Raw genomic sequence first — 57,671 nt, forward strand, 5'->3', positions numbered from 1 at the left:
GTCAAAGAAAACGCCGGAGCCGGAAAACTGTAATCCTTGATCCAGCGTGTTTTTAGGTTTACTGGAACCACAAAAAACCGATGCCATTTCGTGTGAAGGCATCGGTTTTTTTGTTTTAGGTCCTGTTTCATGAGTAATGATGGCAACGGAACAAGCTAATCATTCAGGGTGGTTTGTATTATCGATTGTTCACAGTTATAGTTTGTTCATGAATCATGAACACGACCTGTGTAGTGAGCACTAAATTGATATAGAGCGATAATAATCATGACAAAGCAATCTGGATTGGCCATGAATGCGTTGGCGTTACTGCCTGCTCATATTAAATCTGACTTCGCCCAAAATGAGACGTTCAATGATAATCATTTTACTGATGGTGAATTGTATTTAACGGTGAGCGGCGCTGAATATCACTTTTTTGTGGAAGTAAAAACTATCCATCGCAAAGAAAGCCTAAGCGCGTTATTAGTGAATGCTGCGCCTAATACGCTGCTAATCTGCAATCGTCTTACTACTTACTTAGCGGATATGTGCACGGAAAATGGGTTAAATTTCATAGATGCCGCCGGCAATGCGAGAATTAACATGGATGGCTTTCACCTTTGGGTCGAGCCTCAGAAAACGAACAAATTGAAGAAAAACCTTAACGTTGAAAATAAAAGTAACAAACTTGGCGAGGGCGCAGTAAAGCTCCTGTTTGCTTTATTATCTCAACCCGACGTGCTTAATTTGTCATACCGAGAGATTGCTGAATACGCCAATATCTCATTGGGTATGGTAAGTAAAGGGTTGGGGATTCTCGAAGCCGAATCGTTAATTAGTCTTGGTGATACGAGACGAATACTGGATGCTGAACGAATGCTGAACCTTTGGATTGATTCCTATCGTTTGGCGATTAGGCCAAAGTTGGGTGGCATTCGTTTGCAGTTTGAAAGTGAATGGCAAAATGTCCCAATGGAAGAGAGCGATTTTTGGGGCGGAGAAGCCGCAGCAGAAAGGTTAACTCGCTACCTTCACCCCAAAGACTTGCAGCTGTTCACCCGACAGCCACTACAAAAAAAGCTAGCTCAGCTTAAATGTCGCCCGAACCCAGAAGGTAATTTATGGTTAGTGCCAGCCTTTTGGGGGAGTAAATTAGCATGGTCAGATAAAAGCCAAGCCCTATTGGCCGTAGCAGAGTTAGAAGCGAGCAAGGATAGCCGCAATATAGAAGTTGCAAGGATGATACATGAGCAATATTTAGGAACTAAAACACCCGTTGAACCCTGCATTTGAGCCCGTGCTTAGCATCATTGTCGATGTAACCACCCAGCTTGAGATACCGTATTTTATTGCGGGAGCAACAGCGCGAGACTTACTACTCTTTCATGTTTTTGGCCGAGATCCAGGTCGAAAAACGCATGATATAGATACGGCAATATTAGTATCAGATTGGGAGAGTTTTACCGCCGTCAAAAGCGCTTTGTTAGGCTTGGGCTTAAGCGAGACAAAATTGCCTCACCGATTGATGCATGCAGTTAGTGGCTTGCCTATCGACATCATTCCGTTCGGCGCTATTGCTGACAATACGGGGGAGATTCTATGGCCGCCAGAACACGTCGTCACCATGTCTGTTACAGGTTTTCAAGAAGCTTTTGATCATGCGGTTCTAGTCTATATTGGCCAAGGTGTAAGTGTAAAAGTGACTTCTTTAGCAGGATTGGTATTGTTAAAATTAATGGCATGGCAAGAACGGCGATTAGAAACAAATAAAGACGTTGAGGATTTTCTTACCATCCTTACGGAATACCCCAATGTTGAACGTGACCGACTCTATGACGACTTTATACCCGCTGAAAAGCTGGATTACGAGATTGAACGGCTTGGTGCATTTTTATTGGGTTACGACTTGAATATGCTCCTGTCAGACAAGAGTACCAGTTCTAAAACGCTCCTTCAGTTGTTAGAGCTACAAACCTCTCAAAGCGAGATGTTCATTAACGACTTGCTTAAAATACGCAGTGGTATTAATCCTGATCAGATAGAGCAACGACTGGCTGATTTTTGGGATGGGTTGGCTTTGAATTAATCCAGATAGATGTGTATTGAATCCATGGACAAAACAAAATAGCCAAATACAGGGCTTTTTATTCTGGATTCAATCGCTTCAAAAATATCCTTCATTCTCTAATCTCATCCTTTATGTAAATTACGCGAAATATGGAGTGTTATTACAATGTATATCAACACTCAATTCAGAGAAAGAGTCGTTAGGCTATTACCCTCAAACCTCTCCCGCATTAATCAACATGCCTTGTGGGCTGGTGTCGAATAACAAGACGCGATTCAAATCGACGGACAGTGAGATGTGTTCTTGACGTTTTACGTGGGAACGTAGGTCGAGTCGGGCTTTGGCGTCTTCGCCGCCGAGTTTGAACATGATTTCTTTGTCGAAGCCAAGGTTTTCCACGAGGTCGACCTGTATATCGTTGAATTCAAATAGGTTATCGCTGGGCGATGATAAGGCGCTGTCTTCGAAGAAGTCAGGGCGGATGCCGACTAAGACCGTGTCGTGAGAGCCTAAATCGTGCAGGTCGACGTTGGCGATTTTGGACGCGGGAATGCGATATTGGTCGAACACCAAGTCGTCGCCGTCTATGGTGGCTTCGAATAAGTTCATCGCGGGCGAGCCAATAAACGTCGCCACAAAGGTGTTGGTCGGTTGCAGGTAAATGTCCATCGGCGTACCGACTTGTTCGACGATGCCATCGCGCATCACGACCACGCGATCGCCCAGCGTCATGGCTTCGATCTGGTCGTGCGTGACGTAAATCGCGGTCATGTTGTATTGGTGTTGAATACGAGCGATTTCGGAACGCATATGATGTCGAAGTTTGGCGTCTAGATTCGATAAAGGTTCATCGAACAAATACACGTCCGCGTCCCGAGCGAGGGCGCGACCCATGGCAACGCGTTGACGTTGGCCGCCAGACAAGTCGGCGGGTTTACGATCCAAGTAATCGTCGAGCTTGAGCATTTCTGATACGTCGGCGAGTTTCTGTTTGATGGTCTCAGCGTCGGCGCCGGACTTCTTTAAGCCGAAGACGATGTTTTCTCGCACTGACATGTGCGGATACAAGGCGTAGTTTTGAAACACCATGGCAATGTTACGCTTGTGCGGCGGCAAGTCGTTAATGGCGCGTTGGCCAATTTGAATGTCGCCTTGAGTAATGTCTTCCAATCCCGCGACCATTCGCAGCGTGGTGCTTTTTCCGCAACCACTTGGGCCGACCAGCACGACGAATTCACCGTCTTTTACTTCTAAATTGAGGTTCTTCACTATCGGCAAATTGCCATAAGACTTGTTTACGTTTCTTAAGATTACAGAGCTCATTGCCAGTTCCTTTCTAATTTTGGTATGACGTAGCCGATGCTGTTCTGCATACATTTTTGTCTATCAAGTGTTCTCAGCTCCTCCCCCTGCTAAGGGGAGGGAATTGTTAGCCTTTAACTCCGCCGTCGGTTAACCCACCAGACAAATGTTTATTCGCCAGCATGAAGCAAATTACCACAGGTAAAAGTGTCAGCATGGACGCGGCCATGATGCGATCCCAGATGGCATTTTTCGAGGTAAATAAGGTTTGTAATGCCAGAGGCAAGGTTTGGAAATCTTGATACTGTTTTAGAAATACGGAGGCGAACAAGTACTCGTTCCACGCGATGACAAAACAATAAATAAACACAGTAAACAGCATGGGTTTTGACAGTGGCATGATGATGCGCCAGAAGGCTTCGACCCTTGAGCAACCGTCCATCATTGCCGCTTCTTCTAGCGAAAACGGGATGGTGCGAAAGTAGTTGCCCAGCATGTACATGGCGACAGGCAAGGTCTGAATTAGGTAGATCAAGAACAGACTGAAAATCGTGCCGCCCGCGCTGGACGCCAAGCCGACGTTGACGCTCATTTGATAGAGCGGCACCATCAACAAAACGCCACCAACCATATAAACAAACAGCACGCCGTTTGCCATCAGCGACTGCGCAGGAAAGCGCAAGCGTGCAATGGCGTACGCCGCAAGTGATGCCAAGAACGTCGAGCAAATGCCCGTTACAAAGGAGATTACGAAGGTATTGAGCATGTAACGGCCAAAGGGAAAGACATCGCTCCCCGAACTGAATTTCGCCAACAGCATTTGTTTTTTCTCGGCCGATAGCGCGGGGTTGTCGAGCAATCGCTGAATGCTGGCGGGCACGTCGACTTCTTTCACCGGCATTAAACCGAGCAATTCCTTGTACGCATCCAAGTGCAACACGCGAGGAATCAGTGACGGATTGCCCCAATCAATGGGGTGTTTTAACGACGTCGAAAGAATCTGCAAAAAAGGAAACACGCAAAAGATCACCAAGGCGAATACTAAGGCATACAAGATCACAGATTGAATGGGAGTGCGTTTATTCATCATACGCTTTTACCTATTTTTTGAGCCACATACATAAGACCTACCACTTAAGTACTTTACGAACGTACAGCCAAATTAAACCGACCAATACCAGCAACTGAATGACTGAAATCGCTGCGGCACCGCCTTGGTCTACGATGCCCGCGAAGGCTTGGTAATAGGTGAAAATTGGCAAGGTTTCGACGTTCGGTGCGAGTAAGTACACGTCTTCAAAGCGGTTCAAATTCCAGATGATGCGTAATAGCACCACGGTGGCGATGACGAATCTCAGTTCCGGCAAGGTCACATGCCAAAAACGTCCCCATGCATTTTGGCCGTCTATCGCGGCGGCTTCGTACAGGTCTTTCGGCACGCTTTGTAACTTGGCGAGAAACAACAAATAGGCGATTGGGAAATGCTTCCAAATATCGAATAAGATCACCACGAACAACGCCGAATCGGGATTACCGATGAGGTTTTCTCGGGTGTCAGTCAGGTGCAACACATCCACCACTACATGGTTATAAATGCCGTTCACCGGATCAAAAATAAACTGCCAGCCAAACACCACGCTGATCACCGGCGCGAAATAGGGCAAAAGGATCAAACCGCGGGCGAGGTTACGAAAGCGAAATTCTTGATTCATCAGAATCGACGCCGCCAAGCCGAGCACGGTGGTACCGACCACGGTTCCGATGAGATAAATGACCGACACACCAATGGAGTGGTAATAACGCGGATTGCCGAGTAAATCCGTGTAGTTATCCAGTCCGACAAAGGTCTTGCTGCCATTGAGTTGCACGTCAAAAAAACTCAGGTAGACGTTGAACAAAATGGGGTAAATCACCAGTAAGCCGATAATACCGACGGCTGGCGCGACTAATTTGAGACCGAGTCGGGCTTCGTTTTTGACCAGAATTGAAGACATAGTCGCTTCCCTTATTTAAATGTAACCCCACCCTAGCCCTCCCCTTAACAAGGGAGGGAACAGATCACTTGCCTCCCCCATAAATAAGGTGATGGAACAAATTTCTGCTCCTCCCCCTTAACAAGGAGAGAATAAATCTATCTGCTCCTCCCCCTTTTCAAGGGGGAGGCTGGGAGGGGGTCTATTGTCTATTCACCCATGATGGTTTTCATTTCCGCTTCTGCACTGTCCAGTGCGGCTTGAGGGTCTTTGTTTTCAATCGTCACGTCGTAGATCATGCGAGGAATCACCGACTTGGCGAAGAAGGCGCCAGATGCGGGGAAGGTTTTGCCTTTCACGACCGAGAAGGAGCGAATGTCATCGAAGCCAGAGACGATCTGCTTCATTTTATCTGCGCCGTAAAGCGTGAAGACGCCGTTTGGATCCTCCAAGTACGCTGGGTCTTCCGCGATGCCTTTCAGCATTGGGTTCATACCGCCTGGCGCCATGTGCAAAAAGGTGATGTAGCTGGCAGGGTCGTACATAAACTCGATGAAGTCTTTGGTCGCTTGCGTGTCGTCGGCGTTGTTGGTTTTTAACGCGACAAGGCCAGACAAGGTGCCGTAAGATGCGGCGCTTTTGTGGGTGATAATTGGCGCAAATGCGGTGTTTTTGACTAAGTTCGGATCGAAGGTGCCGCCGCTGAGCTCTTTAAAGTTCTCAGAGGAAAGTGAGCCTTTGGCGACTTCCGCTAAGGAAAGGTCATCCATGATGTAGGTGGAGTAGAAGAACATCGCCATCTTACCTTGCAGGTAATAATCGCGGGCGCGCCAGTTCTGTGGTCCTGGCGGATTGTATTTAGCCAGAGTGTTGTAATATTGAATGGTTTCTAATGTCGCGGGGCTGTTGAAAATCAAATTGCCCTTGGCGTCGAACTCGGCAGCGTTGTTAGACAGCGCCAATTGGGTGAAGACTTGTTCTGTGTAGCTGTCTTGTTTAGTGCCGACCAGAATACCGTATTGGTTGTTGGCTTTGTCGGTCAAGGTTTTGGCTGCGGTTTCGATGTTCTCCCATGTGTTTGGCGCCGCGAGGCCTTTTTCATCGAACCAGTCTTTACGATACCAAATGCCTTGAATCCAACCGTGATAAGGCAAACCGTAATAATCGCCAGATGGCGAAGTCAGCGTGGTCAGTGCGCCTTTGTGGAAGCGGCTTTTGCCAATGTCATTAATAACTCCTTGATGCGTTTTTGAATCGACGATGCCTTCTTCACCGAGCGCCATGATGATCTCGGAATTCACTTCGATAAGCTGTGGCGTGGTCCCAGCGGCAACCGCGGCGGCCATTTGAGTCGCCATTTCATTTTCATCTACGGCGACGACATTGACGGTGACGCCATCGTTTAAAGCTTCGAACGTGCTGGCGAGCAGTTCGATGTTTTTCAGTCGATCCGTTTGCGTTTGTGCAGTCCAGAATTCCACTGTGGCGGCGCTGGCGAGCGAGCTGATAAGCAGTCCATTGACCAGTGCGGCGCGGGTGACGAGCAGAGAATGTTTCATTGTCGTTTCCTCATTTTATTTTTATACGAGTGTTCCGAGTCTATGACTAAAAACCAGCTGGCTAAAAGCCTGTTTTTACGACGCCCGGCGCTAAAACGACTTGTAAGTCCTTCACCGGAACCCCTTTAATGCGCGACACCATCATGCTGGCAAGTTGCTCACCAATTTGTGCGGGTGGCGCTTGCTGAATGCTGGTGATCCCCATACTGGCGGTCAGCTCATCAACGGGTGTATCGCAACCAATCACACACACGGGTTCTTTCTGGTTGAATCGAGTGTTGTGCAATCGCATGACCGCCAAAGCGGCACTGCGCGCGCCGGTGCTGGTTAAGCAAATCAGCGCGGTGATATCTGGGTGCTGGAGAAGGAACTCGGCACAAGCGAGGTAATTTTCTTCCTCGTCAAAGCCGACTTCTAGGCCGTGTTCGGATGCAATCGAAAGCCCAACGTGCTCGGCGGCATTGCGAATGCCGCGTTGTCTTTCTTGAGCGAAAAAATATCGCTCACTCACCGAAATCACCCCAATGTCGCGATGGCCTTGTTCGTACAGGCGAGTCAGGCTTAAATGGCCAACTTGGTAATTATCCAAATCCAACCACGCAAATTGCGTTGCCCGTTCGGTGCGTCCGTAACACACAAAAGGCACGTTGAGCTTTAATAAACGATGGACTTTTGGGTCGTTGACCCGAGTGCGAAGGAGCAAAAATCCGTCTTGATCGCCGGCCTTAACAAGGCGTTCAAATTCACTTAATTCCTGCTTGCCGTTATCGATCGCCACCACTTGCAGTAAATAACCTTCTGCTTGCAGCGCCTGTCGAGTTCCGGCAAGAACCTTCGAAAGAATGGTGTCGAGATATTGCATGTCTTGGCTTGGAACAATCGCCGTTATTACACGCTTTGCTTGTACCCAATGCGCCGCATCGGCGCCTTTTAATTGGTAACCCTGCCGTGCTGCTTCTTTCAACACGCGCTTCTTGGTACTTGGGCTAATGTCTGGGTAATCGTTCAGTGCTCGTGACACTGTGGAGACCGACAGATCCAATTGGGTCGCTATTTCTTTAATCGACATAATGTTTCAGATGCACCTAACCATTCTTATTTTTATCACTGTCCATCATTCAAGGCGGTTTATAAAGCCTTAATCGTGCATTTTGTGACCAGCATCAAACGACGTTAAGACCGAAAATGTTTCGATGCAACGGTTATTTTTCGCACGACTTTGGGGCGTCACACGTAAGGAAAAAGCCGAAAAATGTCTGCCTTTCCTTGTGTTGAGCCTTAGAAAATTCTTTTTAAAACAAAGATAAGTGAATTAAAGACGAGTTATTTTTTCATTGTGTTGAAATGATGGAAGTCACAACTTATTATCGAGTTACCCCAAATGTTCAGATGCCGTCTCAGACTCATTTAAAAAATTTAATAAAGGCAGCCACTATGGCAAGGAAGCAAAAAACGCTCGATGTTTTGTTTAATGACCCGTTGATCTCTGCCGCCTTGGCAAGAGTAAACGTGTTTGTGATTAATCATTACCCTGGTGGACGAGATGTTATTTCTTCACTCATACCCAATGAAGACTTTGAGGCACAACCTTTTTACGACCCCTTAATGTGGTTGGAATACGTTCACCCCGATGACCGAGATCTCACTCGAATCGCATGGGATGCCGTTGTGCAGGGTAAAAGTGATGTTTTTGAAGGCGAGTATCGTTTCTTGATTGATGGCGAATACCGTTGGATTGCTAACAAAGGTACTGTTATTTCTCGAACAGAAGATGGACAGCCAGAACTCTACATTGGCGCGGATCGAGATATTACCGAAGAGCGTCGATTACGTGACTTGTTGGAAGAGGAAACAGAACGTCTCGCGCACTTGGTGATCAAAGATGACTTTCTTAATATTCCCAACCGACGCTACCTTGAAACCAAACAGGCGCAGTTTTTTATCGCCGATGGTGGTACTCCGATCGCGGTGCTGGTTCTAGACATCGATAACTTTAAGCAACTAAACACTCATTTGACGCACCACGGTGGGGATGAAGTGCTGCAAGCGCTTGTCAGCAAAGTCCAAGCGTGTATCCGGCCCACAGATACCTTGATCCGCTATGGCGGCGATGAGTTTGTCTTAATCTTGCCCAATGCCGTTGCAGATTGTGCTCAGGCCACAGCGCAACGCATTCTGGATGGGGTCAGAGAGATTCATTTACCCGCAATGAGCGATGACATGTCTATTTCTGTGAGTATTGGCCTTGTACACGGTTCGCCAACCGTCACACAGGACTTTTGGGCCTACTTTGAAGAAGCCGACACACAGCTTTTGTTGGCCAAAAAACTGGGTAAAGCACAGATACAACGTAAGCTGCTTGGCTAATCAATAGTTTAACCCAAAGGGGTTCTTGGCTGTCCATTTTAACGTGGTCGCTTAAACCCTTTTCTTGCTTCGGCAATGTCTTTACGCATAAAACACGCTTCAGAGTGGTCGTTGATCAGCCCCATGGATTGCATAAACGCGTATAAGGTCGTTGGGCCGACAAATTGCCAACCGCGCTTTTTGAGCGCTTTAGACAGCGCAATGGATTCTGGGCTGGTGGTTTGTGTTTCAGGCGGCGGAAGTGTGTTTTCGTCGGGTTCGTAACGCCATAAAAACGCAGCCAAAGAGCCTTCTGTTTCGATCATTTCTAACGCGCGTTTGGCGTTGTTTATGACCGCGAGAACCTTGCGCTTGTTCCGCACAATTCCTTTGTTTTCTAAAAGCTGTTTGACGTTATCGTCGTCAAATAATGCCACTTTTTTTACATCAAAATTCTCAAACGCTTGGCGGAAGTTTTCACGCTTGCTCAAGATGGTCCGCCAACTTAGACCTGACTGAAACGTTTCGAGGCAGAGTTTCTCGAACAAACGCTGATCATTGGCCACAGGAAAACCCCATTCCGTATCGTGATAATGAGGAAAGTCCGGTGCGGAATCAGCCCATGCGCAGCGTGGTTTATTGTCGATCTTCATGGTCTGAACCTGAGTCTAATTGCGTTTGAGTTTCTAATTTATCGATCAGTGCATCATAAAAGTCTTTGGCAATACCAGAAAGCGGGCTCAAGTTTGACGTGAGCACTTCGAGTGGTTCCACAATGTTAGGCGAAAAAGGTTTTAAGACCACATTGGGCAATTGAAAGACTTTGTCAAAATAGCGGAAGTTCAAAATGTCGACCAGTGTCGCGCCCATTCCTAGGTTTACAAAGGAAAGGCCATGTATCGTGGTATGGACTTCGAGTGTGCGATTAAAAGGAAGACCGAGTTCGGAGTAAAGACGTTTGAGCGTTTTCGTCGTAGCGTTTTCTGAATCGAGGGTGATCCAGTTCAAATCTCGTAAATCATGGGGATGAATGATGTCGAGCTGCGCGGCGGGATGGTCTTTTGGCACCGCGCAATAACAAGGCAAATCAAAGGCGACGGCATCGTGTTTTGAAGAGCTTTGCGCTTTATCGACTAAACCAATCTGATACTGTCCCGATGCAATGCCTTGGCGAATCGCTGAACAGCCCGACAAGTGTAAACTGACATTAACCCCTGGGTTTGCGCTCATGTATTCGGCAATCAGTTCAGGAAGAAACTGGTAAGAAGGGCCAAAAATGGTGCAAATTCGCAGCCTGCCCGTTTTGCTATTGGTGGCAGATTTTATACTGTCTTGTAGGTGGTTAACGCCTTGCAGTAAACCATACACTTCTTCGTGCAAATACAGCGCTTCGTCTGTTGGAATCAACTTTCCGTTATTACGAACAAACAGTTTGTAGCCAATTTCATCTTCAAAATTGGCGAGCATTTTACTGGCGGCAGGTTGGCTGACGTAGCTCCTTTCCGCGGCTCTGGTAATGCTGCCTGTAACAAAGACTTCGTGAAATATACGCAGTTTATTGATGTTCATCGGCATAACCTAAAGTTATCAGACCATTAAAATTATTCAGTATGATTATAAAAAATCTTCCCATAAGATCCTAACTGTTAGTTGTTTGACCTGCATCAGAAAAATGAAAAAAAATAGTCGAAGCGATGCGGTTACAGTGCGACTCATAATAAAAAACGCGTACTGAATAAAAATGAAATTATAAAATTCAACAGCATATAAAAGGAACAGACAATGAATAAATTGACCATGGCGCTAGCAGCAACCACCACGCTTTTAGCGGCAAACAGTTATGCAGTATCAACATTGGACGCGGTGAAAGACCGAGGTTATGTAAATTGCGTCATTGGTAACTCTTTTCCTGGTTTTTATAGTTTAAACAAAGCCGGTGATTGGCAAGGCATGGACATTGATATATGTCGTGGCGTGGCGTCTGCTGTCTTTGGTGATGCCACTAAAGTGAAATTCTTGCCCGTTCAATGGGCGCAAAGCTTTACGTCAATTAAGAGTGGTAAAGGTGACATTCTATCAAAAGGTATGACGTGGACTCTGTCTCGTGATGCAGCACAAGGATTGGATTTCCTTGATACATATTTTTACGACGGCCAAGGTTTTATGGTGCGTAAAGATCTGGGTGTGAAATCCGTCAATGAATTAAAAGGCGCGACGGTGTGTGTTTTAACCGGCACATCCAGCGAGCTGAATATTGCGGATTACAGTCGCGCGCACAACCTAGACATCAAAACCGTGGTTTTCGACGATTCCTCTGTGCGTAACACCGCTTTTTTTAATAACAACTGTGATGCACTAACCAACGACAAATCCGGTTTGGCCGCTCAGCGTTCAGCGGCGCCGAACCCGACAGACTACGTTATTTTGCCAGAGACGATTTCCAAAGAAGCTTTGTCGTTTGCTGTTAAGCAGAACGACAGCGAATGGGCGAACGTTGTTAAATGGACTTTTGCGGCCATGGTCGCGGCAGAAGAGTTTGGCGTGAATTCTAACAACGTCGAAAAAATGCGCACCGAAAGCCAAAGTCCTGTCATCAGACGTTTATTGGGCACCGAAGGGGATTTGAACAAAGGCTTAGGTCTTCCGCAAGATTGGGCATATCAAGTGATTAAAAACGTTGGTAACTATGGCGAAGTTTATGAACGTAACGTCGGCCCAGACAGCGTGTTGGGCATTGATCGAGAAGGCACACTGAATGCGTTATGGAAAGATGGTGGCATGATGTACGCCAAATCCTTCCGTTAATCTGACAAGACATTAGGTAGGTATGTTGGCCTATCTAGTGTCGTTTTTGTTTTCTTCGTTCGGTGTATAGATATGATTCAGTCCTCTGTATCCAAACCGCCAAAAAAGGGGCGTAAATCGGTCGACCCTTCTTTGTCGATGTTCCAGCGGTGCTCGGCATTGATGAATAATGACGAGAGTCGCGCGGTGGTTCTACAGGCGATCGTGCTAGCGGCGGTGCTGTTTGGCTTGTGGTTCTTGTTTGCCAATGCCAGTGACAACCTAGATCGATTAGGCATGACATTTGGTTTTGATTTTTTACCTGTGACAGCGGGCTTCGACATCAGCTGGAGTCTCATTCCTTACGATTCCAGTATGAGCTACTGGCGCGTATTTTTTGTCGGCATTGTGAATACGCTCGTCCTTTCTGCTTGTGTGATTGTGGTTGGCACTCTGATTGGCACTGTGGTGGGTATTTTAAGGTTGTCTGACAACCCGTTGGTGTCTCAGATGGCGCGTTGGTACGTGGAAATTGTGCGCAATGTGCCCTTGTTAATCCAAATTATTTTTTGGTTCACCGTGGTGTTTTCCACTTTGCCAGCGCCTCGTCAAAGTTACCACTTAGGTGAATGGCTCTTTTTGAATAACCGGGGTTTGTACGTGACGTCAATGGAAAGCACCTTGTCATGGGGATGGTTTTTCTTGTTGGTTGGCGCTTTGGCCTTCGCGCTTTATGGTCTTTTTCGCTGGTCAAAACCCTATTACACCTTGTCTGGCACCCGATCTTCCGGCTTTTATATTGGCTTGGTGTTATGGGGCGTGGCGGCCGTTTGGTCGGTTTGGTTTCTTTCTCAATCGATGACGTTGTCCGTTCCGACACTACAAGGTTTTAATTACAGCGGTGGTGCGTTTCTTCCGGCGTCTTTCGGTGCCGCGTTTGTTGCCATGACGGTGTATCGGTCTGCGGCCATTGCGGAAACCGTTCGCGCGGGCATGCAATCCATCGATCGAGGTCAGTACGAAGCCGCGTTTACCATTGGTTTTTCTCGTGTTCAGTCATTGCGTTTGATTCTGATTCCCCAGGCAATCCGTTCGATTATTCCTCCGATGACCAATTCTTGGTTAGCCGCCACAAAGGATTCGTCGTTGGCGGTCGCCATTGGCTTTCCTGAATTGGTCTCTGTGTTTATGCAAACCTCGATGAATCAAACCGGACGGGCGATCGAGATTATTTTCATGGTGATGGGTTTTTATATCTTTATCAGTTTGCTGATCTCTTACTTGCTCAACAAGTACAACGACAGTGTTCAGTATAAGGTGCGATAAATGGACGATTTTAACGTGAAAAATGAACCCGCTTTAAAACAATTTATAGCAACGCCACCGCGTCTTCCGCCGAAAAATGAAAGAGGCGTAATTGGCACCATTCTCCACCGTTGTTTTAACAGCATTGGCAACAGTGTGCTGACGTTGTGTGTGGCGGTTGTGTTGTTTTATTTGGTGAAGCACATTTTAGATTGGGCGGTGTTTAATGCGGTTTTTGTCGCGGAAAGTCGTCGTCAGTGTATGGCATTAAGCGCAGATGGAGCATGTTGGGCGGGCGTGATTAGTTGGTTTAACGGATTGATTTATGGCCGTTTTCCCATGGATGAACAATGGCGCGTCAACGTCGGTGTTTTACTCGGACTGATGTGGTTATTGCCGCTCATGTCAAAGCGCATTCCACTAAGAAACTTCATCTTGTTGTCTTGGATTGGCTTATATCCCTTTGTGGGCGGATATCTGTTTTTGGGTGGGCGTTTTGGCGTCGAATTAGGGCTAGTGCATGGCACGATGACGTGTTTTGCCTTGGCGTTTTTGGTGATGCTTTATATGAACTGGGTTTTATCTGCGCTGGGTTACAAAGGCGTGAATGAGTGGTTTTTACCGCTGGTGTCGCGCTGGGCCGAACGTCGTATTCATCTAATGAGCTTTATTGTTGTGTGGGTGCTTATTACGTTTGGGGTCTCGCTTGGATTGAGTCACGTCTCGCTGGAACCAGTCGCTATCGAGCGCTGGGGTGGCTTGTTTCTAACCTTCATTATTGCAGGATTTGCCATCACTATGGCGATTCCGGTTGGCGTGGTATTGGCGTTGGGTCGTCGTTCTAAACTGCCGGTGATCCATTGGATCTCGATGATTGTTATCGAGCTGGTTCGGTCCGTGCCTTTAATCACCGTGTTATTTATGGCGGTAACCCTGTTGCCGATCTTTTTACCGGCGGACATGGAGTTTAATAAGCTGACACAAGTGCTGGTGGCGGTGTGTTTGTTTGCTGGCGCGTATATGGCCGAAAACATTCGTGGCGGCTTACAAGCGATTCCAAAAGGCCAGTACGAAGCGGCCACCACATTAGGGTTAGGCTATTTGCATACCATGGTGTTGGTGGTTTTGCCTCAGGCGTTAAAAATGATGATTCCCAACATTATGACGTCGTTTATCAGTCTGCTAAAAGACACGACTTTGGTGTCTATTATTGGCCTGTTCGACATTATGCTGATGGCCCGAAATATCGCCAATGACAAAGATTGGGTCGGGTTACACACCGAGCCTTTGGTCATGATTTCGGTGCTCTTCTTCATCCTTTGCTACAGCATGTCTCAGTACAGTCTGAACCTTGAGAAACGCTTAAAGGTGGATCACTAATGACTATGTTATCCGAAAAAAATCCGCTGAATCGCACCACCAGTGTGGCGATCAAAATCGACAAAGTGAATAAATGGTACGGAACACACCATGTTCTAAAAGACATTTCACTCGATATTCTAGAAGGTGAAATTATGGTGGTATGTGGGCCATCTGGTTCGGGTAAATCCACGCTGATCCGATCGTTGAATCATCTGGAAGACTATCAAGACGGCGTGGTGTCCGTGTTTGGACAACCGCTTTCACGAGATCGAAAAAGTCATGATGTGATTCATAACGCCATGGGCATGGTGTTCCAAAACTTTAATCTGTTTCCTCATCTTACTGTGTTGCAAAACTGTACCTTAGGTTTGACCTGGCTACGAAAAATGTCGGAACGAGACGCGGATAAAATGGCCATGCAGTTATTGGATCGAGTCGGTATCGCGGCCTTGGCATCGCGCTATCCGGGTCAATTGTCTGGCGGACAGCAACAGCGCGTGGCAATTTCTCGGTCTCTCGCCATGGAGCCCAAAATCATGTTGTTCGACGAACCGACGTCCGCGCTTGACCCAGAAATGGTCAAAGAGGTCTTGGACGTCATGGTTGATCTGTCCAAAACCGGTATGACCATGGTGTGTGTGACGCATGAAATGGAGTTTGCACGACAAGTGGCGGATCGAGTGGTGTTCATGGCCGACGGCGAAATTGTTGAAGTCGGGCCACCGGAGCAAGTATTGGTGAATCCCGAATGGGATAGGACGAGCGAGTTTTTACGACATGTGCTCTAGAAACTCACTGCCTCGTAAAGCACGTTTATAAGCGCGAATTTACCCTTATTTTATGGAATGAAATCGATATGTTGGCAAAAAACACATCGACGTATACCAACATGCCTTATTGGCTAGCAGATACGTCATTGGCGAGCAAAATTCATACAAATGCACGTTTTGAAATCCCAACAAAAGCCGACGTAGTGATTGTCGGTGGTGGCTTTACAGGCGTTTCTGCGGCCATCACGCTCGCGCGAGCTGGTCTGCAAGTTGTTTTGTTGGAAGGCGGTCGATTAGGGGAAGGTGCGAGTTGCCGAAATGGCGGCTTACTCGGGCCAAGTTTCAGCAAATTAGGTGTTGATGGACTGGAGCGCCAATACGGTCGCGACAGTGTTCATTCCTCCATCAAAGAGAGTTTGACGGCGTTTAATTGGCTGGTGGGTTTTATCAAAGAAGAGCAGATCGATTGTGATTTGTCTTTGTGTGGCCGATTTCGTGGCGCCAGTCATCCGAGTCATTACGCAGGGTTAATTGAACAAGCCGAAGCACTGGCGAAAATCGTCGACTTTCCCGCGATTGAGGTGAGTCGTCAGAATCAATTCGAAGAAGTGGGTTCTAACGCCTACCATGGCGGCGTGGTTTACCCGACCGATGGCACATTGCAACCCGCTAAATTACATCGAGGACTTTGCCAAATAGCCAAACAAGCGGGCGTCCTGATGTTGGAGCACACCATGGTTCGCGGTGTTACTAAGCAAGGCAATCATCATCACGTTCAATACGATGGCGGCGAGATCAATGCAGATCAAGTGATTATCGCGACCAATGGCTACACAGGCGACGAGTTCGGCAAGTTTCACCGTCGTATCATTCCGATTCGTTCCGCGATGATAGCGACTGAAGCTTTGCCAGAATCGGTCATTCGTTCGGTGAGTCCAAAATTGCGTGCTCACGGCGGTACCGAGCGTTTGGTGGCGTATTATCGACCTTCGCCAGACGGCAAACGTATCTTGTTTGGTGGTCGAGCCTTTGGTCGTGGTGATCAGCCACAGCTGTATTCGAAATACCTACAAGACTTTATGATTCGCGTGTTTCCTCAGTTAGAAGAAACGAAGATCGATTACGCTTGGTCAGGTTACGTTGCGTACACGTTCGACCATGTTCCGCACATTGGCAAAATGGACAACATGCATTACGCCATGGGGTATTGCGGATCGGGCGTGGGGCGAGCTAATTACTTTGGCCGTAAAGTTGCTCAGCAAGTATTGAACCTCGCGGAAGGAAAAACGTCATTTGATGCCTTTCCCTTTAATACGCGTCCGTTCTACACCGGAAAACCGTGGTTCCTGCCCGCGATTATGAAATGGCACGACTTCGCTGATCGACGTGGCTGGTAATGCGGCTACTTAGAAAAATGTGAGTGAAAAATTCAACAAAACCCCAGTCTAATACTGGGGTTTTGTTTTTAAGTCAGAGACGGTAAAACCCTAATGTCCTTTTAGCTTTCAATCACATGCAGTGCGCGGTATTCGTCGTAGGCGAATTGATCTGTCATGCCGCTGATGTAGTCTTGGATTAAACGACAACGAAAGTAGAATTCCCATGCGTCGTCGCTGAGGTTTTCCAATGTGGAGCCAGCGAAGTGCTGTTTAAAGTGGGCGAGTGTGTTCTCCTCCAACGCGGCGCGGTAGGCACGAACGTGCTTCTGAGAGAGCTTTCTAAAGACGCGACGTTCGTAGGCGGGGGCTTTATGGTCATTGCTTAACACCTTGTTGAAGGTGGCTCTGTCGAGCGTTAAAAGCGGCGCGTAAATATCCAGCAAGCCGTTGATGATTCGATAGCCTTGCAGTTCTTGTCCTTCCACTTCTGGCGTGCCGAATGCGTATTTTTTGGCAATGTTTTTCAGAGTGTCGACAATGGCGTGACAGTAGCTGTTGTCTTCAATTAGCGCGTTGTTGAAAGTGCCATGAAAGATCGCGTCGATGTTGTTGATGAATTGAGTACAGGCGTAATTTGGTAGATTTTTATTGATGCCAACGCGCAGACCAACAAAGAACATGCTGTCGATGTTGTCTTGCTTGTACATGCTGTTTGCCGAGGCGATGATTTTTTCCATCATGTCGTTGATTGGCAAGTTAAAGTCTTTGGATTGACAGGTGTTGGCGTATTCTTCTTGCAAAATGGCGGGTAATTCCGCAATGGTCAGAATGCCTTTTTCTTCTGCGTCTTCAATGTCGGCAATGCCGTAAGAAATGTCATCGGCGGCTTCCATAATATAGGCAAAAGGCGATCGTCTGCCTTCTTGGATGGATAAGTTCTCTCTTAATTTTGTGATGTAAGGCGCTTCGCTTAAGTAAAAACCGACCTTTTTTTGCAGGTAATCGTTGTCCGGTTTTGGCACATCGCCACGTCGTGTGTATTTCATAATGCCAGACACTTGGCTGTAAGTGAGATTCAGCGCAAGCAAGCTGTAGACCAAACGAATCGCCTGCGCGTTGCCTTCAAAATGGCAAATGTCGCGTTTCAGTGCGATGAGTTCGTCGCTGAAGGTGACGGACTCGGCTGATGTGGTTTTGTCAGCGATGAATCGTTCTAAATAACGGTCTATGTGATTGTCGAACCAGTGGATCATGGTGCTTTCACCGAAATGACCAAATGGCGGATTGCCGACGTCGTGCATTAGGCAGGACATTTCGACGATGGATTCAAATTGGCGATCCAAGTTTGTTAGGCCGTATTCTTCTTGCTTTTGTGGCGACAGGTTTTTGAAAACCAGTTGACAGATATAGCGCCCGACTTGCTGGACTTCCATGGAATGCGTTAAGCGACTGCGTACAGCGGCGTTGCGTTCTAATGGAAAGACTTGCGTTTTTTGTTGTAAACGACGAATGGCGGCGGAATTGATAATGCGGCCGCGATCGCTTTCAAATTCGCTTTGTTTTGCGGTTTGGGTGTCGTCGGAGTCTCGGCTGTTGTGTTGTCGGTTGGAGCGAATTTTCTGTTTAAAGTTGATCGCCATGGTGCGCATCCTTGACCTTGATGTCGTTTAATTGCTTTTGATAGTAACGGTTTTTTACGGTAAAAGTTAACCAGAGTTGACGGAATTTTGATCTGTTTTGTGTGGTATCGGCGCTTTTACACTAGTCTGTAACATAACCGTCATCTTGATGCTTTCTAGTATCTATACAGTCAGAAGTGATGAATTAAGGTCAAAACGTATATGCCTTCACCCCCTGTTTTATCGACGCTTCAAGAACACGTGTATTTTCTCTTGAATGAAGTTGAAACACACTGCCAAATGGTTGAACTGTTTTTCACATCAAGTTCCACCTTGTTGTTGCCCAAGATTCGAGGTCGCCGTGGATACGTGCAAGCACTTCGTGAAAAAGCAGACATCGAAACGGCACGCTTGTTAGAGCGCCGCAAAGCCAAAACCACCTTTCATGCGCAAGTGAGCGGTATGCATTCGTTGGTCATCGCACTTGAAATGCTAACCAAACACTGCTTTGACTGCGTACGAGAAGGCACATTAAGCACGCCGTATACTCATCCTGCTGGCGAGGATTGCCGTAAACTGGTGAAGCAAATCCGACGCGCTTTGCGTCTGGTGAAGGTTGGCGTGGCCGATAATCGTCGTCGCACCGGCATCAAATTAGGTCGACGTGCGCATAAACTGTTCACCAGTTACAACGACATTCAAACGCAAACGCTGCACGCCAAACTCACATTAAGCGACGAACAACTACAAGCGTCGATTCTTAGTAACGTGGCCTTGAAGCGTCTGATCGAACAATTGAACGCAGTGGCGGAAGCCTTGATTAAGGCGGATCTTGGTCAAGTCGCGACGCTGCAAAATTACTCACATTTATTGGACAGCGCGTCGAATCTTAATCATGACTTGAGAGACCTCAAAGTCAGGCGTTTGGCCTTAACCCGTTCTGGCAGTGCGATTGCGGCGATTTCTCTGAAGAGTGAATCGGGCAAAGAGGTGCTGGCGGTCTACAAAGAAGGCGATCGCACTAAGATCGAAGAAGAAGTCGCGGGCGTGAATCACTGGCGAAACATTGACCCAAGATTAGCTCCGAGCGTTCTGTCGCAAACCGGCGCGTCTCTTACGGGCTCTTCTTCTCATGACGGTTTTGGCGAACAGTCGTCGTTGTTGATTGAACACATTTCTGGAAAAACCTTAGAAAAGCTGCTGTTTGATGGCGATAAAAACGGTGTTCAAGCCGCACTGACTATTCTGTTCAAGACGCTGAACCGCACGTGGAAAGCCACCTTAACGCGCGAACCTTGCGCGGCGAAGTTTATGCAGCAGCTGCAAAAACGCATTGGAGACAGTCGTAACGTACACCCTGATTTTTTTACCGACGAAGAACGAATTTGTGGCTATGTGAGCGCCAGCTTCGACGATTTGGTTGAGAAAGTCGCGGCACAAGAAGTCCAGTGGCGCGCGCCATTTTCGGTGCTGACCCACGGGGATTTCAATGTCGATAACTTGATCTACGACGATGTGGAAAAACGCATTTATTTCATCGACTTACATCGTGCTTGTTACTTTGATTATGTGCAGGATTTATCGGTTCTTATGGTGTCGATTTATCGTTTGCAAGTGCTTAACGGTGTGACGCGAAAACAGATGATGGAAAGCGCTAAGGCTGTGTATCGCTTTGGTCGACGCTTTGCCAGTCGCCAACAAGACGCGACGTTTGAAGTGCGACTCGCCGCAGGATTAGCGCGTTCTTTTGCGACGTCGACGCGGTTTATTTTTGATAAAAAATTGGCGTCTCGCATGCATTTACGTGCTCGCTATTTGCTGGAACGCTTAGCAAAGCTAACGCCAGAACAAGCGCAGACATTTACCTTACCATTGAAGGATCTTTATGTTGAATAAGCCAAAAATTGGGGTCATTGGCATCCCGGGAAAATGGTCCACAGAAGTACTGGCGGATCGCCTTGAAGAGCGCACTGGCTTTCGCGCGGTGATCGACATGAATCAAGTAGAATTGCGTTTAGACACTCAGCAGCTGATGTACCAAGGATTAGATCTGCTAACGCTGGATGGCTTGATCATCAAAAAAATCAGCGAAGTCTATTCTCCTGCGACGGAAGACCGCATTCACATGTTGTCTTTCGCAGAACGTGCGGGGGTGAAACTGTTCAGCCCAACGCAAGGCGTGGGTAACTTGGTGAATCGGTTGAGCGGCACCTTGGCGTTGCAGCAGAGCCATATCCCGATGCCAAAAACACGCGTCACGGAAAGCGCAGAGCAAGCGTTTACGACGGTACGCGAATTTGGCTCGGCGATTCTGAAACCACTGTATTCCACCAAAGCGCGCGGCATGATCATGTTGACGAAAGACGACAGCGATGAGTTTGTCCGCAACGCGTTAGAAAAATACCGCGAAACTCAGACGATTTATTACATTCAGCAAACCGTGAAACTGGATGGCCGAGACTTAGGCATGGTGTTTGTAGGTGGCGAATACCTTTGTACGTATGCGCGTGTTGGCAACAAAGATTCTTGGAACACCACGATTAACAGCGGCGGAAAATACGAACGCTTTGAGCCCGATGCAGAGCTGATTGAGTTAGGACGTCGAGCGCAATCTTGCTACGACCTAAGCTTCACCACGGTCGATATCGCCCTGACCGATCAAGGTCCGGTCGTGTTTGAAGTGTCGGCGTTTGGTGGATTCAAAGGCGCCTTAGAAGGGTGTGACATCGATGCAGCCAGTGTATATGCCGACTATATTTTACAGAAATGCGTTTCGCAGGAGATCAACAAAGCATGATTAAAACATTATTGAACCTGTCTCATGTGGATGAAGGGTTAAGTCTGTGCACCGAAAACATTAGGTTAAATTTTGCGGACGTGTCCGTGACCGTGCATTCGAATGAAGCCATGTTGCTGGCGAGTTTGGCAGATTATTACCGCAGTTATTTGAAAATAGGCTCAACCCCGTCGACGTCACTGGACGTGTACGTGTTAGAAGAAAGCGCCGTTGGCGAGGAATTGAAGTGGTTAGAAGTGCCTCGTGAAGGCGGTAAGCAAGGTCGAAAAGAAGGCTATCTTGATATTGAAGGCGGCCGTTGGATTAAGAAGTTCAAAACCGGCATGGCGTTCTTACAGCGACCAGAAAAAACCGTGGCAGTGGGGCCGTGTACGGCGAATCTCGCGCAAATTGTTAACTTTATTAACAACCAGTTTCTTAACCACTATTTACGCCAAGGCTACACTTTAGGTCATGCGTCTGGTTTTAGTGTTAACGGCGAAGTAACGGCGTTTGCCGCGGGTTCTGGTGGTGGTAAGTCGACGCTCATGCTGCGTTGCCTTGAAAATGCAGAGCGCGCCTTTTTAACCAATGACCGTATTTTGTTGAAAAAAACAGAGCAAGGCACCGCGACAATTGGCTTGGCAAAACTGCCACGAGTGAACCCAGGCACCTTGTTGCATTCGGATCGTTTACGTCACATTTTGCCAGAATCTCGACAAGAAACGTTACGCCAAATTCCTCAAAGTGAACTATGGTCATTAGAGGAGAAGTACGATGTTCAGATCGAAGACGATTACGGCTCAAACCGCGTTCAGCTGGCGGGAAACATGGCTCGACTCATTATGCTGGATTGGTCGCTAGACAGTGCAGAACCCACCACCTTAGCGCGGGTGGATTTGTCAGAGCAACCGGATGCAATTGAAGGGCTTCGCAAACGACCTGGGCCATTTTATCAGGACAATAATGGCGATTTCGCGGACCTTAATGTGATCGATTCTGTGGAACATTACACCAGCGAACTGGCCAATGTGCACGTGTATCGTTTAACGGGCAAAGTCGACTTTGATCGCGCTTATGAATTGATCGCTGCGTTGGGTGAACTATGACAAACCGCCTCGCGCTTATTCGTCACGGTGCTTACGAGCAATTAAGTAATGTGCCAAGCGCCTTGCAGCCTTTTCCTCTCACCAAAGAAGGCGAACAAGAAGTGCGACGACAAGCGCGTTCGTTCGGGGAATGGCTGACCAGCCAAGGCTTACGTTTGGATCCTCAGGTTGATTCATCGACTTTGTTGCGAGCGTGGCAAACGGCGACGATTTACGCAGAGGAATTGCGTGCACACTTTGATGGTGAACCACATGTTGTGTCGTTTTCCGATTTGTGTGAACGCAGCGTTGGTGCAGTCGCCAATTTGCCAGTGGCTGAAATTGAACGCATTTTAACGCTCGACCCGAGGTTCGAAACCCCACCAGAAAACTGGAAATCGGACAGCCATTATTGCCTACCGTTCGATGGCGCGGAATCCCTGTTACAAGCTGGTCAAAGGGTCGCGGATCATATTCAGACATGGCAACACCTGCAAGAACAAGTAGCCAGCGCGCCAACGCATGAAGGCCTAGTGAAGTTGCTAGTGGGTCATGGCGCATCGATTCGTCATGCCGTGTTTCATTTAAGTGTCATAAAGTTTTGCGATATTAAAAGGCTGAGTATGTTTTACGGGCACCCTATCGTGTTGGAATTTGCGGACAATCAGCAGATCAAACAACCTTATGGAGAATGGAAACAGCGACAAATCCATGATGTGCCCGATTGAATACGCGCCACATTGAAAGATCATTCGAAAGGTAACGCCGTTATGCAGACTCCGATTCCTGTTATTGAAGAGCATCCTCATCATGCGGACATCATCGCTCGTTCTCCGAGTGAATGGATGCCTTGGCCACGCGATGACAGCTCGGTGAACAGTCATGTTTTGGCGTCAAATGACACGCCAAGCCGTTATAAGAAGAACAAGCTACGTTGGCCAAAACGTTCTGTGGTGTTTATTTCCGACCCCCATGCCGACGCGGTCGCTTTCGAAGCGTCTTTGATTGCAGCCGGTGTGGCGGAGCGCAAAGATAAAGCGGAACTAGGCCATCTTTCATTGACGAAAAAAGGTCGGAAGTCCGAAATTATTGTCGGCGGTGATTGTTTAGACAAAGGCCCGAGCAACCTTAAATTGCTGCGCAGCGTGGAGCAACTTTATAAGCTTAAAGCCCGTGTTACCTTGCTGGCGGGCAATCACGATTTGCGTTTGTTAATGGGCTTACTGGCCTTGGCGCGAAAAAAAGACGTGGGTAATCAGCACTTTTTCGTTCGTATGGGCAAAAAAGTCGTGCCTTTGTTTCGTGAAGTGTTTGACGAATATTTGGCAGACACGCATTGGGAGAAAAAAATACCCGATGAAGATGCGTGCCGTAAGTTGCTTTTCCCTGGTGACGATTGGTTTAAAGAATTTCCCTTCCATGCGGCGGGTTTTCTGACCGCCGAAGGCATTGATCGCGAAGTGCGAAAAATGGAATCGAAAAATCACAGTTTTGAAAAACATTGCTTGTCAGCGGGTTTGAGCTTGCGTCAGGTGTACGCAACCTCGATAAAGTGCCAGCAGTTGTTTCTGCATAAAAAAGGCGAATTTAATTGGTTCTTTCGCAAAATGGAATTGGTCGCGAAGCGAGGCTCCTTTTTATTTTTGCACGCGGGTTTAGACGATAGCATGAGCCAAATGCTGCTAAAAAATGGCACGAAATACGCAAACAAAGCCTTTCATAGCAATTTAAAGCGCCGCGACCTATTCAGCTTTTATTACAGTTCCATCGCGAATACATTTCGAACCAAATATCGGGACGCCGATTTGCCTCTCACACAGCGGGGCGTCGATGCGATTCACAAAGCCGGCATTCACGTGGTGGTTCAAGGGCACGTGAATCGTCAAAAAGGCCAACGTATCGCGATCAAAAAAGGCTTGGTGCATGTGGAAGCTGACATCACGCTGGATTCCCATTCGCGCAAGATGGAAGGTTTATACGATTATGGCATTGGCGCGACCTTGATCGACAAGGAAACCGGTATTATTGGTCTGAGTTGCGATTACCCAATGGCCAAAGTGATGACGGCGAAAGAATTACAAGGAATCTATTCTTAATTATTATGAAATCAAAAACCGAATTTAAATACGAAGCATTATTGGATGCCGATGACATTCAAAACGTATTGAAAGCCATTTCCAAGGGACTAGGCAAAGGGAAGTTGGAATTTAGCGATGACAAAGAGGGCGAACTTCAGCTCGATCCAAAAGGGTTGTTACGCCTTAAAGTCACCGCTTCCGATGACGAAGACAGCCAACAGTTTGAAGTCAAAGTACGCTGGGAAAAACGCCCAAAGCGACTGAATAAAACCGCGCCAACCATTACCTAAACAACCGACGTTATGACCATGAAAGAGACGCATCAGGCTGTTCTTTCGTGGTGTTTTCCTCGCGTATCTTTGCTAAATTGCAATCTGTTTATTCTGATAATGTCGAGATGAGTCATGCTAGAACTTAGACCCAATTGCGAATGCTGCGACAAAGATCTGCCTCCGTCTGCAGAAGATGCGATGATTTGCACGTTTGAATGCACATTTTGCCGTTCCTGCGTGGATATCGTGTTAAAAGGGGTGTGCCCAAATTGTGGTGGTAATTTTGCTGCTCGCCCGATTCGGCCAGCCAATAAATTGATAAGAAACCCTCCCTCCTATAAGCGTGTGTTATCAGCGCGTCCACCGATAAACGACAAGAATTAACCCTCTATTCACATCGGATTATAGTGAGAATTGTTTACAATATTGCCCTTGTAAACTAACCTTTATTTAGATTTTATAGATAACAAGGGGCTGTCGACTGACAGTGATTAGTCCGAATTTTAGAATAATAAAAAGGGAGAGGACTTTGAAAATAGTGAAAAAAACGGCTTTTATTCTCGGCTTTATTTGCTCACCTATGATCATTGCAGCGGGTCCATCGATTAATGAGATGAACTCTTGTGTCGCGCTGGTGGATTTTGTTGATACAAAGTTAGATGAGTTTGCGGACCAATATCCCGCGGATGAAATTACGTTGGTACACAAAGGCTTATCTGGCTACAGCGATTATCTGAAAGAGGACGTTATTAGTCCTAAGGTGTTACAAATGTATGGCGGTAACGCGACTCAAGCTGCATTAATGCATCGACTTTTTGATAAACAAAAAGCCACCTTTTTTAAACACCTTAATGAACGTTATACAAAGAAAAAACTCTTTACGGAATACGCGGCTGCCATTAATGATTGCTCAGCAAAAACGCGCCTCAGCGCTGGCACTGCAAAAGACCTGAATGTCGCGCTTGATCTTATGATTCGCCACGCGAGACAAAAATAGCTTTTCTTATGTTGCTTACTGAACAAAGCTATTTGCTCAACAAAGCCATGACACGTCATGGCTTTTTATTATCTCGTACTTTTTGAGGGACAGAAAAGTGGCGGCGTATGGTTATTGAGCTATCTTTACTGAGGCAATGATGCCCAATGGGCGTTTGTTCTCTCTAGGTTTAATCAGTAATGGAGTATGAAATGAGTAAAACAGTTGTGGTTTTCTTTTCTGGTTACGGTCACACAAAGCGTGTTGCAGAATACGTTGCAAAAGGCGCTGACGCTCAACTTATCGAGATAAATGAAACGGGTGATATCGCGGAAAAAGATTGGGAGACGCTTCATGCTGCGGATGCCATTATTTTCGGCGCGCCAACGTACATGGGTGGTGCGCCTTGGCAATTCAAGAAATTTGCAGACGCGACATCGAAAGCTTGGTTCACCATGGCGTGGAAAGACAAAGTCTTCGGCGGGTTTACCAACAGTGCAAGCTTGAATGGCGACAAACAAGTGACGCTGATTTATTTACAAACCTTGGCTTCTCAACATGGTGGCATTTGGGTGAGCTTAGGCATACCGCCCGCTAACACACAAGCGTCCACTCGGAACGATATGAACAATTTAGGTGGATCGGTAGGGGTTTTGGTTCAATCGCCTTCAGACGCTGGTGCAGATGTGATTCCAGAGGGAGATTTAGAAACCGCTCGCTCTTATGGCGAACGGGTTGCTGGTATCGCGAGTCGTTTCTCGTAAAGGGTATTTATAGATAGCTCGAAAATAAAGCGGCATGAAGGAATATTCATGCCGTTTTTTTGTGCCTGTAAATGCGCGTTCAAAAGCCGCTTGGTTGGTCAATGAGCATAGCGGTCGAGAGTAAGTGTTGCTCATTCAAATAATTAAGCAGTTCCGTGTTCACATCTTGCTGAAGGGTTGGGAGGCCTTGATTACCAAAAATACGATTTATTTCAATTACATACGGCACTGATCCGACCATGGCGATATCAAACCCTGCGTGGTTGATGTCCAGTGATTCTGCAATGTAGGTGACGAGGTCTTGTGCTTCTTTAGGGATCAACGCGACTTCCACTTGTCCGCCCTGGCTGATGTTGTTATGAAAACCGTTATCCGATTGCAAGCGCCAATAGCCGCTGACGATTTTATTGCCAACCCAAATAATGCGCATGTCTCTGTCGATTGGTAAGTATTCTTGAGCGTACAACACATCGGTTTGGGCCAGATAGTTGCGCCATTGACCGAGTGTTTCGATCAAAAACACGCCATTTCCCATACTGCTGCGAGGGATTTTAGCCACGAATGGCGACGGCATATCGTCCCAAATTTTGTCGGCTTCATAGGGGGTGTTTGCAGCAATGACAGTGTGAGGATGTTGCTGTGGAACAAGGGTACGAAAGGTTCGTGTCATTTCTACCTTGTCATGACCAATTTGATACGACGCAAGGCTTGGGAAAATGCGTTTTTTTAGACCATAGATCAGCGCGTTAAGTTGCCAGTATTGTGGGAAAAGTAGCCAATCAGCTTGTTTGATTTCATCCAAATGATCGTACATGGATTCAGGCTTGATATAGCGCACATGTGGTAAGTGAAGGGTTCTTAACGCGTCGAAAGAGATGATCTTCATTCTTTAATAATCAGTAGCCAAACAGGCCGCGATTGTGTGCTTTAACCCGGCAAAAAGATACAAAAATGAGCCGCGATGCGATACCTGATTAAAGGCATGATGTGGTTCATCATGCCTTTAAGTCAGAGCGCTATTCAGGGGGGGGGTTCAGTTTGGTCATTTTATTGATCTTACGAGTGCTGCGTAAGCGTCGAATAGAATCAAGAATTAAGATGGCCAGTGCGGACCAAATGAGAATAAAGGTGATGAGTTTCTCAGGGCTTAACGGTTCGTCATATAAAAACACCGCAAGAAAAAACATGCCAGTTGGGCCGATGTATTGGAAAAAGCCCAGCGTGACCATACTGACTCGGTTAGCCGCCGCCGCAAAACACATCAACGGCACCATGGTGACGGGGCCAGCCGCAAACAATAACCAATTTACACTCGCGCTGTTGTCAAAAATGTTCGCGCTGGGAGACGTGCTCCACATTAAATACATCAGTGCAAACGGCAACATAATCGCAGTTTCAATCGCCATACCAGTAAAACTGTCGACGGCGACTTTCTTACGAACCAAACCATAGAAGGCAAAAGTAATAGAAAGAACAAGCGCGATCCAAGGCAAAGAACCAAACTGAATGACTTCAAACACCACGGCACAAAAACACAACACCACGGCGGCTTTTCGCACTCGGTCTAGCTTTTCTTTAAAGAAAATAACGCCAAGCAAAATACTAATCAGCGGATTAATGTAATAACCCAAACTGGCACTGAGCATTTGATTATTTTGTACCGCCCAAATAAACGTTCCCCAGTTTAGACCGATCAACAAGGTCGACACCAACATGGCCATTAACGTCTTGGGCGATCGTAGAACGGTGGTCAATGCCTTGGTATAACGCAGCGCCACAATCAATACGAGTACAATAAGGCACGACCAAATAACGCGGTGAGCCAGAATTTCTTGTGCAGGAACAAACGACATTTCCTTAAAATAAATGGGCGCGATTGCCCACAGAGTGAATGCCGTTAACGCGTACAAAATTCCGCTTTTGGAAGACGTTTGCATTGAAGTGATCCTATTCAATGGGTGTGTTTAGTAAGGCTTGTGAGTGTATATTAATACTGGATAAATGGTCAGGTTTTTGTCTCTTTAGAAACAGAGTATTTCCTCTTGGTAATCGTCTCGCTTATTGCCTAAAGAAAGCGATGCGTTTAAAGTTGCAGGGTATATTTTTACATTAATCGAACTTCGGGGCGGGGCGAAATTCCCCACCGGCGGTGATTTGACGAGATTGAAGAATCCATCAAACAGCCCGCGAGCGCTTAACGCTTTTTTCCTTCGAGATTAAAAGCATTGAGGTCAGCAGATCTGGTGAGACTCCAGAGCCGACGGTTACAGTCCGGATGATAGAAGATCGACCAAGCAACGCAAAAGTCATTGCTCTTTATTGAGTGGTGATTCATTTCGTTGGCGCTATATTTGCGTTTTATCTTGCGTGCTTTGGTTATGTAAGAAGCTTGGTATATTCCTCATCACCCCTGTGCATCTTACTGATTGGAGAAACCAAAGATGGCAGGAACATTCTTTATCATGATCGCGTGCTTCACGTGGGCGCTTGATACCTTAATTCGCTACCCTTTGCTGGGCGCGGGTTATTCCACTCTGCAAATCGTTCTGTTTGAACATCTTACCTTGGTGCTGTTTGTCAGCCCGATGCTGTGGCGCTATCGCCATGTTTATCGTCATATGTCGATCAGCGGCTTTTCGTGTTTGTTCTTTATTGGTGGCATCGGTTCTGCCATGGGCACATTGGCGTTTACCGAAGCCTTCCATTATTTAAACCCGACTGTAGTGATTTTGCTGCAAAAATTGCAACCTATCGTGGCGATTTTGTTGGCGTATTGGCTGTTAAAAGAACGCATTGAAGGGCATTTCATGCAATGGGCGGCCGTCATTTTATTCGGCAGTTTTGTGATGATGTGGCCAGATTTGCGCCAGCTTGGCGACGCGCAATGGCATTATTCCAGCGACACCATGAGCATAATGAAAGGCTACGGCTACACGCTGATTGCCGTGATCGCATGGGGCGCCGCGACAGTGTGTGGCAAGTATTTGTCACATCAACATATGCCCGCCAATGCGATTATGTCGGGGCGTTTTGTGGCCGGTTTATTGGTGTTATTGCCGTTGGCGCTGGCTCAGTCTGACAGTTTGACAGCGATGACCTCGGTGGATTTGAGCTTGGTTGTCGTCATGGCCTTGTTGAGTGGATTCATCGGCATGTGGTTCTACTATCAAGGGCTGAAAACCGTACCCGCACAACTGGCCACCTTGGCAGAGCTGTCTTTCCCTGTCTTCGCCGCCGCCATCAATTGGCTGTTCTTGGACATGGACTTAACGGGCTATCAAATAGCCGGTGGTTTGATGTTGATTTTCGGCAACATAGGCCTGCGCATGAAAGAGCTGAGAAAAGCGGATTTAGCGCCAGCGGCGTAATAGATTTAAGAGCATGAAAAGGCTGATGTACAGCATCAGCCTTTTCATTGACTGAGTTTATCTTCTATTCTATTTACCGTTTGAGATATCAATTCCCGTACAAATTTATTTCCTTTTTTTATTCTGCAAATACCTGCCCAACCTTGGTGCTTTTTGATTTAGAATAGCGCTCTAATTTTGTCCATAAGGTCAGATTTTAGCGTGTCGCGTTAGTCGATGGCTTTTATCTACTTTTTATAAAGGTAATTCGATGCCAAGTTCCTCTTCTCATTCGGCGATTGTCGAACCTAAAACACAGTGGTTGGAAGTTATCTTGCTGTGGGTGGCGGGTGTGTCGGCGGCGATGCAGTTTGCTAAGTTTTCGATCTCTTTCGATACCTTGTTAAACCACTATCAAACCAGCGCCACATTAACCGGCGCGTCACTGTCTGCGGTGGGGTTGGTTGGTTTGGTGTTTGGTGTGTCGGCGGGCATGATCGCCAGTCGCGTTGGTTATTTGAAAGTCTTGGTCGGTGCGTTGCTATTGGGCGGTGTTTTGTCGTTCATTCAGTCTTTTTTGCCGCCGTTTAACCTGTTGTTTATTACGAGAATGTTGGAAGGCTTGTCTCAGTTGGGGGTGGTGGTGGCGGCACCAACCTTGATTGCGAAGTTAAGTGCGCCGCAGCATCGATCCTTGACGATGGGCATCTGGGGTACGTTTTTCGGTGTCGCATTTGCGGTCTGCGGTTGGTTGGGGAAACGTATTCTGGATCAACAAGGGTTGAGCACGTTGTTCTTGAGCCATGGCATGCTGATAACGACCATTGGTGTGGTGTTGTTTTTCATTTTGAGAAAAAATCCGGTGTTGGATTTGGTGCCAGTGGCGGAAAATCAAGGCGGCTTCTTTGCTCAAATGATAAGAATTTACCGCAATCCAAGGGCGCTTTTACCCGGCTTTGTGTTTCTGTTTTATACCTTCACCTTGGTGTCGGTTTTGACGTATGTTCCGGGTTTAACAGGGGATGCGTCTCAGAATAAATGGATGTTTGTTTTGCTGCCTCTTATCAGCACCAGCGGAACCTTCTTGGCTGGTGCGATTGCGCAATATTGGATGCGACCTCAGCGCGTGGCGTTAATGGCGTATGTTGGTTTGGCGATCAGTGCGTTGGTGTTGTCCATGTTGAATGATGTGCCCGTGTTGTTTGGTTTGGTTGTCTGCATCATGGTGTTGTTTCTTGGCATGATTCCAGGGTCTTCGTTGGCGATGATTCCGGCATTGGCGCGCAATCCAAGTGAACAGGCGCAAGGTTATGGCTTGCTGGCTCAGTTTGGTAATCTTGGCGCGACATTGGGGCCACCCACCTTTGCTACTGCGCTGGCGGCGTTTGGTTTGTCTGGTTTGGTGGTGTTGGTACTGTGCGTTTGTTGTTTCGGCATTGTGTTTAGCCTGCTGGCTGGACGCCTTAATACCGTTAGCTAGTTGTTTTCTCTGCTTTTCATTTTCTGTCTTTTCTTTCGCACTTTGTCTATTGGGCGGATTATTTTAAAAAATAATCCGCCTTGCTGTAATAATTCGAGCCTGTATCGTGTCTAACTTATAATCCCAAGATTAATTATGATATTTGTCCCGAGTTGAAAGACTCTGCTGGAGCGTTAGTAATGAAGAAAACCGGTTTATTGATTGTTATTGCCGCCTTCATCGTAGGTTTTTTCTACTTTGATTTGCATCAGTTATTAACGCTGGAAGGCCTGAAGTCAGGCTTGGATCAATTCGAAATATGGCGAGCAGAAAGCCCGCTGTTTGTTGGTGGCGCGTTTTTGCTTTTGTACGTGGTGGTGACGGCGTTGTCGTTGCCCGGTGCGGCGATTATGACGTTAGCGGCCGGTGCGTTATTTGGTTTAGGCTGGGGTTTGCTGATCGTGTCTTTCGCCAGCAGCATTGGCGCGACCTTGGCGTTTCTTGTGTCGCGTTATTTACTTCAAAACACGGTACAAAAACGCTTCGGTGATCGCCTAAAAGCGATTAATGAGGGCGTTGAAAAAGACGGCGCGTTTTATTTGTTTACGTTGCGTCTTGTGCCTCTTTTCCCTTTTTTCTTAATCAATTTATTGATGGGTCTGACGACGATTCGCGCGGTGACGTTTTATTGGGCGAGCCAAGTGGGCATGTTGGCCGGCACGTTTGTGTTCGTCAATGCCGGGACGCAACTCGGTCAGCTGGAAAGCCTATCTGGTATTTTGTCTCCTTCATTATTGTTCTCTTTTGTGTTGCTTGGCGTTTTTCCTTTGATCGCCAAAAAATTATTGAATCTGATCAAAGCACGCCGCGTTTACGCGGGATTTACCAAACCAAAAACATTCGACCGTAACCTTATTGTCATTGGTGGCGGCGCTGGTGGTTTAGTAAGTGCTTACATCGCGGCGGCGGTGAAAGCGAAAGTAACCTTGATTGAAGCCCACAAAATGGGGGGCGATTGTCTAAATTACGGATGCATTCCAAGCAAAGCCTTGATCAAAAGCGCGAAAGTCGCACAGCAAATGCGACACGCAGAAAACTACGGTTTGGACAGCCGCGAACCGACGTTTTCCTTTAAAAAAGTCATGGCGCGCGTTCACGATGTTATTAGCAAAGTGGAGCCACACGACAGTGTTGAGCGCTACACAAAGCTCGGTGTGGACGTTGTACAAGGTTACGCAACACTGGTTGATCCTTGGACGGTGGAAATTCAACGAAACGATGGCGGTACTCAGCGCATGACCGCTCGCAGCATTGTGCTGGCGACGGGCGCGCGTCCTTTTATTCCTGCGTTACCGGGGTTGGACGAGGTGGGTTATTACACCAGTGACACGCTTTGGGAAGCATTCGCGACATTCGATGCACCACCGACACGTCTTGTGGTGTTGGGCGGTGGTCCCATTGGTTGTGAGTTGGCGCAAAGTTTTGCCCGATTAGGTTCCAGCGTGACTCAAGTCGAGCGTTCGGCTCGCATTATGGTGCGAGAAGACGAAGAAGTGTCTGAGCTCGTGCAAGAAAGCATGACATCGGATGGCGTAACGATTCTAACGTCGCACAATGCCATTCGTTGTGAAAAAGATGGCGATGTTAAGCGTCTGATTGTTGAGAAAGACGGTCAAGAAACCGTCATCGAGTTTGATGCGTTGATTTGTGCAGTGGGCCGTGAAGCGCGTCTCGAAGGCTATGGTTTGGAAAACCTTGGCATTGAAACCAAGCGCACGATTGTCACCAACGATTACCTTGAAACCTTGTTCCCGAATATTTTTGCCGCGGGCGATGTGGCGGGGCCGTATCAATTTACGCACGTTGCCGCTCACCAAGCCTGGTACGCAGCCGTAAATGCGCTGTTCGGTACCGTGAAGAAGTTCCGTGTGGATTATCGTGTGATTCCATGGGCGACATTTGTCGATCCTGAGGTGGCTCGTGTTGGCCTGAGCGAGCAAGACGCAAAAGAAAAAGGCATTGCCTATGAAATGGTGCGTTATGGTCTGGATGATTTGGACCGCGCCATTGCTGACAGCGCCGCACACGGTTTTGTTAAAGTCTTAACCGTGCCGGGCAAAGATACGATTTTAGGTGTCACCATTGTCGGCGAACACGCTGGCGATTTGTTGGCGGAATTCGTGTTGGCAATGAAATACGGTTTAGGCTTGAACAAAATTCTCGGCACGATTCACACCTATCCGACGTGGGCAGAATCCAATAAATACGCGGCTGGCGAGTGGAAACGCGCTCATGCACCAGAGCGTATTTTACATTGGCTGGAAAAATACCACACTTGGCGTCGAGGTTAAGTCGATGAAGCACTGGCTGATTGTTTTGTGCGCGTTATTCAGTGTACAAAGTGCGAGCGCAAATAGCGCGAACGCCTTTGATCATTCCGTTTGGAATACATTATTGCAACAAAACGTGGTGTTACTGGGTGGCGGTAAAGCCAGCCAAGTGGATTACCAAGGCGTTGCAAACAATAAAGCGTCGTTGAATACGTATTTGAAAACGCTGGAGAACGTCAGCCAGTCGGAATTTGATGGCTGGCCGAAAGACGACCAACTGGCGTTTTTGATCAATGCTTACAATGCTTGGACTGTCGATTTAATTCTTACGAAATGGCCTGACTTAAAATCAATCAAAGACCTAGGCAGTTTTTTTAGCTCGCCTTGGAGTAAAGCGTTTATTCCTTTATTAGGAGAAATGCGTTCTTTGGATGATATCGAACACACGCTGATTCGCGGTTCAGATCGTTACCAAGATCCACGTATTCACTTTGCCGTAAATTGCGCTAGCATTGGTTGCCCAGCGTTAGCAAACCAAGCGTTTCAAGGCGATAACGTCGACCGCTTGCTAGAGACACAAACGCAATTATTCCTAGCGGACAGCAGCCGTAACCGTTTGAATGGTAAGACATTAGAATTGTCTTCTATTTTTAAATGGTATCGTGAAGACTTCGAAAAAGGCTGGAAAGGTTACACGTCATTAGACGCCTTTATCCGCCACTATGCGTCTTTTATGTCGTTATCTGACAGCGTAAAAGCGGCGCTTGATAATAAGAAAGCCGATATCGAATTTCTTGATTACGATTGGGCATTGAACAAATCGCCTTAACCATTTTTTGTCTAAGTAAGCGTTTTATTAGACAGCGTTTTCATCATTTCCCAAAAAAGGTTGGATTGAGAACTCTGAGTTTGGTGTCGTAAACGAATCATAAAAATCGACAGCTGGCTTTGTGAGGTGAAGTTCTCGATGTCAATCGGAACCAACTGCCCCTTTTCAAGCTCAGACTGGATAATGTATTGCGGCATTCTCGCCCAGCCAAGACCATGTATTAGCATGGTTTTTTTGGTTTGGAAGTCATTCACGTACCAGCGTTTTCCAGTTGGCAATATATAGCGATGTCCGTTTTCGGCGGAATTCGCCGCGGTATTGGTGACCAAAATTTGTGGCAGTGCGTACAGTTGAGGTTGTTTGACTTTGGCGCCGCTGGTATTCAATTCGGCCAACACTTCTGGGCTGACGACGGTGATCATATTGATACGGTTCAATTCAATAAACGCGTGTCGATCATCCAATCCGTATCTTGGACCAATGGCGATCTCGCATTTGTTCTTGGCGAGGGCTTCTTGAACGCCGTATAAATGGTCGGTACTGATGTCTAACGAAATATCAGGATACTGCTTTTGAAAGGCTTTTATCCTTTCCATGCAATTGTCATCTAATCCCATTTGGCTAAAGCAGAGGTGCAGTGGCGCTTCTATGCCTTTGGCCAAATCATGCCCAAGATTCTCCAACTGTTGCGCTTGAGAAATCAGCTTTTTACTTTGTTGAAAAAATGCATGCCCTTCGGCGGTTAACGTTGGGCGATAGCTGTCTCGGTCAAATAATAAAATCCCATACTGCGATTCCAATGTTTTGACCGCGGCACTGATACCTGGCTGAGTTTTGTGTATTGCTTCCGCTGCAGAACGAAAGCTGCCTGTTTCCACCACAGCAATAAAGGCTCTGAGTTGATCGAGTTTCATAACGACACCACATGATTAGTAAAAATGATCATTTTAATAATAAAACGAGATTATTTATTGTTCATTGTTTGCCGTATTATTGCACGCATAAACGGACAGATTGGTTATCCAATTGCCGTTATCAATCAATAAGGAGGACTCAGTGGATTTGTCATTTGTTGTATTATTTGTGGCGGGTTTAATTACCGGCTTTTCAAAATTTTCCGTCGGCGGTATGGGCTTGTTGGTGTTGCCAATTGTGATGATTGCCTTCCCTGGCCCAGAAGCGTTGGGGATCTTGTTACCGCTTTACATTATTACGGACGTGATGGCCGTAGCCAGTTATAGAAACAAGATTGCGTGGTCGGTGTTGGCGCGCTTTTTACCCTTAGCGTTTTTAGGTGTGTTTATCGGCAGTCAGTTTCTTGCGAACATCGATGCGGATCAATTCCTAACGTTTCTCGGTGTGACGATCATCGCAATGATTGCGTTAGGGCTGTATCTCGATTTTCGTCCTGCTTCCTTCATGCGTAAGCCAGTGACAGCCTATTTGATGGGGTTCTTTGGTGGCGTTATCAGCATGGTCGCCAATGCCGCAGGCCCACTGTTTAGCTTGTTCTTATTAGAGCAGAAACTCGATAAAACAACCTATGTGAGCACACGTGCATGGGCGTTCTTTATCATTAATATCGTGAAACTCCCGCTTTATATCAGCCTTGGGTTGTTGTCAGTCGAGAGCACAGAAACAAGCCTTTACGCACTGCCTGGCTTGGCACTTGGCTCATTCATCGGCTTTCACTTCTTGAAGAAAGTGAACCCTATCCAGTTCAAATGGATGATTCGAATTATGTCGACACTCGCCGCATTCAAATTGTTTTTGTTTTCTTAAGGAGGCTCATGTTCTTCAAGTTGTGTAACCGTCTTAGTTTGATAAGTACAAGAGGCGGTCTATTTTTCAAACGTGGCACGCTACAAAAACGTTAAATTCTCTCATTCCTTGATTATCCAAGCGGTATTTTATGGATGGATGATATAGCGCAATTTCTGTACAAAAAACATACAAAACTGTTGGGGCGTTATCTTGTGTTAGCTTTTGTTATTAAGTTTTAATAAGAGCCAATGCAGTAACACTCTAACTAATGCTGGATCAGGCATGCTCTTCCCGGATATTTGTATGGACAACAAGGTTAACGACGCTCTTAGATTAGAGGATATTTTAAATACCACCCCTACTGCTGTTGGCTGGTCGAGCGTATCTTCTGGTCGTATCGAATACATCAACAAGGCATTTAGCGAACTTTTTGGCTATGATCTGAGTGACATTTCAGACCTCAAAACATGGTATTCGCATGCTTTTCCTGAACTTCACGCGAATCCACATGCTGTTGCCCCTTGGGACTTAGTGGGCGACGAAAATGGATTCTCACCGGATTTAAAAACCAAATTGCTCTGTAAAGATGGCTCTGTTCGCCAAGTTGGCATTCGCTTTTCTACAGTTGGAGATAAGAGGTTATGGTATTTCAATGACATAACCGATTATTGGGTGGCGGAAGAAAGGCTTCGTGCACGCAGCGATATGCTGGAAATGGTCGCGAAAGGCTCGGGATTAAAAGAGATTCTCAATGTTATTGTGAAACAGGTTCAGCGAGAAAGTCCTTCTTCTCTTTGCAGTATTTTATTATTTGACGCCACCGAGCAGCGGTTAAGGCTGGGTGCATCGCCTGATCTTCCTGAGTTTTTTAATCAAGCGGTGGATGGTATTAGAATTGGTATGAATGTGGGTTCTTGCGGAACGGCGGCGTACTTAGGTAAGCGCGTTATCGTGGAAGACATATACACTCACGACTATTGGAAAAACTTCACGGCACTTGCTCAAAAAGCCAGAGTGGCGGCTTGTTGGTCTGATCCTATCATGTCGTCAAAAGGCAGTTTGTTAGGGACGTTTGCGATTTACAAGCGAACGCCGGCGTCACCGACAAACAAGGATTTGGAGCTGATTAACTTTGCCTGTAATTTAGTGAGCATCGCGATTGAAAGTGTTAAAGCACAAGAAGAACTGGAGCATCGAGCGTATTTTGATCACCTAACCGGGCTGGGCAATCGAGGCTACTTTTTCGAGCAGTGCGATAATATTTTGAAAGAGTCGCTCATGAAGGGGTTCCCATTATCGATTTTGATGATGGATGTGGATAATTTCAAAAGTGTAAACGATGCATTTGGCCATAAAACGGGCGATTTGGTGCTTCAGAAATTGGCGCAAGTCAGTGAGTTAATTTTGCGACGGGAAGACATCATCGCGAGAATCGGAGGGGAAGAATTTGCGGTTTTATTGCCCACGATTGACAAAAAAGAAGTGCTTCGAGTCGCTGAAAGGCTAAGAAAGGCCATAGAAACCAGCATGGTGCTGAGCATGGATAATCAGAAAGTGTATTTCACTGTGTCATTAGGGATTGCTTATAAAGACCATGGTTATTGCTCCGTGGATGACTTATTAAGCATCGCAGATAACGCGCTTTACCAATCCAAATCAGCAGGACGAAATTGCATATTTTCTTTGGAGTATAATGCTCATAACTCATTGTTCTAAAATGCATTACAATCAGAGAATCAAACGGATGCTTTTCTAAAAAACTGCTTTTCTTCGTATAATCTAGTTTGCTAAAAAATCTGATAGTAGGGTACATGAGTCAACAGAACGATATTAAAAACTACCTCAATGGTTACAATGCTCAAGTACAGCAACAGGCACAAGCACTGCTAGACTCAGGAGAATCAGGCGCTTGGTTGTTAAAAAAGTACCCAGATGCGCATCGTCTTAATGGCACTCGTGGGCTCTATGAATACGCCATGGACTTAAAGAATGATTTCATGCGCAGCTCTCCTCCTATCAGTAAAGTCATCTACGACGACAAAATTCACATCATCAAGAACGCATTAGGGTTGCATACCTTTGTTTCAAGAAAACAGGGCAGCAAACTAAAAGCAAAAAATGAAATTCGTGTGTCCTCTTTGTTTCGAAGTATGCCGGAACCTTTGCTAAAAATGATTGTGGTGCATGAATTGGCTCACTTACGAGAAAAAGAGCACAACAAAGCTTTCTATCAGCTGTGTTGCTATATGGAACCGGATTACCACCAATTGGAGTTCGATTTACGACTGTATTTGAGTCACCGTGATCGATTTGGTGCGCTCTGGGATTAGTCTTCCGACGGTGAAACTCCTCTTTTTCCTTTAGACTTTTATTAATCTTCGCACTCTACATTCGAGACTATCTCCCGGATTTATCGTTTTCTTTTCTGTTTTCCTAATTATTTACACTTTTATTGAAAGCCTTAACCTGCCTCGATTTCAGACATTTAAATAAAACGCCGTTTTATTTTTTTAACTAAAACTGTACAAAAAACTATCAATACAGTGCATCAGGGTCTAAATTAAAACCTCAATCCAATAAAAATAAAAAGGTGTTTTGATATGAGTTTTAAGATTTTAACTGCGGCAGCCTTACTTGGGCTTACTAGCGCAACGGTCAGTGCAACCAGTATTAATATTCGTCATGAATTTGTGCCTGAATATGATGGTCAAGATGCAAAGCATTCAGATCGTATTGAAATCAGTCATCGATTCTCTAATGGCATTGGTTACGGCGTAGAAGCAAAATGGAAAAGCCAGAATGACGATGCGTTCGGTGAGCAAACAGGTAATGGCCAACAGACGAACATAAGTTATAGCTATAAATTGTCTGACAAATTGACCTTAAAACCCCAATACAAGTGGGAGTCTGGTTCAGATAAGGTAGGTCATCAGTTCAACTTAAGTCTTGGCTATAAAGTCAGTGATGATTGGTCTGTGGGTTTTCGTCACCGATACCATTATGAAAACAAAGTAGGCAGCGATAATTCGCACTATAATCGTTGGACCTTTTCAGCGGGTTACAAAGGCATAGAAGACTGGGCTTTTGGTGCGGATCTTGACTACACCTTTAACGAAGAAAAGTCAGGGCCAAGATGGAAAGGTGAGCAGTTCGCGGTGTCTGACATTAACTTCAAAGGCACTTACAAAGGGCTAAATAATGGATGGAGTCCATTTGCTGAGCTGGGCTTCACGCCATACAAATCAGGCAAAACTTACAGCTTTAAGGGTGAGCAAGTCTCTTCAAATGATCAATGGCGTCCACGCTATCGAATCGGTGTTAAATACAGCTATTAAGCGTGTTAACTTTTAGATAATGCACGGTAAAGGCCTATTTTTATTCCCTTTTAAATAGGCCTTTATTTAAGTGTTTGTCCCGTCTTTAACTAGGTTTTATCTAGGCATTTTTGAACGCATTACCTTCTTGCGCTGCATCCGTAGCAAAGTCTGGATTAACGGCGGTTATTTTTTTCGTTAAATAATTAAGCAACACGCCATACATTGGAATAAACAAACCGAGACTGATAATGAGTTTAAACCCAAAATCCACTACAGCGATGGCTTGCCAATGCTCTGCCATGAATGGATCAGGGCTTTGATAAAAGGCGATGCCAAAGAAAGCCAGCGTATCTAATCCATTGCCAAGCAGCGTTGATGCGGCAGGTGCTATCCACCACTGTTTTAATTGACGAAGACGGTTAAAGACTTGAATATCAAGCACCTGACCGAGCAGATAAGCCATAAGACTGGCGACAGCAATGCGTGCTACGAAGCTATTCAATGACATTAACGCCGCGAAGCCTTGGAACTCGCCTTGTGCAAACAGCACAGACAAAACATACGATACGATTAAAGACGGAATCATGACGTAAAAAATGATTTTACGCGCTAATGATGCGCCAAATATTCGTACAGTTAAATCCGTCGCTAAAAAGATAAAAGGAAAAGTAAACGCGCCCCACGTCGTATGAAATCCTGCAATAGTAAACGGAATTTGCACCAGGTAATTGCTAGAGGCAATGATTAGTAGGTGGAACATGGCGAGATAAAGCAGAGCTTTGCTTTTTTGCTCAGTGGTGAAAGTACTCATATTGTGACCTTTTTCGTTTGATTGGGGTGAGGGAACCCAAATAATGACGTTCGAATGGGTTAAAACGAACGCCTAGCGTAATGTTTCAGTTTTCTAGACACTTGACCAGTAGGTCAAATGTGGAGCGGAATTATACATTAATTATCTGGTTAAAAAAGAGTCAATCATAAAAAGTTAACGGTCTGATAGGAAATCTGGTCGCTTTTTTACTTTTGCTTATTGGTTCCCCTTGTTCTTGAGTGGATAACCTTGTCGTGTAACCCAATTATGATAGAACCAGCCAAACAGAATAATGAGCAAACAGCCTGTCAGCACGGGCGTGATTAAGAACCCCCATGACGTATTTATGGACATGACTAATATTGGGTTCGCGCCAGCCGGCGGGTGCAATGTGTTTGTGATCATCATTAAAAATACACCTAAACCGACGCCGACTGCGATAGTGAACGGAGTGACGTCCCAATAATATGAAATCACCAAGCCAATCAAGGTCGTTAGCATATGGCCACCAAGGATATTTTTTGGCTGCGCCAGCGGGCTTTTAGGCAAGGCAAATAAAATGACCATGGTTGCGCCAAATGGCGCCATGATACCAAGGTAGGAGGGCGTCGTTTGAGCGCCTTGAGCAAGGATGAAAATACATGCGGTGGCGCCAATACCGGCTAGCAGCATGGCGTAAAAGCGAGAGTGATAAAACGAAGTCAGTGCAGGTATTAACATGAATACGCCTTTTTAATGGATAGATAATTACAGGTAAACCGATCTGTCTACTTCATGGTAGACAAGTCTGTATCCCTGTGTCAATATTCATTTAGAAAAGAGGGTGATACATGTCTAAGCCGGATCTATTGATACACACAGCGTTTAAATTGTTTTATGAGCACGGCATTCATGCGGTGGGCATCAATACTATTTTGTCTGAAACGGGCGTGGCAAAAAAAACGCTATACCGCCATTTTGGTAGCAAAGAGGCATTGGTTGAAGCGGTGCTTATTTATCGAGATCAGATCTTTATGGACTGGTTAACGTCAAGAATGTTGGCGGCTGGAGAGGGAAAAGTGGCCATTTTGGCGTTATTTGATGCTCTTGATGATTGGTTTCATGATCGTGTGGATGTATTGCTGCCCTTTAAAGGCTGTTTTTTTATCAAGGCGAATGGTGAGTTTTCCAACCATGCGGTGAATGCGTTATGTCAAAAGCATAAACAAAACATTACTTCTTTTATTCAGGCGAATTTGATCGATTGTTCTTCGGAATTGTCAGTCGCTGAATTGGCGCAAAGCATCAGTGTTTTAAAAGAAGGGGCTATTTCTCAAGCCTACGTTGCGGGTGATCTTGATGCGGCTAAGAGAGCAAAAGCCATGGCTGTTACTCTCTTAGATTGATATTAAAAATCTGTTTCTATTGGTGCTTGGGGAATGACGACGCATGTTCATTACAATGCAAAAACGATGAAGTCTATTGGTTAGTCTTCATCGTCAGTGGTGTTCATTCGAGCCAAGCGCTCTTGTTCTTCATCGAAGGCTTCTTTGATCTCAGTGAGAACAGAATCTACGTCCGCTTCTTCTGTTGGCTCATCAAATAATCCCGTCAACTCAGTTTCAGTCGTCAATTTACCCGCTTCAAACAACGCCCAAATCTCTTTAGCGTATTTTGTTTCCAGTAATTCTGGTGCAGACATGCCGTAATAATTACGCATGTTATTGATATCACGCTCTAACATCCATTCCGCATTATTATTCGCGGCGGCATCGACCGCTTGAGGTAAATCAATGATGACAGGGCCATGTGAATCAACGAGTACGTTGAATTCGGACAAATCGCCATGAATCAAGCCAGCGCAGAGCATGCGCACTATGTCTTTAATGATAGTGGCGTGATCGCGTTTCGCTTGTTCTTCACTCAGCACGACATCATTTAGACGAGGCGCTACTTCGCCACTGTCGTCAGTGACTAGTTCCATCAACAAAACGCCATCAAAGCAACCATAAGGTGTTGGTGCTCGAACGCCAGCCGCGGCTAAGCGATATAGCGCATCTACTTCCGCATTTTGCCAAAGGTTTTCTTGCTCGTCTCTGCCGAATTTAGAGCCTTTTTCCATTGCTCGCGAACGTCGACTGTTTCGGACTTTTCGACCTTCTCTGTATTGTACGGCCTGTTTGAAACTGCGTTTGCCCGCTTCTTTATAGACTTTCGCGCAGCGGATCTCTGATCCACAACGTACTACATAGACGGTCGCTTCTTTTCCGCTCATTAATTGTCGAAGCACTTCGTCTATTAAGCCATCTTCGATGAGGGGTTGTATTCTTTTAGGGATTTTCATGCGGCTCGTTATACATTGATTAGATGACAAATGAAACAACCAGAAATAGAAATTGGACTTTATTACTGGTGAGGCGAAATCGTTTTTACCCTTTATTAAGTAAGGCTATTCATTGAAATCACGTTTCTTATATTCATTTCTAACTAGATACTCAACCATATCATTGATTTTCATACCCTTTTCCTCTGCCAGTGCATTTAGTTTTTGCTTTGTATTTAGCGTCATGCTGATGCTATAGGGCTTTTTTCCGCTCGACTTTTCACGAAATTTTTTCTGGCTCCATGCCTTTTTCATTTTATCAATAACGAGCGCTTTGCGGTCTACGTTATCAGATAAATCGATAGTAGCAATAACCGCTGCTTTTTTTTCTGTCTCGTTAGTGGGTGTCCAGGCGAGATCCAGCGGTCTTTGAATGATGTTTTGTAAATACGACCAGGCCCAATGCCATTGAGCAGGGTTGTTCTCTTCTACCCAATTAATCACGCTGATGCCCGTCACAATGGATTGCCATTTGTCTTTGAGTTGATCGAGTATCTCTTCTTGTTGCTGTGCGTCAGCTTCGCCACCGAAAAAGGCATTCAATACGTCAACGTACCTTTCAGCTGCCGTTTCTCTTTCGGTACTAAACGCTTTTTCAGAGAGTAATTCTAAAAGATTTGTTGTGATGGTCTTCTGATCTGCGTCTGTATCGTTGTTTTTTGTTTTTTCTTTTAAATAACACCAGGCCCAATTACACAAACGTTCGTCTTTTTTATCGATCCAGCGAAAATATTGAGACGGAAGCTGCGTAGATTTGAACGCAGACCGCATTTGAGATGAAAAATTATGCGGCGCACGATTTTTTTTAATCAAACTCTCTAATTCTTCATTTAATTTTTTCACGCGTTCGATCTGTGTATCGCCACGCAAGTTTTTAAGGGATGCCCCTCTAATATTCTTCAGTAAATATTCTGTGTAAAAAGCACATTCTCGCTCTGATGTTGCGTCAAGAAATTCAGCATTGCTTTTCATCATATAAATTACCTTTTCCATACGAATATCGAAAAAAACTATTAAAAACTACGGCGTAGTATGTTCCGTAAACCTTACGTGTATTTGTGTAAGTTGACAATAACTTTGCAGTTGATTTATTGATTTTTTAAAGGCTTTCAATCGATTTTTTGCTTTTAAAACGCTTAAAAGTGATTTTTGATGAATGGGCGATTTGAATAAGAAATAAGGGAAATAACGAGAATCGATGTTGAGCATGGATTTATTCAACCTATGCTCTTTTCATAAATTAGAGATGTGAATAACGTGAGAGGCGTTAACGTGTTTTTGATGAATTGAAAGCGTAGGGAAAAGTTTTTGGTTTTAGATAAAACTAAAAAAAATAATGAAATGAATCACTTAGGTTGATGTAAAAAAACAGTAATAGCGGAGAAGTTCGAGAAGGCGGGACTAAACGGTTGTGAATTTTTTATTCGCAACCGCTCGTATTGAATCGTAATAAATGGTTTATCGACGGCGTTTCTTAGGCTTTCTGTCATTTGTTGAGGATAAACCGAGCGCTTTTGCTCTTAGTGCTTTTTTTGAGGGCTCGCGTTTTTTGTTTGGGCTGTCGATTTTATTTAAATCGGGTTCGAATCCTGGTAACCATTGAGGAACGAATTGCTCGCCCACTAGTTTTTCAATATCCGCCAGTAAGTAGCGTTCTTTTTCACTGACTAAAGAAATAGCGAGACCCGCGGCGCCAGCTCGGCCAGTTCTGCCGATTCGGTGAATGTAATCTTCGGCATTATATGGCAGCTCATGATTCACTACGTACTGTAATTGTTCTATATCGATACCGCGTGCCGCGACATCGGTTGCGACGAGCGCTCTGACTTTGCCCGCTTTAAAATCGGTTAAAACACGGTCGCGAGCACCTTGGGATTTATCACCATGAATGGCTTGTGTCGCAACGCCGTCTTTTTGCATTTCTTTTGCAAGTTCATCCGCCCCTTGTTTTGTGCGGGTAAATATCAACACTTGCTGCCAATTTTTGGAGCCAATCAAATAAGACAGAAGCGAACTCTTACGGTCTTGATCAACCGCATAAATCATCTGCTCTACTTGTGTTGCAGTGGTGTTTCGGTTGTCGACTTCGATGAGCTTAGGGTCTTTTAACAAGGTTTTGCTAAGCGCAAAAATGTCGTCATTGAACGTAGCGGAAAAGAAGAGTGTTTGGCGTGATTCAGGGAGTTTTCGCAGAATCCTTTGAATATCAATGATAAAGCCCATATCTAACATGCGGTCGGCTTCATCGAGCACCAAGGTTTTCAAATTCCCCAAATTAACAAGATTCTTCATAACCAATTCAAGCAGGCGACCTGGTGTAGCGACTAATACATCACAGCCTTTTCTGAGTGCATCAAGCTGCACATTGATACTCGCTCCGCCGTAGGCAACAACAGATTGGATCGGAAGGTTTGCGCTGTATTTTACAAAGCTTGCATGAACTTGCTGTGCAAGTTCTCGGGTTGGCGTTAGTACCAAAACTTGGATGTTTTGGTAGCTACTGGTGCTTTTCGATTGCAGTATTTTCTGCAGCAGAGGCAAGGCAAACGCCGCGGTTTTACCGGTACCTGTTTGTGCTCCTGCCATGACATCTTTGTTTGCTAGTACGGTTGGAATGGCCGCTTTTTGGATTGGTGTGGGAGTGGCATACCCTAAATCGTGTATGACGTCGGTGATTTCTTTAAGAAGTCCTAAAGAGGAAAAACTCATGGGGATCTCGCTAATAGTAAAAGGCGCTGAATAATGGCGTTAGTGTAGCATTGCGTAAAAGCAGGCGGCGCTGTTTTTTACTGTTGCCGGATTATTTGATTGATTCTGTTACGAATTAAGACATGTTAAGCAATGCGGTCATCTTAAGCACAAGATAGAATAAGATAGTATTAAGGATATTCACGTCTTTTATTATTGGTTTAACTGTATGGAACGGAACAAGAATGGCTATTAAGTCGCGCTTTTTAATATCGACCACACTTATTTTATTGCTAACGTGCTTTTTTTCTTGGTTATCTATGCGCGTATTGGCAGAAGATATTATTGGCAGTTGGGTTGAGCGTTATGCTGAAAAGCAAGTTCGATACGATAAGGTTCGAACCTTATTGCCACTTATTCAAGAGGTAAACCTCTCAAAGGAATTTGCAAACCTTAATGCATTGACGTTATGGGCAAAAAATCCACATGATGACAATTTAAAAGCACAAGCGCTTCAAGAGACCGAAAAATTTCGACCTCGATTTTCTGATGGCTCTTATTTTATCGCCTTAAAGGGAAACGACCGTTATTACTACAGTGATGGCGAAAAGCCGATAAACAGTGACTATTACCGATATACACTCGACGCGTCAAAAAATTCAGATGCGTGGTTTTATGGCATCATGGAGAAGAATTTAGACCTTCATTTAAACGTGAATCCAGATGTTGAATTGGGCGTGGTTAAGCTCTGGAGTGATGTGTTAATTCGAGAAGGCGATGAGGTTCTGGGCGTGGTAGGAACCGGTTTGGATTTATCTACTTTTTTGAATCAAATGGTTGAAAAACAAGACATTTATTCTGCGATATTGTTTACGAGCCCTGAAGGATCCATTCAGCTTTATCAGAATGAAGCTTTAATTAGTTTCTCTTCATTAACCAATGAATCCAATAATCAAAAATGCATATTCAAACTTCTGGATGACGAGGCGTCCCATGCTTTATTGAAATCCACGTATGCATTGGCGAAAGAAAGCCCGAATCATGTCGAAACAGCCGTGGTTAAAAAAGACGGTGTGCGTCAGTTGGCGAGTGTGATTTACATACCTGAAATTGATTGGTTCCAAGTTAATTTCATAGACATCAATAACTTCCTTCCATTTACTGAATTCTCAGGCCTGTTGATTGTTTTCGCAATCAGCTTGGTTTTTGCCCTGCTGATTGTCTATTTACTATTGGCGGTGATTGTGACCAAGCCAATCGCAGAGTTGGAGTCATCAATACGTGCGTTGGGTGAAAATCAATATAAAGCACCAAAATTGAGCCGTTTTGCAGGGCCAGAAATTAAGCGATTAGTGGCGCATTATCGCAACATATCCAAAACCCTTTTAAGTTATCAGCAAGAATTGGAAGAAAAAGTGGCGACGCGGACGGCAGAGTTAAGTCGTCTTTCTAAGCGTGATCCATTGACAGAATTGTATAACCGCCGAGGGTTTGAAATGCACATGGCGGATTATATGCAAAAGTGGGAATCCGCGCGTACGCCGTTTGGGCTTATCAATGTGGACGTTGATCGTTTTAAATCGATCAATGATCAATATGGTCACGGTGCGGGCGATCTAGTACTGCAACGAATTGCTGACTATTTGATAGAGATTGTTGGGGAGAATGGAGAGGTGTCACGTTGGGGAGGCGATGAATTTTTAATATTGGTGAAGCAAGCGGATGTGGCCTCTTTGGCTTTGATTTCTAAGCAATTGTTAGGTAAGTCCAACCCTCTGATAGTCGATATTAAGAGTCAGAATGTCACCATTCAATTCAGTGTGGGCAGTGCGCTAGTTCAAGAAGAGGACACCCTTGCAGATATATTGCATCGTGCAGACAAGGCCATGTACGCGGTGAAGTTTGCTGGTCGTGACTAGATAAAACAGAATAAAAAAACGCGTTTACCATCACAGTAAACGCGTTCAGCGTTGTTAAATTACATCCACCAAAGAATGTACAAACCAAACGCCGCGTAAGCCACACTTCCTAGTTTAACCACCGCCATATAAAGCGTATTGATTCCCTTAGGTTTAATGTAATCGGTGCCGATTTGCCAGCCCGCTAATACTGAGTTTAAACACACCATTAACAAGGTGACGCTGGAATAAATTTTGAACCACATAGGAGCAAATAGGTTTTGCCAATCCGCAAATGTTGCGGTGTCCACGTTCAGTACTAACCCAATAATCACCACACCCCAAAGGCAAATGGCAAGGTTAGTTATGCGTTGAAAGACCCACTCTCGAGTCCCGCTACGTGTATTTCCTAATGACATTATGCCCATACCCAAACCCCCGAAATGACACAAAAACAACCCGCAACAACAAGAACCGCGATGGCAATGTTTTTGCCTGATTCCAGCTCTTCGAAATGCCCAAAATCTTGGATGATGTGTTTAAGCGTGGCGCAAAAGTAATAACCGAATGCGGACAATAATCCCCATACCATAAACTGCCCAATGGCGTTTTGGTCAAAAAACGCAAGCACGCTTGTGAAGCAATCGGCAGATGCGAGTGAAAAATACAGTGCCGGCAAAAAGACGGCCATGCTGACCCATAAAATGACAGCAGACACCCGATGTAATATGGATGCAATGGCTGTTATCGGCAGCTTGATCGTGTTGATATCAAGATTAACCGGTCGCTCTTTATTCATACTCTTCTCCAAAAGCGGTATTAAAGGTGCTATTTTAGTGTAAATGAGAGTCATTAACACGAAATAAATAGGTCGCCAACGTGATTGAGACTGGCGCTGTGGACAATTGTTACGGAGAACCTAATGTCTTGTCAAAGTGTACAGGTAATTCATGGTGTTTCAGAGCTTTTACAAGAAAGTGCGTTCACCTTGTATTTGGCTGAATTCAAGCGCCATGAAGCGGCGTTGTTTATCACCGAAGCGCAATTGATTCGTTTGCTTAAGGTCTCGTTGGATTGGCGTTTTGTCTTTGTCGCGGTGGAAGGCGATAAGGTGATTGGATTGGCTGGATACCAATCTAAATCTGGCTCTTTCACTGGCGCCGCCACGCCTTTTCAGCTGATGAAGTGTCTTGGTGTTCGCACTTTTTTTTCGCTGAGTCGTTCTCCTATGGCGGGTTATCGTAAAGCACAATGCCAAGAGTTGTTGCACGATGGTTTGATCGTGTCGGAAGGCTATCGTCGACAAGGCGTCGCGGCACAATTATTAAGTGCGTTGGGTGAGTATGCAGAAAACCAAGGGTTTATGAAAATGCGATTGGATGTTGAAGGCCAAAATATGGGCGCCATCGCGCTGTATCAAAAAATGGGTTATCAAGCGTGCCAAAAGAAAGCCAATGGGCATTGGGTTTATCGTCGCCACTTTGACACTAGGAATCAATGGGAAGGAATGAGCTCGGAGCAATAACGTTCCCAACAGTCTTGGCATTGCTCAACCACCTTTTGTGATGTCACCGCGGCTTCTTTTTGTGCCAGTTGGTAACATAAGCGTGCTATCTCGGCGTACGCGGTAAGGGCACAGGAACGAAGGTCTCGAGGAAGATGACTGCTGACAATTCGATCCAATTTGTGAGCGGTGAGTGCAAGGTAGTGTCGCTCGTCGTTATCATTGGGCGGTGGGCAAAAATCAAAACAATTCAGACACGCATTCACGCTTAATCGCAGGGTTTCAGTCGTCACGTCATGGCGTGACAGTAGCCGAAAGCTGAGTTCAAACGCTTGCAGGTAAAGCTCGCTCGTTGCGCTTTCTTGGCCTTGCATAAAGGCACTGTGTGCCTTCAGGTTCGTAAGGTCATACTCATTGATCAGCGCGCGAGCATCAATCTGTGACGTTTGCGTCAGCAGTCCCATTTCTTATAGCTTCGTATGAAGGCCGCATTCGCGGTTTTCTAACGCTTTCGTCGGATCAAAATAACGGCTGACATTTGGCAAATCAAATTTCTCTAAATACGCGAGCATGTCTGCTTCTTTCCAATGCAACAAGGGGGCGACTTTGATGGCACCATTTGGCCCATTTCCAAACACATCCATTGACTGACGGAACTCTGTTTGCTCGCTGCGAACCGCCGTAAACCAGACGTCTGGGCGCTGCTCTTTCATGGCTCTGGAAAACGGCTCTAACTTAAACTGTTCGGTGAACTCGGCGTGACCTTCGTCTTCAAAGTGAGGAATGCCGCCTAATGCCGCATCACGACGTGCAGCGCTGACTTTAGGTGTGTACACCTCGATGTTGAGGTTCAGTGCGGCAATCAATTGTTCGGCGATTTTGTACGTATCTGGTGTGTTGTAGCCAGAGTCGATCCACACAATTGGCATATCCGGCTTTACTTGCGTGACCATGTGCAAAATAACCGCTTCATATGGGCCAAAATTCGTTGTCGTTAATGGTTTATCAGACTGAGCAATGCCCCATTTTATGATGTCTAGCGGTTCCGCATTTTGCAGCGCTTGATTGGCTTCTTGAATGTCTATCATGATCGACTCTCTGCTCTTTATTCATGGGATAGGCAGAGATGGTAAGGCGAGGCTCACATAAATGTAAATGAGATTCGTTTATAATATTTCGCACTTTTCTTATGTTCAATTCCTCTCAAAGAGATCGCTTTCGTATGGTCAGGCATGACAAGCCATACAGAACCACAATGAAAGCCGAAAAGAACGTGGGATCGATTCCCCAGTAAACGCTAATAGGTCGGATCATAAATAAGCTGAAAGCGACAGGCAACAATAATAGAAACATGCGGCTGATGCTGATCGTGAGCGTAAACCCCGCCTCACAATGAGGGCAAGCTTGAGAGTGGCGAAAGCTTTTTGTAAGGCTTGAGAAAGGCAAGGTTGTTTCGCAATGTGGACATTTCATAGAGCAGACCTAAGGGTTTTTATTATTGATGCGCGACAGTCTGCATGAGTCTTTTGCTGGGTACAAGCGCCTTGGAATGAGGGGGTAGAAACGGTGTTTTTCTTGTCTGTTAATGTATGTCTTTTTTGGCATGAATGTTTCTGATTTTGGGCGAGATGGATTAATGCAAAAAAGCGTCGAGGCCATCTATTTTGTGTAATTAAATAACTAAAAAATAGAATCGAATAAACATGCGTTCTTGTTTTTTACTTATTATTTGATTGCGATAAATCCCGACAAAAAATTAATTCATAATTATCAATCACTTAAGTGGTGTTATTTTTGTACTTGTGAATTAAGTAAAAAATAAGAACAAAACGGCACTCCATTTCGTTGTAATAAAATCACCTAAATGTATCATTAATTCCGAAAACAAATGTTTTTGACAAGCTCTATCTATTATAAAAACAACATACATTTAGGTCTGATAATCATGAAAAAATCTATTTTATATACTGCTATTGTAGGCAGTCTCTTGTCTGTTAATGCCGCCCATGCAGCACCTTCTTTCGATGCCGATTTCGAGTTGAACACAGATACTTTTTCTGAAGCGGAAGGGGATACCACTTACGAACAGAGAGGTCGTGTCGCGATTAATGCGTACAGCAAACACACATCGGGAGATAACTTCGTTGCAGGAAAAGGAACAGTGCTGCTGACGACGGGTGGTAAGGCTGTTGTGGATGACGCATACATTCAATTGGGTAATTCTGCTTGGGATGTGCAGCTTGGTCGTTTTGAAGGGGTGAACTTATTCCCTCTAGGCAAAGACACTATGGTGGCACACGTTAAAGATGTGTCGGTTTATCAAGCGAATAAAGTACGTGGCCGCGCGGGTGATGATGGGGGTCAAATCGCGCTGCATTTTAATGCGACCGAAAACGTAAAATTCGAAATTGATACTATTTTTGGTGATGATGATACAGCGGGTGATGATACGGCCGCTATCTCAGGCATTCGTCCTTCGGTCACCGTAGTGACTGACACTGCGACTTTCACGGCCGGTTTTGAAAGCGTGAAATACGACTTAACCGCGGGTGGTGATGTGAGTCAATCTGGCTACGCATTAACGGCAAACTTTGATGTATCAGACGCAAACGTCAATGTTTCTGCGGCTTTTATGACGGACGATAATACCGATCAGAAAGTCTCTTCTTTGGCAGCGAACATGACGTATGGCAACTTTGGTTTGGGTATTATTGGGTCCAATGTGGATAACAAAACCGGTGATGATCCTTCTTTGGTAACCACTTACGTTGCGTACACTATGCCGGTGCTCGATATCGACAATGCATCGGTTACGTTGGCGGCTTCCTACTCAACCGCAGATAACGTGGCAGCAAATGCAAACGATGCCACTACCGCAGCACGAGTTCGATTTAACTATAACTTCTAATGTTTAGTTAAAGGTAAGAGCAATACCGCTGGTTACTCCCTTTTCTAACGGTATTGCTTTTCTTCCCTGCGTATTCATCGGATTATTTAGCGATGACCGATGTCGAATTTAATGTGTTTTTTGTGCCAGAAGAGCGTACCTCAGAGGATATACTGCTTTGATTTAGGTTGGCGAGCAGTGAATCGGTGATTTTATACCCCAATAAGAAAATCACTAAACCAATGGCCGCGCCAATAGCATGACCCAAGTTCAATACATCCCACATACCATCAATCACTTGCTGAGGTTGCTGGATTACCACACCCCCAGTCGATTGAACAAAGCCCACCAAGGCAAGATAGCCCATGGCCACTGCACCACCAACGGCGGTTGTGGCTTTATTTGAGAAGGTTTGTGTCGCAAAAGCGATGGCCTCAAGACGTTGCCCGCATGTCTTATAATTGTACTCAATGCAGTCTGCGATCAAAATATTGGGCATAATCAAAGTCACGCCAAGTGCAACTGCTTTCAACATATTCAGGGCAATAAAGATTTCTAAACTCTGATAACCCACGAGCCAAGTGATCAATGACAGCACGCATAATATGATGGTTGCGCCAGCAAACGTGGCAATTTTCCCAACATACTTAATGCTAATCGGCACCAAAGGTGACGCGAGCATGGCGGGGCCAATAATAGAAAACAACAGTAAACTGGTGAGTGCCGAATCATTAAAGACATCTCGTGCAATAAAGGGCATCAGGGTGAACGCAAAGTTTGCACCACCAATAAACACATAAGACACAAGGAAAAGTAAGAGATATTTGTTGCCACTGACCGCGACGAGAATTTGCCTTAAGCTCGGAACGGCTTGGTCCACCACGTGGCGTTCTTTCACGCCGCGAATCGTCATCATCAACACCATCGCAATGACCGACATAATAATGGCGGACATCATCCATCGGCCACCCAATTTATCGACTAACATTGGCGCGCCAACCATCGCAATGATCATGCCGGCAAAACCACCAAAACGGACATAGGAATAAATGGTATTCCGCTCGCTTTTATTGATGGTCATGACGGTCCCCATGGCATAGGCGGGCGCATCTGAAATGGTGTAAAGCATGCCCCATAAAATATAGGTGATGCCAGCGTAGGCAATCCGCACACCCATGGGGAGTTGTGCAATTTGATCTCCGAAAGCGAAAATCAACACGGTTGCTAAGGGAACAGCCCACGTAATGGCGTTAATCCAAGGTTTGAATTTTCCTCCTTTAAAGCGGCTGCGCTCGATGAGAATTGACAGCATCGGATCGTTTATCGCATCCCACACCCGAGCCACGAGAAAGATTAACCCAACGGCGCCGGCGGAAAGCCCTAATACCGAGGTGTAATACATGCTTAAGAAAATGGTCACAAACATATAGATAATATTTTGACCGGTGAAAAACGTGTAATAGCTTAACCGCTCATGACGGCTTGTTTCATATTGTAATTTGGACATCCTGTACCTCATTATTTTTATTGTTTTGGCAAATAACCCACAAGACGAGGGTGTCGTCCTGTGGGTTTTCTAGGCATTACGCCATGTTATTTTCTTCGGACTGAGCACCATTTAATGTGCTTATAAGTTGTGCTATTTGTGCTTCGGAATATTGGTGAGCATTAAACACTGGCAAATTTCGAAGTGGCATATCAACGACCATAGCTTCTGCCATTAAACGGTCTGCTTCAGCGGCAGAGTCATTGGCATCGCCGCCCATCATCTCAGTAAACATGCCCAACATGGCGTCAAACAAAGGTTTACCCAGTTCGGTTTCGGCGATGTCACCCACGGTAGAGTTCATATGGTAAGGGCGCAGTGGCGTTGGCGGAGGAATGTCATAACCCAATAATGCGGTGAAGGCATCATCATGGAAGTCACGATCCGCTGGTTTGAAATACGCCTGTAACGCAGGATTGGGCGGTGTTAACGGGGTGTCTGTTTGCAGTGTAAACTCAGTAATGTATCGAATATCAGCCACCGATGCGCCAAGGTGCACGCGGTAATTGTCATTATCAGCCACCCATTTTTCTAACCCTGTATTCCAATAAGCAAACGAACGGTAGTGAAGCTCAAGCTCAATGTCTTTGCTTTCGCCTGCCTCAAGGAAGACTTTAGTAAAGGCTTTGAGCTCTTTTTCTGGACGAGGTTGAGACGGTGTTTTTTGGCCAACGTAACATTGCACGACGTCCGCACCAGCTCGGTCACCCGTGTTTGTTATGGTTACCGTAACCTTTAGCGTGTCGTTGTGGCTCAATGTTAGATTGTTGTCATGGAATGAATTGGCCGTTAAACGCACGTTTGAATAATCAAATGTGGTGTAAGACAAACCATGGCCGAATGGGAAAAGGGTCTTGGTTTTCGTGGTATCAAAATAACGATAACCAACCCAAATGGCTTCTCGATATTGCACTTGTTTTGTGGTGCCCGGAAAATAAGGCTGGCTGGGCACATCGTCTAGATGCAACGGAAAGGTTTCTGCTAATTTTCCGCTGGGATTGACTTGACCTGACAGTACTTTGGCAATAGCAGAGGCCCCGGCTTGGCCGCCCAAATAGGCTTCCAAAATCGCGGGAACGTGGTCAACAAATGGCAGTACAACGGGGGCGCCATTTTGCAGGACAACCACGGTTTTGTGCAGTTGGTTTTCTAATGCGGTGATCAAATCGAGTTGCACTTGTGGCAAATTTAAATGTGCACGATCAAACCCTTCTGACTCGTATTTTGGCGTCAGCCCAGCGAACAGAATCACGACGTCAGCGTGCTCTGCTAAAACGACGGCATTGGCTTGCGCCGCAGCGTCTTCGACATCGTCAAGATGATACCCTTCGGCGTAACTAACGTTGTCGGCACCGAAGATTTTTTTGATTTCGTCCAAGGGTTGTTCGAGCTTGAATGGATTGATTTTAGAGCTGCCGGCGCCTTGGTAACGGGTGCTGTTGGCCAGCGCGCCAATCACAGCGATTTTTTGTCCAGAAGCAACAGGCAACAGACCTTCGTTTTTGAGCAGTACGCAGGTTTCTTGAGCGATTTGTGCGGCCAGTTCATGGTGTTCGCTAAGGTCAACGTGCACTTTGTCGCTTTCTAATGAGGCTTGGGATTTCAGGATGAGCGTCAGCACGCGCGCGACGGATTTATCCAGTGTTTGCATAGATAGTTGACCACTCTCAACGGCGGCGATGATTTTCTTGGTATTGAGTTCACCCGAGCTTGGCATTTCCAAATGTTGACCATTTTTAATGCCTTCTACGCGATCGTTGTTCGCACCCCAATCGGTTACCACAATGCCTTCAAACCCCCAGTCATTGACTAGAATATCGTCCAAAAGTTGTTTGTGTTCTGCGGCGTACGTGCCATTCACCTTGTTGTAAGAACACATGACTGACCAAGGTTGCGTGGTGGTAACGGCTTTTTCAAAAGCGGGTAAATAGATTTCACGCAAGGTTCGTTGGTCCACAATGGCATCTACTGTCATGCGGCAATGTTCGTGATTGTTTACTGCATAGTGTTTTAGACTGGTGCCAACGCCTTGGCTTTGCACTCCCTTGATCCATGCTGTGGCGATATCGCCGGCGAGTAATGGGTCTTCCGAGAAATACTCGAAATTACGACCACCCAATGGATTTCGCTTAATATTGACGCCTGGGCCGAGTAACACCGAGACGTTCTCGGCGCGGCATTCTTTGCCAAGCGCGATGCCCATTTTCTCAATCAACTCGACATTCCAAGACGCCGCCAACCCCGACGCGGTTGGGAAACACGTGGCTTTCACCGCGGCATTTAAACCGACATGATCGCCTTCGCCCGCTTGCTTGCGTAAACCATGAGGACCATCTGTCACCATGATCGACGGTAAGTTTAAGCGCTCGATACCGTGCAGGTTCCAGAAGTCTTTTCCCGTACAGAGTCGGGCTTTTTCTTCTAGCGTAAGCGCGCTAAGAATGTCTTGAATTGTCATTGTTTTCATCCTTTATCAATGATTATTTTACGGGTTTCATTCCATCGATCAGCAGTTGTATCAGCACAGGTGTGAGTAATGGAATGGCGTCACTTTCAATTTCCATCAGGGCATTTTGACGAAGCAACATTCGTCGAAAAAAGGTCGGCACGGCGTTAAACAGCGTCACGGCTAGGTGTTCGGCAAGAAGGTCTGGGCGAATGCTGCCATCGCTTTGTCCTTGCAAGATAATGTTAATAAGGCGTTGGGTGATGTTGGTTGGCAGTACTTTGGTCAGTTCGTCACGAAATTCAGTGGGAATTCGGGCGCCGGCATAATAGCCATCGAACTCCGCGATAAATCGGTCATCTGCTTGGTATTTGATGTCTGCATACGCGTTGAGTAAAACGGAAACGCCTTCTCGAACGGTTGGGAATTGGTGCTTTTCTATGTCCTCCATAATACGATCATAGAGGCTGACTTTGCGCTTAAGCGTGACCACAAGAATAGCAAAACCTAAGTCGTATTTGTCTTGATAGTAGCGATAGAGCGTGTTTCGGCTCATGTCGATGGCGACCGCAATGTCTTTCATTTGCGTATCCGCAAAGCCATTGGCGATAAACAGGCCTTCCGCAATGCGGATGATTTTTTCCCGAGTCTCCTCGGTTTGATGGATCATTCTGGTTGTCATAATAAAATGTTACACGTGTTATATTTGTTTTTTTAAATCTAGATCGTGCCAGAATAGGAGTCAAGAAATAATCGTGGAATGTCGAAATGACAACGTGGAGAGGAAAGGAAAAGCGTGCAAAAAAAACGCCTTCTGAAGCAGAAGGCGAATGAAAAAATCGGTTGTTAAGCGAAAAAAGACAACCCTGAACGCTTAGGTTTTAGCGACTTGGGAATCGCTTTCTATCACGCGTAAGGTCATGAGGTCACTGTCTTTAGTGATGACCAGTGTTGGGTCAACGCGTAAGCAACTGCCAGCATAATGACCCGCGCCGGAAAAAGTACACACCTGTGAGCGATACCCTCCAATGTCGGGCAGTTTCCACAGCGCTTGGAATATTTGATCTTGATGAGCAAAACGGCCATCCGTTTCTTCCATCAAGGAATCTTTGCCATCGAATACGCTGATGTTAAAGCCACAGCGTCCTGCAATTGGTTTGCTCACATAACCATTGGTTTTGAGCGAGTCGCTGAGTTCAAAAGACGATTCCAACAAATAAGGATGATCCGGGAAAAGCATCCATAAAACAGGTAAAATCGCTTTATTGCTCGGAATAAGCGTCCAAAGTGGTTCATATACCATAACGTCTTTACGCAACAAAACATCCACTAAACGCGGCGCACTTTGGCGCGGCGCATCGGTTTGGTATTCCCGAAGACGTTGTTCATCGTCGTCACATTCGGCGCGAATTTGGTCTAAGGCGGTTTCCCATGCCCATGTTTTCCAGACCCAGCGAATTTTGACGCCATCGGCATCGACCACATCGCCGTCTTCGTCCCAGCGTAAGTTGGCAACGCCTTTGATCACCTTACAATTCAAACCGGCTTTTTCCATGGTTCGCTTCATAAAGAGTGCGTGGTAGCTTTCTTCTAAATCGGTGTCCTGCATGATGTGAATCACGCCTTTTACATCGCTGTTTTTCCACGCTTCGATCAGTTCTTCGACCAGTTCGGTGGCAGAACTTTCGCCTTCGTTGGCGCCGTAATGCTTGGCCCATTTTTCTTGTACGATGCCCGCTTCCATATAGCAGGACGCGGAATCGCAATTGTATTCATACACCTTGATGCCTTTGGACGATAAACTGAAGTCAAAGCGCCCCGTGATCATTTGGTTGCGGCGATTGTTCCAAGACTGGTGGATTTTTGGCCATAAAGCAGGCGGAATATTAAAACCAGACAAGAGTTCTTCGTTTTGTAAAACATAGTCTGTGGCGTGCATAAACAATGCGTGAAGTTCGTTCGTGGCGCGTTTTAATTCCCGTTCTGCCGTGTCGGTCATGACCATGTATTTATGGTCGTCTTCAATGCGGCTGGCGAGTTTGTGTCCGCCCATCATGGCGACAAACGCTTCTTCGGCAGG

General features: G+C 45.8%; 54 protein-coding genes and 1 riboswitch (2 of these 55 cut by a window edge). Of the genes, 30 read left to right on the forward strand and 24 right to left on the reverse strand.

Features of this window, described 5'->3' with window-relative positions:
• From D104_RS30220 to D104_RS30230, 3 genes are all read left to right on the forward strand, one after another.
• Positions 1–33, forward strand: the final stretch of a protein-coding gene (locus D104_RS30220; protein ID WP_024024392.1) for a pectate lyase family protein. It extends 1,449 nt beyond the left edge of the window; only the last 33 of its 1,482 coding nucleotides appear in the window; the start codon falls outside the window, past its left edge; its stop codon occupies positions 31–33.
• 234 nt (positions 34–267) lie between these two features.
• On the forward strand, positions 268–1,275 hold the full coding sequence (locus D104_RS30225) for a type IV toxin-antitoxin system AbiEi family antitoxin (RefSeq protein WP_024024393.1): 1,008 nt from the start codon (positions 268–270) through the stop codon (positions 1,273–1,275).
• On the forward strand, positions 1,259–2,068 hold the full coding sequence (locus tag D104_RS30230; RefSeq protein ID WP_024024394.1) for a nucleotidyl transferase AbiEii/AbiGii toxin family protein: 810 nt from the start codon (positions 1,259–1,261) through the stop codon (positions 2,066–2,068). The genes D104_RS30225 and D104_RS30230 overlap by 17 nt, the downstream gene beginning before the upstream one ends.
• Before the next feature lie 195 nt (positions 2,069–2,263).
• Here D104_RS30230 and D104_RS30235 read toward each other — a convergent pair whose 3' ends face one another.
• The 5 genes from D104_RS30235 to D104_RS30255 all read right to left on the reverse strand — a co-directional run bounded on the left by D104_RS30235 (position 2,264) and on the right by D104_RS30255 (position 7,953).
• Complete coding sequence (locus D104_RS30235; protein ID WP_024024396.1) at positions 2,264–3,373, reverse strand: ABC transporter ATP-binding protein; 1,110 nt, start codon at positions 3,371–3,373, stop codon at positions 2,264–2,266.
• 106 nt (positions 3,374–3,479) lie between these two features.
• Positions 3,480–4,442, reverse strand: coding sequence for a carbohydrate ABC transporter permease (locus D104_RS30240; RefSeq protein WP_024024397.1), 963 nt, complete (start codon positions 4,440–4,442; stop codon positions 3,480–3,482).
• Positions 4,443–4,479: 37 nt separating this feature from the next.
• Positions 4,480–5,346, reverse strand: a complete 867-nt coding sequence (locus D104_RS30245; RefSeq protein WP_024024398.1) for a carbohydrate ABC transporter permease — start codon at positions 5,344–5,346, stop codon at positions 4,480–4,482.
• A gap of 188 nt (positions 5,347–5,534) precedes the next feature.
• On the reverse strand, positions 5,535–6,884 hold the full coding sequence (locus D104_RS30250; protein ID WP_024024399.1) for an ABC transporter substrate-binding protein: 1,350 nt from the start codon (positions 6,882–6,884) through the stop codon (positions 5,535–5,537).
• A gap of 61 nt (positions 6,885–6,945) precedes the next feature.
• Positions 6,946–7,953 carry a LacI family DNA-binding transcriptional regulator gene (locus tag D104_RS30255; RefSeq protein WP_024024400.1) on the reverse strand — a complete coding sequence of 336 codons (1,008 nt, stop codon included), beginning with the start codon at positions 7,951–7,953 and terminating at the stop codon, positions 6,946–6,948.
• A gap of 365 nt (positions 7,954–8,318) precedes the next feature.
• Here D104_RS30255 and D104_RS30260 point away from each other — a divergent pair, with 365 nt between their 5' ends.
• Complete coding sequence (locus D104_RS30260; RefSeq protein WP_024024401.1) at positions 8,319–9,251, forward strand: GGDEF domain-containing protein; 933 nt, start codon at positions 8,319–8,321, stop codon at positions 9,249–9,251.
• Between the two features lie 38 nt (positions 9,252–9,289).
• Here the strand turns inward: D104_RS30260 and D104_RS30265 are convergent, their stop codons facing one another.
• Positions 9,290–9,883, reverse strand: coding sequence for a DNA-3-methyladenine glycosylase I (locus D104_RS30265; RefSeq protein WP_024024402.1), 594 nt, complete (start codon positions 9,881–9,883; stop codon positions 9,290–9,292).
• Positions 9,867–10,799 (reverse strand): LysR family transcriptional regulator, encoded by a 933-nt coding sequence (locus D104_RS30270; protein WP_024024403.1) that lies wholly within the window; start codon positions 10,797–10,799, stop codon positions 9,867–9,869. Before D104_RS30270 ends, D104_RS30265 begins: the two co-directional genes overlap by 17 nt.
• 213 nt (positions 10,800–11,012) lie before the next feature.
• Between D104_RS30270 and D104_RS30275 the strand changes: the two genes are divergently transcribed.
• The 5 genes from D104_RS30275 to D104_RS30295 all read left to right on the forward strand — a co-directional run bounded on the left by D104_RS30275 (position 11,013) and on the right by D104_RS30295 (position 16,848).
• Complete coding sequence (locus tag D104_RS30275) at positions 11,013–12,035, forward strand: amino acid ABC transporter substrate-binding protein (RefSeq protein ID WP_024024404.1); 1,023 nt, start codon at positions 11,013–11,015, stop codon at positions 12,033–12,035.
• A 72-nt stretch (positions 12,036–12,107) separates the two neighbouring features.
• The gene (locus D104_RS30280; protein ID WP_024024405.1) at positions 12,108–13,340 is read left to right on the forward strand and encodes an amino acid ABC transporter permease; all 1,233 of its coding nucleotides are present in this window, start codon (positions 12,108–12,110) and stop codon (positions 13,338–13,340) included.
• Positions 13,341–14,699: an amino acid ABC transporter permease gene (locus D104_RS30285; RefSeq protein WP_024024406.1), complete on the forward strand. Its 1,359-nt coding sequence runs from the start codon at positions 13,341–13,343 to the stop codon at positions 14,697–14,699.
• Positions 14,699–15,469, forward strand: a complete 771-nt coding sequence (locus tag D104_RS30290) for an amino acid ABC transporter ATP-binding protein (RefSeq protein ID WP_024024407.1) — start codon at positions 14,699–14,701, stop codon at positions 15,467–15,469. The genes D104_RS30285 and D104_RS30290 overlap by 1 nt, the downstream gene beginning before the upstream one ends.
• 68 nt (positions 15,470–15,537) lie before the next feature.
• Positions 15,538–16,848, forward strand: a complete 1,311-nt coding sequence (locus tag D104_RS30295; RefSeq protein WP_024024408.1) for an NAD(P)/FAD-dependent oxidoreductase — start codon at positions 15,538–15,540, stop codon at positions 16,846–16,848.
• 101 nt (positions 16,849–16,949) lie between these two features.
• Here the strand turns inward: D104_RS30295 and dgt are convergent, their stop codons facing one another.
• Entirely contained in the window at positions 16,950–18,470 is a 1,521-nt protein-coding gene (gene dgt / locus D104_RS30300) for a dGTPase (protein WP_024024409.1), read from the reverse strand.
• Between the two features lie 201 nt (positions 18,471–18,671).
• Here dgt and D104_RS30305 point away from each other — a divergent pair, with 201 nt between their 5' ends.
• The 9 genes from D104_RS30305 (at position 18,672) to D104_RS30340 (ending at position 26,403) form a co-directional block, all read left to right on the forward strand.
• Positions 18,672–20,345 (forward strand): phosphotransferase, encoded by a 1,674-nt coding sequence (locus D104_RS30305; RefSeq protein WP_024024410.1) that lies wholly within the window; start codon positions 18,672–18,674, stop codon positions 20,343–20,345.
• Positions 20,335–21,246: a GAK system ATP-grasp enzyme gene (locus tag D104_RS30310; RefSeq protein ID WP_024024411.1), complete on the forward strand. Its 912-nt coding sequence runs from the start codon at positions 20,335–20,337 to the stop codon at positions 21,244–21,246. Before D104_RS30305 ends, D104_RS30310 begins: the two co-directional genes overlap by 11 nt.
• Entirely contained in the window at positions 21,243–22,334 is a 1,092-nt protein-coding gene (locus D104_RS30315; RefSeq protein WP_024024412.1) for an HprK-related kinase B, read from the forward strand. The genes D104_RS30310 and D104_RS30315 overlap by 4 nt, the downstream gene beginning before the upstream one ends.
• Positions 22,331–23,041: a histidine phosphatase family protein gene (locus D104_RS30320; RefSeq protein WP_024024413.1), complete on the forward strand. Its 711-nt coding sequence runs from the start codon at positions 22,331–22,333 to the stop codon at positions 23,039–23,041. Before D104_RS30315 ends, D104_RS30320 begins: the two co-directional genes overlap by 4 nt.
• A gap of 42 nt (positions 23,042–23,083) precedes the next feature.
• On the forward strand, positions 23,084–24,409 hold the full coding sequence (locus D104_RS30325) for a metallophosphoesterase (protein ID WP_024024414.1): 1,326 nt from the start codon (positions 23,084–23,086) through the stop codon (positions 24,407–24,409).
• A gap of 5 nt (positions 24,410–24,414) precedes the next feature.
• Positions 24,415–24,681: an amphi-Trp domain-containing protein gene (locus D104_RS30330; protein WP_024024415.1), complete on the forward strand. Its 267-nt coding sequence runs from the start codon at positions 24,415–24,417 to the stop codon at positions 24,679–24,681.
• Positions 24,682–24,795: 114 nt separating this feature from the next.
• A complete protein-coding gene (locus D104_RS37210; RefSeq protein WP_084546024.1) occupies positions 24,796–25,047 on the forward strand; it encodes a DUF1272 domain-containing protein in 252 nt (83 codons plus the stop codon).
• Between the two features lie 145 nt (positions 25,048–25,192).
• Entirely contained in the window at positions 25,193–25,660 is a 468-nt protein-coding gene (locus D104_RS30335) for a hypothetical protein (protein WP_024024416.1), read from the forward strand.
• Between the two features lie 191 nt (positions 25,661–25,851).
• Complete coding sequence (locus D104_RS30340) at positions 25,852–26,403, forward strand: flavodoxin family protein (RefSeq protein ID WP_024024417.1); 552 nt, start codon at positions 25,852–25,854, stop codon at positions 26,401–26,403.
• Positions 26,404–26,482: 79 nt separating this feature from the next.
• Here D104_RS30340 and D104_RS30345 read toward each other — a convergent pair whose 3' ends face one another.
• Positions 26,483–27,289 carry an ATP-grasp domain-containing protein gene (locus tag D104_RS30345; protein WP_024024418.1) on the reverse strand — a complete coding sequence of 269 codons (807 nt, stop codon included), beginning with the start codon at positions 27,287–27,289 and terminating at the stop codon, positions 26,483–26,485.
• Positions 27,290–27,419: 130 nt separating this feature from the next.
• A complete protein-coding gene (rarD, locus tag D104_RS30350) occupies positions 27,420–28,340 on the reverse strand; it encodes an EamA family transporter RarD (protein ID WP_024024419.1) in 921 nt (306 codons plus the stop codon).
• A 175-nt stretch (positions 28,341–28,515) separates the two neighbouring features.
• Positions 28,516–28,694, forward strand: a riboswitch (FMN riboswitch).
• Between the two features lie 150 nt (positions 28,695–28,844).
• Here rarD and D104_RS30355 point away from each other — a divergent pair.
• The 4 genes from D104_RS30355 (at position 28,845) to D104_RS30370 (ending at position 34,368) form a co-directional block, all read left to right on the forward strand.
• Positions 28,845–29,771, forward strand: a complete 927-nt coding sequence (locus tag D104_RS30355) for a DMT family transporter (RefSeq protein ID WP_024024420.1) — start codon at positions 28,845–28,847, stop codon at positions 29,769–29,771.
• A 250-nt stretch (positions 29,772–30,021) separates the two neighbouring features.
• On the forward strand, positions 30,022–31,230 hold the full coding sequence (locus tag D104_RS30360) for an MFS transporter (RefSeq protein ID WP_024024421.1): 1,209 nt from the start codon (positions 30,022–30,024) through the stop codon (positions 31,228–31,230).
• Between the two features lie 179 nt (positions 31,231–31,409).
• Positions 31,410–33,560, forward strand: a complete 2,151-nt coding sequence (locus D104_RS30365) for an FAD-dependent oxidoreductase (RefSeq protein WP_024024422.1) — start codon at positions 31,410–31,412, stop codon at positions 33,558–33,560.
• Between the two features lie 4 nt (positions 33,561–33,564).
• Positions 33,565–34,368 (forward strand): DUF547 domain-containing protein, encoded by an 804-nt coding sequence (locus D104_RS30370; RefSeq protein ID WP_024024423.1) that lies wholly within the window; start codon positions 33,565–33,567, stop codon positions 34,366–34,368.
• A gap of 11 nt (positions 34,369–34,379) precedes the next feature.
• Here the strand turns inward: D104_RS30370 and D104_RS30375 are convergent, their stop codons facing one another.
• Positions 34,380–35,282, reverse strand: coding sequence for a LysR family transcriptional regulator (locus D104_RS30375; RefSeq protein WP_024024424.1), 903 nt, complete (start codon positions 35,280–35,282; stop codon positions 34,380–34,382).
• Positions 35,283–35,424: 142 nt separating this feature from the next.
• Here D104_RS30375 and D104_RS30380 point away from each other — a divergent pair, with 142 nt between their 5' ends.
• From D104_RS30380 to D104_RS30395, 4 genes are all read left to right on the forward strand, one after another.
• Positions 35,425–36,150, forward strand: a complete 726-nt coding sequence (locus tag D104_RS30380) for a sulfite exporter TauE/SafE family protein (RefSeq protein WP_024024425.1) — start codon at positions 35,425–35,427, stop codon at positions 36,148–36,150.
• A gap of 285 nt (positions 36,151–36,435) precedes the next feature.
• A complete protein-coding gene (locus D104_RS30385) occupies positions 36,436–37,848 on the forward strand; it encodes a diguanylate cyclase (protein WP_024024426.1) in 1,413 nt (470 codons plus the stop codon).
• Between the two features lie 95 nt (positions 37,849–37,943).
• Positions 37,944–38,462: a M48 metallopeptidase family protein gene (locus tag D104_RS30390; RefSeq protein ID WP_024024427.1), complete on the forward strand. Its 519-nt coding sequence runs from the start codon at positions 37,944–37,946 to the stop codon at positions 38,460–38,462.
• Between the two features lie 270 nt (positions 38,463–38,732).
• On the forward strand, positions 38,733–39,467 hold the full coding sequence (locus D104_RS30395; protein ID WP_024024428.1) for an oligogalacturonate-specific porin KdgM family protein: 735 nt from the start codon (positions 38,733–38,735) through the stop codon (positions 39,465–39,467).
• A 100-nt stretch (positions 39,468–39,567) separates the two neighbouring features.
• Here the strand turns inward: D104_RS30395 and D104_RS30400 are convergent, their stop codons facing one another.
• Positions 39,568–40,260, reverse strand: a complete 693-nt coding sequence (locus D104_RS30400) for a 7-cyano-7-deazaguanine/7-aminomethyl-7-deazaguanine transporter (RefSeq protein ID WP_024024429.1) — start codon at positions 40,258–40,260, stop codon at positions 39,568–39,570.
• 216 nt (positions 40,261–40,476) lie between these two features.
• The gene (locus D104_RS30405; RefSeq protein ID WP_024024430.1) at positions 40,477–40,980 is read right to left on the reverse strand and encodes an HPP family protein; all 504 of its coding nucleotides are present in this window, start codon (positions 40,978–40,980) and stop codon (positions 40,477–40,479) included.
• 110 nt (positions 40,981–41,090) lie between these two features.
• Between D104_RS30405 and D104_RS30410 the strand changes: the two genes are divergently transcribed.
• On the forward strand, positions 41,091–41,645 hold the full coding sequence (locus D104_RS30410) for a TetR/AcrR family transcriptional regulator (RefSeq protein WP_024024431.1): 555 nt from the start codon (positions 41,091–41,093) through the stop codon (positions 41,643–41,645).
• Between the two features lie 80 nt (positions 41,646–41,725).
• Here the strand turns inward: D104_RS30410 and D104_RS30415 are convergent, their stop codons facing one another.
• From D104_RS30415 to D104_RS30425, 3 genes are all read right to left on the reverse strand, one after another.
• Complete coding sequence (locus tag D104_RS30415) at positions 41,726–42,583, reverse strand: PA4780 family RIO1-like protein kinase (RefSeq protein ID WP_024024432.1); 858 nt, start codon at positions 42,581–42,583, stop codon at positions 41,726–41,728.
• A 105-nt stretch (positions 42,584–42,688) separates the two neighbouring features.
• Positions 42,689–43,597 carry a hypothetical protein gene (locus D104_RS30420; RefSeq protein ID WP_024024433.1) on the reverse strand — a complete coding sequence of 303 codons (909 nt, stop codon included), beginning with the start codon at positions 43,595–43,597 and terminating at the stop codon, positions 42,689–42,691.
• Positions 43,598–44,080: 483 nt separating this feature from the next.
• The gene (locus D104_RS30425; protein ID WP_024024434.1) at positions 44,081–45,331 is read right to left on the reverse strand and encodes a DEAD/DEAH box helicase; all 1,251 of its coding nucleotides are present in this window, start codon (positions 45,329–45,331) and stop codon (positions 44,081–44,083) included.
• A gap of 224 nt (positions 45,332–45,555) precedes the next feature.
• Between D104_RS30425 and D104_RS30430 the strand changes: the two genes are divergently transcribed.
• Positions 45,556–47,229 carry a GGDEF domain-containing protein gene (locus D104_RS30430; protein WP_024024435.1) on the forward strand — a complete coding sequence of 558 codons (1,674 nt, stop codon included), beginning with the start codon at positions 45,556–45,558 and terminating at the stop codon, positions 47,227–47,229.
• 59 nt (positions 47,230–47,288) lie between these two features.
• On the opposite strand, the gene sdhD is transcribed toward D104_RS30430, so the two are convergent.
• Both sdhD and sdhC read right to left on the reverse strand, forming a co-directional pair.
• Positions 47,289–47,627: a succinate dehydrogenase, hydrophobic membrane anchor protein gene (sdhD, locus tag D104_RS30435; RefSeq protein ID WP_235075928.1), complete on the reverse strand. Its 339-nt coding sequence runs from the start codon at positions 47,625–47,627 to the stop codon at positions 47,289–47,291.
• The gene (sdhC, locus tag D104_RS30440) at positions 47,627–48,007 is read right to left on the reverse strand and encodes a succinate dehydrogenase, cytochrome b556 subunit (RefSeq protein ID WP_024024437.1); all 381 of its coding nucleotides are present in this window, start codon (positions 48,005–48,007) and stop codon (positions 47,627–47,629) included. The genes sdhD and sdhC overlap by 1 nt, the downstream gene beginning before the upstream one ends.
• A 123-nt stretch (positions 48,008–48,130) precedes the next feature.
• Between sdhC and D104_RS30445 the strand changes: the two genes are divergently transcribed.
• Positions 48,131–48,733: a GNAT family N-acetyltransferase gene (locus tag D104_RS30445; protein WP_024024438.1), complete on the forward strand. Its 603-nt coding sequence runs from the start codon at positions 48,131–48,133 to the stop codon at positions 48,731–48,733.
• Here D104_RS30445 and D104_RS30450 read toward each other — a convergent pair.
• Both D104_RS30450 and D104_RS30455 read right to left on the reverse strand, forming a co-directional pair.
• Positions 48,703–49,176, reverse strand: a complete 474-nt coding sequence (locus D104_RS30450) for a hypothetical protein (RefSeq protein WP_024024439.1) — start codon at positions 49,174–49,176, stop codon at positions 48,703–48,705. The two genes, D104_RS30445 and D104_RS30450, sit on opposite strands and share 31 nt — an antisense overlap.
• Positions 49,177–49,179: 3 nt before the next feature.
• Positions 49,180–49,800, reverse strand: coding sequence for a phosphoadenosine phosphosulfate reductase domain-containing protein (locus tag D104_RS30455; protein ID WP_024024440.1), 621 nt, complete (start codon positions 49,798–49,800; stop codon positions 49,180–49,182).
• 857 nt (positions 49,801–50,657) lie between these two features.
• Between D104_RS30455 and D104_RS30460 the strand changes: the two genes are divergently transcribed.
• Positions 50,658–51,620: a carbohydrate porin gene (locus D104_RS30460; protein ID WP_024024441.1), complete on the forward strand. Its 963-nt coding sequence runs from the start codon at positions 50,658–50,660 to the stop codon at positions 51,618–51,620.
• An 82-nt stretch (positions 51,621–51,702) separates the two neighbouring features.
• On the opposite strand, the gene D104_RS30465 is transcribed toward D104_RS30460, so the two are convergent.
• The 4 genes from D104_RS30465 to gss all read right to left on the reverse strand — a co-directional run.
• Complete coding sequence (locus D104_RS30465; protein ID WP_024024442.1) at positions 51,703–53,106, reverse strand: MFS transporter; 1,404 nt, start codon at positions 53,104–53,106, stop codon at positions 51,703–51,705.
• Positions 53,107–53,182: 76 nt separating this feature from the next.
• On the reverse strand, positions 53,183–55,603 hold the full coding sequence (locus D104_RS30470; protein WP_024024443.1) for a glycoside hydrolase family 3 C-terminal domain-containing protein: 2,421 nt from the start codon (positions 55,601–55,603) through the stop codon (positions 53,183–53,185).
• A 22-nt stretch (positions 55,604–55,625) separates the two neighbouring features.
• Entirely contained in the window at positions 55,626–56,261 is a 636-nt protein-coding gene (locus D104_RS30475) for a TetR/AcrR family transcriptional regulator (RefSeq protein WP_235075929.1), read from the reverse strand.
• A gap of 204 nt (positions 56,262–56,465) precedes the next feature.
• A protein-coding gene (gene gss, locus D104_RS30480) for a bifunctional glutathionylspermidine amidase/synthase (protein WP_024024445.1) crosses the window boundary here: on the reverse strand, positions 56,466–57,671 show its 3' portion. 696 nt of this gene lie beyond the right edge of the window; only the last 1,206 of its 1,902 coding nucleotides appear in the window; the start codon falls outside the window, past its right edge; the stop codon is at positions 56,466–56,468.

This window comes from Marinomonas profundimaris (assembly GCF_000508165.1).
GTDB classification, from domain to species: domain Bacteria; phylum Pseudomonadota; class Gammaproteobacteria; order Pseudomonadales; family Marinomonadaceae; genus Marinomonas; species Marinomonas profundimaris.

Excerpts from the sequence above, each read along its gene's own strand:
- D104_RS30315 (WP_024024412.1), top strand. The coding sequence starts at position 21,243 with ATGATTAAAACATTATTGAACCTGTCTCATGTGGATGAAGGGTTAAGT.
- D104_RS30450 (WP_024024439.1), bottom strand. The coding sequence starts at position 49,176 with ATGGGACTGCTGACGCAAACGTCACAGATTGATGCTCGCGCGCTGATC.
- D104_RS30295 (WP_024024408.1), top strand. The coding sequence starts at position 15,538 with ATGTTGGCAAAAAACACATCGACGTATACCAACATGCCTTATTGGCTA.
- D104_RS30305 (WP_024024410.1), top strand. The coding sequence starts at position 18,672 with ATGCCTTCACCCCCTGTTTTATCGACGCTTCAAGAACACGTGTATTTT.
- D104_RS30465 (WP_024024442.1), bottom strand. The coding sequence starts at position 53,106 with ATGTCCAAATTACAATATGAAACAAGCCGTCATGAGCGGTTAAGCTAT.
- D104_RS30430 (WP_024024435.1), top strand. The coding sequence starts at position 45,556 with ATGGCTATTAAGTCGCGCTTTTTAATATCGACCACACTTATTTTATTG.
- sdhC (WP_024024437.1), bottom strand. The coding sequence starts at position 48,007 with ATGAATAAAGAGCGACCGGTTAATCTTGATATCAACACGATCAAGCTG.
- D104_RS30245 (WP_024024398.1), bottom strand. The coding sequence starts at position 5,346 with ATGTCTTCAATTCTGGTCAAAAACGAAGCCCGACTCGGTCTCAAATTA.
- D104_RS30365 (WP_024024422.1), top strand. The coding sequence starts at position 31,410 with ATGAAGAAAACCGGTTTATTGATTGTTATTGCCGCCTTCATCGTAGGT.
- D104_RS30410 (WP_024024431.1), top strand. The coding sequence starts at position 41,091 with ATGTCTAAGCCGGATCTATTGATACACACAGCGTTTAAATTGTTTTAT.
- D104_RS30320 (WP_024024413.1), top strand. The coding sequence starts at position 22,331 with ATGACAAACCGCCTCGCGCTTATTCGTCACGGTGCTTACGAGCAATTA.
- D104_RS30425 (WP_024024434.1), bottom strand. The coding sequence starts at position 45,331 with ATGAGTTTTTCCTCTTTAGGACTTCTTAAAGAAATCACCGACGTCATA.
- D104_RS30290 (WP_024024407.1), top strand. The coding sequence starts at position 14,699 with ATGACTATGTTATCCGAAAAAAATCCGCTGAATCGCACCACCAGTGTG.
- D104_RS30370 (WP_024024423.1), top strand. The coding sequence starts at position 33,565 with ATGAAGCACTGGCTGATTGTTTTGTGCGCGTTATTCAGTGTACAAAGT.
- D104_RS30345 (WP_024024418.1), bottom strand. The coding sequence starts at position 27,289 with ATGAAGATCATCTCTTTCGACGCGTTAAGAACCCTTCACTTACCACAT.
- D104_RS30405 (WP_024024430.1), bottom strand. The coding sequence starts at position 40,980 with ATGTTAATACCTGCACTGACTTCGTTTTATCACTCTCGCTTTTACGCC.
- D104_RS30460 (WP_024024441.1), top strand. The coding sequence starts at position 50,658 with ATGAAAAAATCTATTTTATATACTGCTATTGTAGGCAGTCTCTTGTCT.
- D104_RS30330 (WP_024024415.1), top strand. The coding sequence starts at position 24,415 with ATGAAATCAAAAACCGAATTTAAATACGAAGCATTATTGGATGCCGAT.
- D104_RS30445 (WP_024024438.1), top strand. The coding sequence starts at position 48,131 with ATGTCTTGTCAAAGTGTACAGGTAATTCATGGTGTTTCAGAGCTTTTA.
- D104_RS30260 (WP_024024401.1), top strand. The coding sequence starts at position 8,319 with ATGGCAAGGAAGCAAAAAACGCTCGATGTTTTGTTTAATGACCCGTTG.
- D104_RS30310 (WP_024024411.1), top strand. The coding sequence starts at position 20,335 with ATGTTGAATAAGCCAAAAATTGGGGTCATTGGCATCCCGGGAAAATGG.
- D104_RS30475 (WP_235075929.1), bottom strand. The coding sequence starts at position 56,261 with ATGATCCATCAAACCGAGGAGACTCGGGAAAAAATCATCCGCATTGCG.
- D104_RS30385 (WP_024024426.1), top strand. The coding sequence starts at position 36,436 with ATGGACAACAAGGTTAACGACGCTCTTAGATTAGAGGATATTTTAAAT.
- rarD (WP_024024419.1), bottom strand. The coding sequence starts at position 28,340 with ATGCAAACGTCTTCCAAAAGCGGAATTTTGTACGCGTTAACGGCATTC.
- D104_RS30250 (WP_024024399.1), bottom strand. The coding sequence starts at position 6,884 with ATGAAACATTCTCTGCTCGTCACCCGCGCCGCACTGGTCAATGGACTG.
- D104_RS30325 (WP_024024414.1), top strand. The coding sequence starts at position 23,084 with ATGCAGACTCCGATTCCTGTTATTGAAGAGCATCCTCATCATGCGGAC.
- D104_RS30390 (WP_024024427.1), top strand. The coding sequence starts at position 37,944 with ATGAGTCAACAGAACGATATTAAAAACTACCTCAATGGTTACAATGCT.
- D104_RS30280 (WP_024024405.1), top strand. The coding sequence starts at position 12,108 with ATGATTCAGTCCTCTGTATCCAAACCGCCAAAAAAGGGGCGTAAATCG.
- D104_RS30340 (WP_024024417.1), top strand. The coding sequence starts at position 25,852 with ATGAGTAAAACAGTTGTGGTTTTCTTTTCTGGTTACGGTCACACAAAG.
- dgt (WP_024024409.1), bottom strand. The coding sequence starts at position 18,470 with ATGGCGATCAACTTTAAACAGAAAATTCGCTCCAACCGACAACACAAC.
- D104_RS30415 (WP_024024432.1), bottom strand. The coding sequence starts at position 42,583 with ATGAAAATCCCTAAAAGAATACAACCCCTCATCGAAGATGGCTTAATA.
- D104_RS30455 (WP_024024440.1), bottom strand. The coding sequence starts at position 49,800 with ATGATAGACATTCAAGAAGCCAATCAAGCGCTGCAAAATGCGGAACCG.
- D104_RS30270 (WP_024024403.1), bottom strand. The coding sequence starts at position 10,799 with ATGAACATCAATAAACTGCGTATATTTCACGAAGTCTTTGTTACAGGC.
- D104_RS30240 (WP_024024397.1), bottom strand. The coding sequence starts at position 4,442 with ATGATGAATAAACGCACTCCCATTCAATCTGTGATCTTGTATGCCTTA.
- D104_RS30375 (WP_024024424.1), bottom strand. The coding sequence starts at position 35,282 with ATGAAACTCGATCAACTCAGAGCCTTTATTGCTGTGGTGGAAACAGGC.
- D104_RS30235 (WP_024024396.1), bottom strand. The coding sequence starts at position 3,373 with ATGAGCTCTGTAATCTTAAGAAACGTAAACAAGTCTTATGGCAATTTG.
- D104_RS30470 (WP_024024443.1), bottom strand. The coding sequence starts at position 55,603 with ATGACAATTCAAGACATTCTTAGCGCGCTTACGCTAGAAGAAAAAGCC.
- D104_RS30255 (WP_024024400.1), bottom strand. The coding sequence starts at position 7,953 with ATGTCGATTAAAGAAATAGCGACCCAATTGGATCTGTCGGTCTCCACA.
- D104_RS30420 (WP_024024433.1), bottom strand. The coding sequence starts at position 43,597 with ATGATGAAAAGCAATGCTGAATTTCTTGACGCAACATCAGAGCGAGAA.
- D104_RS30400 (WP_024024429.1), bottom strand. The coding sequence starts at position 40,260 with ATGAGTACTTTCACCACTGAGCAAAAAAGCAAAGCTCTGCTTTATCTC.
- D104_RS30360 (WP_024024421.1), top strand. The coding sequence starts at position 30,022 with ATGCCAAGTTCCTCTTCTCATTCGGCGATTGTCGAACCTAAAACACAG.
- D104_RS30285 (WP_024024406.1), top strand. The coding sequence starts at position 13,341 with ATGGACGATTTTAACGTGAAAAATGAACCCGCTTTAAAACAATTTATA.
- D104_RS30265 (WP_024024402.1), bottom strand. The coding sequence starts at position 9,883 with ATGAAGATCGACAATAAACCACGCTGCGCATGGGCTGATTCCGCACCG.
- D104_RS37210 (WP_084546024.1), top strand. The coding sequence starts at position 24,796 with ATGCTAGAACTTAGACCCAATTGCGAATGCTGCGACAAAGATCTGCCT.
- sdhD (WP_235075928.1), bottom strand. The coding sequence starts at position 47,627 with ATGTCATTAGGAAATACACGTAGCGGGACTCGAGAGTGGGTCTTTCAA.
- D104_RS30395 (WP_024024428.1), top strand. The coding sequence starts at position 38,733 with ATGAGTTTTAAGATTTTAACTGCGGCAGCCTTACTTGGGCTTACTAGC.
- D104_RS30275 (WP_024024404.1), top strand. The coding sequence starts at position 11,013 with ATGAATAAATTGACCATGGCGCTAGCAGCAACCACCACGCTTTTAGCG.
- D104_RS30355 (WP_024024420.1), top strand. The coding sequence starts at position 28,845 with ATGGCAGGAACATTCTTTATCATGATCGCGTGCTTCACGTGGGCGCTT.
- D104_RS30225 (WP_024024393.1), top strand. The coding sequence starts at position 268 with ATGACAAAGCAATCTGGATTGGCCATGAATGCGTTGGCGTTACTGCCT.